This is a genomic window from Streptomyces sp. NPDC040622, from assembly GCF_055593965.1.
Map to the genome: position 1 here is coordinate 1 of NZ_JBVIXD010000021.1, position 57671 is coordinate 57671.

44 protein-coding genes and 1 pseudogene (1 of these 45 running past the window's edge) are annotated in these 57671 nt (G+C 72.5%); 22 read left to right on the top strand and 23 right to left on the bottom strand.

Annotated features, from left to right (window positions below):
- Positions 1–836: pseudogene (locus ACZ592_RS37365) on the top strand (IS5 family transposase); the annotation flags it as partial.
- Here ACZ592_RS37365 and ACZ592_RS37370 read toward each other — a convergent pair.
- From ACZ592_RS37370 to ACZ592_RS37385, 4 genes are all read right to left on the bottom strand, one after another.
- The gene (locus ACZ592_RS37370; protein WP_471586201.1) at positions 833–3316 is read right to left on the bottom strand and encodes a SpoIIE family protein phosphatase; all 2484 of its coding nucleotides are present in this window, start codon (positions 3314–3316) and stop codon (positions 833–835) included. The pseudogene ACZ592_RS37365 and the gene ACZ592_RS37370 sit on opposite strands and share 4 nt — an antisense overlap.
- Before the next feature lie 141 nt (positions 3317–3457).
- Complete coding sequence (locus ACZ592_RS37375) at positions 3458–5914, bottom strand: MFS transporter (protein WP_471586202.1); 2457 nt, start codon at positions 5912–5914, stop codon at positions 3458–3460.
- A 254-nt stretch (positions 5915–6168) separates the two neighbouring features.
- Positions 6169–6612: an SRPBCC family protein gene (locus tag ACZ592_RS37380; protein WP_471586203.1), complete on the bottom strand. Its 444-nt coding sequence runs from the start codon at positions 6610–6612 to the stop codon at positions 6169–6171.
- A gap of 96 nt (positions 6613–6708) precedes the next feature.
- Positions 6709–7956, bottom strand: coding sequence for an arsenic transporter (locus tag ACZ592_RS37385; protein ID WP_471586204.1), 1248 nt, complete (start codon positions 7954–7956; stop codon positions 6709–6711).
- A gap of 159 nt (positions 7957–8115) precedes the next feature.
- Here ACZ592_RS37385 and ACZ592_RS37390 point away from each other — a divergent pair, with 159 nt between their 5' ends.
- The 3 genes from ACZ592_RS37390 (at position 8116) to ACZ592_RS37400 (ending at position 11279) form a co-directional block, all read left to right on the top strand.
- Positions 8116–9153 (top strand): Rv2578c family radical SAM protein, encoded by a 1038-nt coding sequence (locus ACZ592_RS37390; RefSeq protein WP_471586205.1) that lies wholly within the window; start codon positions 8116–8118, stop codon positions 9151–9153.
- Between the two features lie 120 nt (positions 9154–9273).
- Positions 9274–10884 carry an alpha/beta hydrolase gene (locus ACZ592_RS37395; protein ID WP_471586206.1) on the top strand — a complete coding sequence of 537 codons (1611 nt, stop codon included), beginning with the start codon at positions 9274–9276 and terminating at the stop codon, positions 10882–10884.
- On the top strand, positions 10881–11279 hold the full coding sequence (locus ACZ592_RS37400; protein ID WP_471586207.1) for a RidA family protein: 399 nt from the start codon (positions 10881–10883) through the stop codon (positions 11277–11279). Before ACZ592_RS37395 ends, ACZ592_RS37400 begins: the two co-directional genes overlap by 4 nt.
- Positions 11280–11359: 80 nt before the next feature.
- Here the strand turns inward: ACZ592_RS37400 and ACZ592_RS37405 are convergent, their stop codons facing one another.
- Positions 11360–11929 (bottom strand): adenylosuccinate lyase, encoded by a 570-nt coding sequence (locus tag ACZ592_RS37405; RefSeq protein WP_471586208.1) that lies wholly within the window; start codon positions 11927–11929, stop codon positions 11360–11362.
- A 383-nt stretch (positions 11930–12312) separates the two neighbouring features.
- Between ACZ592_RS37405 and ACZ592_RS37410 the strand changes: the two genes are divergently transcribed.
- The 9 genes from ACZ592_RS37410 (at position 12313) to pssA (ending at position 23210) form a co-directional block, all read left to right on the top strand.
- Positions 12313–14094, top strand: coding sequence for a 3-hydroxyacyl-CoA dehydrogenase family protein (locus ACZ592_RS37410; RefSeq protein ID WP_471586209.1), 1782 nt, complete (start codon positions 12313–12315; stop codon positions 14092–14094).
- Positions 14095–14188: 94 nt separating this feature from the next.
- Positions 14189–15013, top strand: coding sequence for a TetR family transcriptional regulator (locus ACZ592_RS37415; protein ID WP_471586255.1), 825 nt, complete (start codon positions 14189–14191; stop codon positions 15011–15013).
- Positions 15014–15428: 415 nt separating this feature from the next.
- Positions 15429–16790: a crotonyl-CoA carboxylase/reductase gene (gene ccrA, locus ACZ592_RS37420; protein WP_471586210.1), complete on the top strand. Its 1362-nt coding sequence runs from the start codon at positions 15429–15431 to the stop codon at positions 16788–16790.
- Positions 16791–16812: 22 nt separating this feature from the next.
- Complete coding sequence (locus ACZ592_RS37425) at positions 16813–18840, top strand: protein meaA (protein ID WP_471586211.1); 2028 nt, start codon at positions 16813–16815, stop codon at positions 18838–18840.
- Positions 18837–19802, top strand: a complete 966-nt coding sequence (locus tag ACZ592_RS37430; protein ID WP_471586212.1) for an HpcH/HpaI aldolase/citrate lyase family protein — start codon at positions 18837–18839, stop codon at positions 19800–19802. Before ACZ592_RS37425 ends, ACZ592_RS37430 begins: the two co-directional genes overlap by 4 nt.
- 6 nt (positions 19803–19808) lie before the next feature.
- Positions 19809–20339, top strand: coding sequence for a MaoC family dehydratase (locus tag ACZ592_RS37435; RefSeq protein WP_471586213.1), 531 nt, complete (start codon positions 19809–19811; stop codon positions 20337–20339).
- The gene (locus tag ACZ592_RS37440; protein ID WP_401997216.1) at positions 20336–21541 is read left to right on the top strand and encodes an acyl-CoA dehydrogenase family protein; all 1206 of its coding nucleotides are present in this window, start codon (positions 20336–20338) and stop codon (positions 21539–21541) included. The genes ACZ592_RS37435 and ACZ592_RS37440 overlap by 4 nt, the downstream gene beginning before the upstream one ends.
- Before the next feature lie 171 nt (positions 21542–21712).
- Complete coding sequence (locus ACZ592_RS37445) at positions 21713–22369, top strand: phosphatidylserine decarboxylase (protein WP_471586214.1); 657 nt, start codon at positions 21713–21715, stop codon at positions 22367–22369.
- Positions 22356–23210, top strand: a complete 855-nt coding sequence (gene pssA / locus ACZ592_RS37450; RefSeq protein WP_150174018.1) for a CDP-diacylglycerol--serine O-phosphatidyltransferase — start codon at positions 22356–22358, stop codon at positions 23208–23210. Before ACZ592_RS37445 ends, pssA begins: the two co-directional genes overlap by 14 nt.
- 131 nt (positions 23211–23341) lie before the next feature.
- On the opposite strand, the gene ACZ592_RS37455 is transcribed toward pssA, so the two are convergent.
- Positions 23342–24373: a zinc-binding dehydrogenase gene (locus ACZ592_RS37455; protein WP_471586215.1), complete on the bottom strand. Its 1032-nt coding sequence runs from the start codon at positions 24371–24373 to the stop codon at positions 23342–23344.
- Positions 24370–25545, bottom strand: a complete 1176-nt coding sequence (locus ACZ592_RS37460) for an LLM class flavin-dependent oxidoreductase (RefSeq protein WP_471586216.1) — start codon at positions 25543–25545, stop codon at positions 24370–24372. Before ACZ592_RS37460 ends, ACZ592_RS37455 begins: the two co-directional genes overlap by 4 nt.
- A 105-nt stretch (positions 25546–25650) precedes the next feature.
- Between ACZ592_RS37460 and ACZ592_RS37465 the strand changes: the two genes are divergently transcribed.
- On the top strand, positions 25651–26475 hold the full coding sequence (locus ACZ592_RS37465) for a PaaX family transcriptional regulator (RefSeq protein WP_471586217.1): 825 nt from the start codon (positions 25651–25653) through the stop codon (positions 26473–26475).
- 1 nt (position 26476) lies between these two features.
- On the opposite strand, the gene ACZ592_RS37470 is transcribed toward ACZ592_RS37465, so the two are convergent.
- Genes ACZ592_RS37470 through ACZ592_RS37490 form a run of 5 tightly spaced genes read right to left on the bottom strand, consistent with a single transcriptional unit; the run spans position 26477 to position 31430 of the window.
- Positions 26477–27736: an ABC transporter substrate-binding protein gene (locus ACZ592_RS37470; RefSeq protein ID WP_471586218.1), complete on the bottom strand. Its 1260-nt coding sequence runs from the start codon at positions 27734–27736 to the stop codon at positions 26477–26479.
- Positions 27733–28848 (bottom strand): branched-chain amino acid ABC transporter permease, encoded by a 1116-nt coding sequence (locus ACZ592_RS37475; protein WP_471586219.1) that lies wholly within the window; start codon positions 28846–28848, stop codon positions 27733–27735. Before ACZ592_RS37475 ends, ACZ592_RS37470 begins: the two co-directional genes overlap by 4 nt.
- Positions 28841–29731 carry a branched-chain amino acid ABC transporter permease gene (locus ACZ592_RS37480; protein ID WP_471586220.1) on the bottom strand — a complete coding sequence of 297 codons (891 nt, stop codon included), beginning with the start codon at positions 29729–29731 and terminating at the stop codon, positions 28841–28843. The genes ACZ592_RS37475 and ACZ592_RS37480 overlap by 8 nt, the downstream gene beginning before the upstream one ends.
- Entirely contained in the window at positions 29728–30618 is an 891-nt protein-coding gene (locus ACZ592_RS37485) for an ABC transporter ATP-binding protein (RefSeq protein WP_471586221.1), read from the bottom strand. The genes ACZ592_RS37480 and ACZ592_RS37485 overlap by 4 nt, the downstream gene beginning before the upstream one ends.
- Positions 30615–31430 carry an ABC transporter ATP-binding protein gene (locus ACZ592_RS37490; RefSeq protein WP_471586256.1) on the bottom strand — a complete coding sequence of 272 codons (816 nt, stop codon included), beginning with the start codon at positions 31428–31430 and terminating at the stop codon, positions 30615–30617. The genes ACZ592_RS37485 and ACZ592_RS37490 overlap by 4 nt, the downstream gene beginning before the upstream one ends.
- 316 nt (positions 31431–31746) lie before the next feature.
- Between ACZ592_RS37490 and ACZ592_RS37495 the strand changes: the two genes are divergently transcribed.
- Complete coding sequence (locus tag ACZ592_RS37495) at positions 31747–32985, top strand: PucR family transcriptional regulator (protein WP_471586222.1); 1239 nt, start codon at positions 31747–31749, stop codon at positions 32983–32985.
- 33 nt (positions 32986–33018) lie between these two features.
- Here ACZ592_RS37495 and ACZ592_RS37500 read toward each other — a convergent pair whose 3' ends face one another.
- From ACZ592_RS37500 to ACZ592_RS37510, 3 genes are all read right to left on the bottom strand, one after another.
- Complete coding sequence (locus ACZ592_RS37500) at positions 33019–33777, bottom strand: bestrophin-like domain (protein ID WP_471586223.1); 759 nt, start codon at positions 33775–33777, stop codon at positions 33019–33021.
- 37 nt (positions 33778–33814) lie between these two features.
- The gene (locus ACZ592_RS37505; RefSeq protein WP_471586224.1) at positions 33815–34435 is read right to left on the bottom strand and encodes a hypothetical protein; all 621 of its coding nucleotides are present in this window, start codon (positions 34433–34435) and stop codon (positions 33815–33817) included.
- Positions 34436–34639: 204 nt separating this feature from the next.
- Positions 34640–35830: a glycerate kinase gene (locus ACZ592_RS37510; protein ID WP_471586225.1), complete on the bottom strand. Its 1191-nt coding sequence runs from the start codon at positions 35828–35830 to the stop codon at positions 34640–34642.
- 157 nt (positions 35831–35987) lie between these two features.
- Between ACZ592_RS37510 and ACZ592_RS37515 the strand changes: the two genes are divergently transcribed.
- The 6 genes from ACZ592_RS37515 to ACZ592_RS37540 all read left to right on the top strand — a co-directional run bounded on the left by ACZ592_RS37515 (position 35988) and on the right by ACZ592_RS37540 (position 45692).
- Positions 35988–37712, top strand: a complete 1725-nt coding sequence (locus ACZ592_RS37515; protein WP_471586226.1) for a BCCT family transporter — start codon at positions 35988–35990, stop codon at positions 37710–37712.
- A 78-nt stretch (positions 37713–37790) separates the two neighbouring features.
- Positions 37791–38192: a CU044_2847 family protein gene (locus tag ACZ592_RS37520; protein ID WP_471586227.1), complete on the top strand. Its 402-nt coding sequence runs from the start codon at positions 37791–37793 to the stop codon at positions 38190–38192.
- Between the two features lie 2 nt (positions 38193–38194).
- On the top strand, positions 38195–40387 hold the full coding sequence (locus tag ACZ592_RS37525; protein WP_471586228.1) for a VMAP-C domain-containing protein: 2193 nt from the start codon (positions 38195–38197) through the stop codon (positions 40385–40387).
- Positions 40384–41394, top strand: a complete 1011-nt coding sequence (locus ACZ592_RS37530) for an AAA family ATPase (protein ID WP_471586229.1) — start codon at positions 40384–40386, stop codon at positions 41392–41394. The genes ACZ592_RS37525 and ACZ592_RS37530 overlap by 4 nt, the downstream gene beginning before the upstream one ends.
- Positions 41395–41396: 2 nt before the next feature.
- On the top strand, positions 41397–45161 hold the full coding sequence (locus ACZ592_RS37535) for an SAV_2336 N-terminal domain-related protein (protein WP_471586230.1): 3765 nt from the start codon (positions 41397–41399) through the stop codon (positions 45159–45161).
- 27 nt (positions 45162–45188) lie between these two features.
- Positions 45189–45692, top strand: coding sequence for an NUDIX domain-containing protein (locus tag ACZ592_RS37540; RefSeq protein WP_471586231.1), 504 nt, complete (start codon positions 45189–45191; stop codon positions 45690–45692).
- Between the two features lie 6 nt (positions 45693–45698).
- Here ACZ592_RS37540 and ACZ592_RS37545 read toward each other — a convergent pair whose 3' ends face one another.
- The 5 genes from ACZ592_RS37545 to ACZ592_RS37565 all read right to left on the bottom strand — a co-directional run bounded on the left by ACZ592_RS37545 (position 45699) and on the right by ACZ592_RS37565 (position 50659).
- The gene (locus ACZ592_RS37545; protein ID WP_471586232.1) at positions 45699–46202 is read right to left on the bottom strand and encodes a methylated-DNA--[protein]-cysteine S-methyltransferase; all 504 of its coding nucleotides are present in this window, start codon (positions 46200–46202) and stop codon (positions 45699–45701) included.
- Between the two features lie 22 nt (positions 46203–46224).
- Positions 46225–47721, bottom strand: coding sequence for an AlkA N-terminal domain-containing protein (locus ACZ592_RS37550; protein WP_471586233.1), 1497 nt, complete (start codon positions 47719–47721; stop codon positions 46225–46227).
- Positions 47722–47807: 86 nt separating this feature from the next.
- Positions 47808–48335: an O-acetyl-ADP-ribose deacetylase gene (locus tag ACZ592_RS37555; RefSeq protein ID WP_471586234.1), complete on the bottom strand. Its 528-nt coding sequence runs from the start codon at positions 48333–48335 to the stop codon at positions 47808–47810.
- Complete coding sequence (locus ACZ592_RS37560) at positions 48332–49744, bottom strand: phytoene desaturase family protein (protein WP_471586235.1); 1413 nt, start codon at positions 49742–49744, stop codon at positions 48332–48334. Before ACZ592_RS37560 ends, ACZ592_RS37555 begins: the two co-directional genes overlap by 4 nt.
- An 87-nt stretch (positions 49745–49831) precedes the next feature.
- Positions 49832–50659 (bottom strand): inositol monophosphatase family protein, encoded by an 828-nt coding sequence (locus ACZ592_RS37565; RefSeq protein WP_471586236.1) that lies wholly within the window; start codon positions 50657–50659, stop codon positions 49832–49834.
- Between the two features lie 678 nt (positions 50660–51337).
- Here ACZ592_RS37565 and ACZ592_RS37570 point away from each other — a divergent pair.
- The gene (locus ACZ592_RS37570; protein WP_471586237.1) at positions 51338–53023 is read left to right on the top strand and encodes an acetolactate synthase large subunit; all 1686 of its coding nucleotides are present in this window, start codon (positions 51338–51340) and stop codon (positions 53021–53023) included.
- A gap of 182 nt (positions 53024–53205) precedes the next feature.
- Here the strand turns inward: ACZ592_RS37570 and ACZ592_RS37575 are convergent, their stop codons facing one another.
- The 3 genes from ACZ592_RS37575 to ACZ592_RS37585 form a co-directional block, all read right to left on the bottom strand.
- Complete coding sequence (locus ACZ592_RS37575; protein ID WP_471586238.1) at positions 53206–54720, bottom strand: glutamate synthase-related protein; 1515 nt, start codon at positions 54718–54720, stop codon at positions 53206–53208.
- 128 nt (positions 54721–54848) lie between these two features.
- Positions 54849–56690, bottom strand: a complete 1842-nt coding sequence (locus tag ACZ592_RS37580; protein ID WP_471586239.1) for a gamma-glutamyltransferase family protein — start codon at positions 56688–56690, stop codon at positions 54849–54851.
- Between the two features lie 113 nt (positions 56691–56803).
- A protein-coding gene (locus ACZ592_RS37585) for a MerR family transcriptional regulator (RefSeq protein ID WP_471586240.1) crosses the window boundary here: on the bottom strand, positions 56804–57671 show its 3' portion. It continues 131 nt past the right edge of the window; the window shows 868 of its 999 coding nt (coding positions 132–999); its start codon lies off the right edge, out of view; its stop codon occupies positions 56804–56806.

Below are 57671 nucleotides of genomic sequence, written 5' to 3' on the forward strand. Positions count from 1 at the left end.
GTCGTCCGTGGCGTGATCACCGGCAGGTGGTCAACGGGGTGCTGTGGCGGCTGCGGACCGGGGCTCCGTGGCGCGATCTGCCCGAGCGGTACGGAGCCTGGCAGACCGTCTACGAGCGGTTCGCCCGCTGGGAAGCGGACGGGACCTGGGCGAAGCTGCTGGAACACGTCCAGGTCCGCGACGACGAGGTGGGTCGGGTGGAGTGGACCGTCTCCGTCGACTCCACGATCAACCGAGCGCACCAGCACTCGGCCGGCGCCCGCAAAAAGGGGCCGCAGACGGGGACGAACTGGAAGATCCGGGCCGCTCGCAGGAGCGTCAGGCCCTCGGCCGGTCCCGGGGCGGGCTGACCACCAAGGTCCACCTCGCCGTCGACGGCCGTGGCCTCCCTCTGTCCATCGTGCTCACACCCGGCAACGTCAACGACGCCACCGCCTTCGGCCAGGTCCTCGACAGCATCCGCATTCCGCGCGCTGTCACGGGCCGACCTCGCACGACACCGGCGCGGGTGCTGGGCGACAAAGCGTATTCCAGCCGGGCGATACGCCACCTGCTGCGGCGCCGGGGCATCGTTGCCACGATCCCCGAACGCCGCGACCAGATGGCCAACCGCCGGCGACGCGGAACCCACGGCGGTCGCCCACCCGCCTTCGACAAAGACATCTACCGCAACCGCAACCTGGTCGAACGATGCTTCGCCCGTCTCAAGCAGTTCCGTGCGATCGCGATGAGGTTCGACAAGCTCGCCGATCGCTATCGGGCTGGAATCGTTGTGGCAGCTCTGGTCCTGCGGCTCCGCGAGCCCGCCGGGTGATCATTTGTCAGACAGGCCCTAGCGGCGCGGCAGGGCCAGCTCGCACCAGACGGTCTTGCCCGCGCGGGTGCGGCTCGTGCCCCACTCCTTGGCCAGCGCGCTCACGACGCGCAGGCCGCGCCCGAACTCGTCGCCGGAGCCGGCGCTGAGCAGCGTCGGCAGCGACTGGTCGTCGTCCTCGACCTCGCACACCAGTACCCCGGAGCGGACCAGGCGCAGATCGATCCTGCTGCTGTGCGAGTGGCGCACGACGTTGGTGACGAGCTCGCTGACGAGCAGCTCGGCGGTGTCGGCCAGGGACTCGATGGACCAGGCCGACAGCTGGCCGCGGACCAGCTCGCGGGCCCGGCTCACCTCGCTGGGGTCGACGGCGAGCCGCCAGTGCGCGACGGCCTCGGGGGCGATGCCGTTGAGCCTGGCCATCAGGAGCGCCACGTCGTCCTTGCGGCCGCCGCGCGTGTTGAGGGCCCGGATGATCGTGTCGCAGGCGTCGTCCATGGAGGCGGCGGGATGCGCGGCGGACTCGGTGAGCGTGGCGAGGCCGACGCCGATGTCCTCGCCGCGGACCTCGACGAGGCCGTCCGTGCACATCAACAGCCGGTCGCCGGGCGCGACCCGCACGAGGATCGACTCGAAGGGCACGCCGCCGACGCCGATGGGCGCCCCGGTGGGCAGGTCGAGGAGTTCGCTGCGGCCGTCCTCGGCGCGGACCAGGACGGGCGGGATGTGTCCCGCGTTGCCGATGTGCAGCTCGCCGGCGATCGGGTCGTAGACCGCGTACAGGCAGGTCGCCAGGTAGTGCTCGCCGAGGCGTTGCGCGAGGTCGTCGAGGTTGCGCAGGAGCTGTTCGGGCGGCAGATCGAGAGCGGCCATGGTCTGCACGGCCGTGCGCAACTGCCCCATCATGGCCGCCGAGTTGAGGCCGTGGCCCATCACGTCGCCCACGACGAGCGCGGTCCTTGAGCCGGGCAGTTTCACGGAGTCGAACCAGTCGCCGCCGACCCGGCCGAGGAGCGTGCCGGGCAGATAGCGGGTGGCGATGTCGCAGCCGGACATCCGGGGCTCGATGTGCGGGAGCATGCTGTCCTGGAGGGTGTCGGCGACGCTCTCCTGGTACGTGTACATGCGGGCGTTGTCGAGCACGAGGCCGGCGCGGGCGGCCAGTTCGGCGCCGGTGACGCGGTCCATGTCGTTGAAGACGGGCCGCTCCCGGTGGCGGAGCAGGATCATGAAGCCGAGCACCACGTTGCGTGCCTTGAGGGGCACGACGAGCATCGAGCGGTGGTTGATCAGCGGGCGGATGTCGCGCTTCTCGAACTGGGAGGCGATGGCGTTGCCCATCTCCTCGGAGATGCGAGGCACAAGGACCGGGTCGCCCGAGGTCATGCACTGGAAGAACGGCGTGTGGGCCGGGAACGGCATGGACTCGCCGACCGGCACGACGTCGTCCCAGCGGCCCGGCTCGTCGGTGTGCTCCACGGCGACCCGGTGCCACAGCGTGGTCTCGTCCGGCGGGCCCTCGGGAAAGCCCTCGCCCGCGACGACCTGTTCGCGCAGGTAGGTGCCCGCGACGTCGGTGAAGCGCGGCACGACCGCCCGGCTCACCTCCAGGATGGTGCGCGAGAGGTCGAGCGAGGAGCCGATGCGCCCGCTGACCTCGTTGAGGAACTCCAGGCGCTCGCGCACCGCCGTGTACTCGATGTCCTCCCCGTCGTCGTCCGCCTCGCCCGGCACGGCCGGGGCCGTCGGCAGCCCGTGGGCGGCGGCCCGCGCGGCACGCTCCCTGCGCTCCTGTCGTTCGACCCGGCGGGCCACGCCCCAGTCCGGGGTGACGGGCACCCGGTCGTGGTGGCTGAACTCCATGACGGGATAGCCCAGTTCGAGCACCTGGGAGACGATGCGGGCGCTCTCGCCGACGCTCATGCTCGGCAGGATCTCGGGGAGCCGGGCGGCGAGTTCGTCCGCGCCGGGGAAGTCGGTGTGCAGCGCGAAGCCGGGCGCGATCCGCTCGATCTGCGCCTCCCGCTGTGCCTTCCGCTCGCCCCGCGCGGCGTGCGGCTCCTCGGGCACGCTCAGCCGGGCGGCGTCGGCGGCGAGCACGAGGAGCCGCTCGGGTCCCGGGCCGACCAGCGGGTACGCCCACCAGAGCACGTCGAGCCTGCCGGCGCCGCCCGGTCCGCCGCCCGCGTCGGTGAGGCGCGCACGGCCCGCTGCCGGGTAGGAGATGCGGCCGTCGAGGGAGGTCTCCAGGTCGGGGCCGAGGCCGTCAAACGCCCCGTACTCCCCGTAGGGTTCGCGGTCCTCGGGGATCGCTCCGTGCACCGGGAGCAGGTCGCCGACGGGACGTCCCACGGCCTCCTCCTTGGTGCACCCGAAGAGGCGGCGCGCGCCGATGCTCCAGTGCGAGACGAGGCCGGCGCCGTCGACGACGACCACGGCCAGGGGGATACGGCCGGACGCGGCACTCTGCGTCACCGGCTCGCCCGGAGTGCCTCGTTCCATGGCTCATGCTCCTTCCCGTGGCGGCGCAAGATCTGAGCCGCCACCAACCACCGTACGGCCGTGACGGGTTGCCGTGCGGGGCATTGCGGGAATTGACCGGAGCGCCGGGCCACCGGCGCACGCCCGCTCATCCGGAGGCGGTCAGTCCTCGTGTCCCAGCTGAAGATCCCGCTCCGTGCGGCCGCCGCCCGCCACCTGGAGAACAGTGGCGACCGGCGGGTAACCCGCCGCGATCACGGTGTACTCGCCGGACGACAGGTCGACGAAGCGGAACGTGCCGTCCGCGCCCGTGGTCAAGGTGTCCACGACGTTCCCTGCCGCGTCCAGGAGCGTGACGCGCGCGTCCTCGACGGGCCGTCCGCCGCTGGCTCGCACGGTGCCCCGCAGCACGGCGCCGCCCGCGAGCTCCACGTCCTGCCGGGTCTCGCGCGCGGCCTGCACCGAGACGGGCAGCGCGGCCGGGCGGAACGCGGGGGCGCTGGCGGCGAGCGTGTACTCGCCCGCCACCAACTCCGTGATGACGTAGCTGCCTTCGCGCCCGCTGCGGGTGGTGGCGACGACCTCGCCCCGGACGTCGGTAAGGGTGACGGCGGCGTCCCTGACGGGCGTGCCGTCGGCGGTCACGACGGTCCCCGCGAGGCGTCCCGCGCCGCCCAGGACCACATCGAGCTCCACGGGCCGCTCGCCGACGGTGACGGTGACGGCCTGCGGCTGGTGCCCGCCCGCGGCGGCGATCAGCACGAACGATCCCGTGCCCGGGGTGGACAGGGCGTACCGGCCGTCCTCGCCGCTGGCGCCGCGCCCGATCTGCTGTCCGGACACGTCGATGAGGGTGAGAGCCGCCCGGGGCACCACCGTGCCGTCGGGGTGCTGCACGGTGCCGCAGACCGGGACCCCGGCGGCGTACGCCGTCGTACGGGCCTGGGGGACGGTCACCGGCTCGGCGGCGGGTGCGTTGTGGGAAGCGGCGCTGGACAACAGGGGAGTCTCCTTGAGGAAAAAGGCGAGCAGCATGCCGAGGACGAGCACCGGCACCAGGTAGAGGAAGATCCGCGGCATCGCGTCGGCGTAGGCCTGGATGTAGCCCTCGCGCAGCGGTGCGGGCAGCGCGTGGACGAGCTGCGGAGTGATCGACTCGGCGTCCGGCATGTCCTTGCCCGCACCGGCGGGGATGCGGTCCACGAGCGCGTCGGCGAGCCGGTCGGCGAAGAGCGTGCCGAAGATCGCTGCGCCGACGCTGCCGCCGATCTGCCGGAAGTAGTTGTTGGCGCTGGTGGCGGTGCCCAGGTCGGCGGGGCGGACCGCGTTCTGCACGGCGAGGACCAGGACCGGCATGACGAGGCCGATGCCCGCGCCGAGCACGGCCATCCAGATGCTGTACTGCAGCCGGGAGGTGTCCACTTCGAGCCGCGAGAGCAGCCACATGCCGACGACGGAGAGGATCCCGCCGACGATCGGGTAGATCTTGTAGCGCCCGGTGTGGCTGATGAGCTGGCCGGAGACGATGGACGCGCCCACGATGCCGCCCATCATCGGCAGCATCAGGAGGCCGGACTCCGTGGCGCTCGCGCCGTCGACCATCTGCAGGAAGGTCGGCAGGTAACTGGCCGCTCCGAACAGGGCGATGCCGACGACCATGCCCACCAGGCTGGTGATGTTGAAGACCGGATCGCGGAACAGACGCAGCGGAATGATCGGTTCTGCCGCGAACTTCTCGGCGACGAGGAACAGCACGCTCGCCACGACCGCGCCGGCGCCGAGCCCCAGGATGACGCGGTCGCCCCACGCGTACTCGGTCCCGCCCCAGCTGGTGAGCAGCACCAGGCAGGTGGAGGCGGCGGCGAGCAGAAGCGCGCCGGGCACGTCGATCCTGGCCTTGGCGGTGGGCTTGGGGAGCTTCAGGACGAGCGAGACGACGAGGAGGGTGACCAGGCCGAAGGGCACGTTGAAGTAGAAGCACCAGCGCCAGGAGGCGTGGTCGGTGAAGAAGCCGCCGAGCAGGGGGCCCGCGACCGAGGCGAGGCCGAACGCGGCGCCGATCAGGCCCATGTAGCGGCCGCGCTGCCGGGGCGGCACGATGTCCGCGATGATCGCCTGTACGCCGATCATGAGGCCGCCCGCGCCGACTCCCTGGAGGGCGCGGAAGGCGATGAGCTGGTCCATCGTCCGCGACCAGCCGGCGAGCGCCGAGCCGATGACGAAGATGACGATCGCGAACTGGAAGACGCCCTTGCGCCCGAAGAGGTCGCCGAGCTTGCCGTAGATCGGCAGGCCGATGGTGGACGTCAGCAAGTAGGCGGTGATCGCCCAGGACATCTTGTCGAGGCCGTGCAGCTCACCGACGATCTTCGGGAGCGCCGTGGCGACGATCATCTGCTCCAGGGCGGCGAGCAGCAGGGCGAGCATCAGCCCGACGAAGACCATCCGGATCCGGCTGGGGCTGAGCCCGTGCCCGGCCGGATCGGGGGGCGGGGGTGGCGCCTGGCCCGCCCCCTGGTCGGCCTGCGCCGGGGGCGCGTCGGCCACCTCGCGCACCTCGCGGTGCCGTCCGTCCCGCTCGTCCTGCTCGGCGACCTTCACCAGCGTCGTCCCGCCCACGTACTGCTCCCCTCGTCGCGCCTGCGCCGCCCATTTCTCGCATTACGCGACAACTGCGAGCAAGCGCGACGAGTTGGGCTCGCGCGGGGCCTCGCGGGCTTAAGCGCCGGTCGGAGCCCTACGGCGTACAACGGGGCCGAACGGAAAACCACTCGAAACGGTGAGCGTGAGAACAACCCTGATGGGCTACGCGGGAGTTGGGCGGGCGGACGGCCGTGGCCGCCCGCCCGTCACGGGGACTGCTTCGCGGGAGGCTACTTCTCGACCTGGGCGGCGAGGTTGCCGAGCACGCTGTCGTAGATGCGGCCGAGACCCTTGGGGGCGAAGGTCTTCTCAAAGAAGCCGCCGATGCCGCCGGCTCCGTTCCACACGGTGGTGACGACCACGCGGGACTTGCCCTCGCCGGACGGGGTCACCCGCCAGGTCGTGACCATGGAGGAGTTGCGGTCCTTCTCGACCAGTTCACCGTCGGTGGGCTCGCTGACCTCCAGGAGGCAGTCGCGGATCCGCTTGCTGGTGGCCTGGAGCTTCCAGTGGACCAGGGTGCCCTCGCCGTCGCCGCCCTCGCGCACCTCGTACTCGCTGAAGTGTTCCGAAAGAAGCTTCTCTCGCGTGCCGTTGTAGTCGGCCAGCGCGTCGAAGACGTCGTCGGGCTGTGCCGTGATGATCCGCTCCGCGGTCGCCTCGACCTGCGCCATTGCACTTCCTCCAGCACTTGTTTCTCGGGGGCTTCACGGAAAGCCAACCACCCGCCCCACCGGCCCCCCAAATCGGGTCCCCGGCCGGGGCCGTCCTCAGCCGGGCAGCAGCCGGAGCGAGACCCACAGCGCGAGGGTCGAAAGGACCAGTGCGGCGGGGGTGGTGAGGAGGCCGAGGCGGGTGAACCGCCCCAGATCCACGTCGTGTTCGTGCTGGTGGGCGATGCGGCGCCAGAGGAGCGTGGCGAGGGATCCCGCGTAGGTGAGGTTGGGCCCGATGTTCACGCCGACGAGGACGGCGAGTACGGCGCCGGGGCCGGCCGGCGCGGCCAGCGGGACCAGGGCGAGGACGGCGGGCAGGTTGTTGATGAGGTTGGCGAGCAGCGCGGCGACGGCGGCGGTGCCGAGCAGCGCGGGCAGGCTCGTGCCGTCCGGCACGATCGCGCCGAGGGCGTCGCCGAGGCCGTTGTCGACGACGGCCCTGACGACGACGCCCAGGGCGAGGACGAAGGCCAGGAACGGCAGCTGGGCCGAGCGCAGGATCGCCACCGGTGTCGTACGGCGGCGCAGCAGGTCCCGTACCGCGAGCACGGCGGCCCCGGCCGCGGCCGCCCAGGCGGGGTCGACGCCGGCCGTGGACGCCACGGCGAAGCCTGCGAGCGTGGCCGCGACGGTCACCAGGGCGAACCGCGGCATCCGCGGCACCTCCGCGGCCTCGCCGCCCTCGGCGGGGGCATCGAGATCCGCGGCGAAGAACCGTCGGAAGACGGCGTACTCGACCGCGATGGCGACCAGCCAGGGCAGCGTCATGAGCAGCGCGAAGCGCGTGAAGCTCAGCCCGGTCGCGGCGAACGCGAGGAGGTTCGTCAGGTTCGAGACGGGCAGCAGGAGGGACGCCGTGTTGGACAGGTGGGCGCTGGCGTAGACGTGCGGCGCGGGGCGGGCGCCCATGCGTGCGGCCGTGGCGAAGACGACCGGGGTCAGCAGGACCACGGTGGCGTCCAGACTCAGGGCCGCGGTGATCACCGAGGCGAGCCCGAAGACGGCGCCGAGCAGCCGCCGGGGGCGGCCGGCGGCCCGGTGCGCCATCCAGGTGCCGCAGGCGCGGAAGAGCCCTTCGTCGGCACAGAGCTTGGCGAGCACGAGGACGCCGGCGAGGAAGCCGATCACCGGACCGAGCCGGGCGGCCTCGTCCCGCACGTCGTCGAGCGGGATCGCCCCGGACAGGATCACGACCCCCGCGGCGGGCACGGCGAAGGCGGCCTCGGGCCAGCGGAAGGGGCGGACGACGGCACAGACCAGCACCACGCCGAGGGCGGCGATGGACAGGGACTCGGCGAGCATGCTCCCGATCATCCATCCCCGGGCGCTCACGGCCGAACGCGGTGTCGGTCCCGGGGGCCCGGCCCGCCACTCCCCCTCCCCCCCCGGGCCGCAGACCCGGTTCGCACGATCAAGGGAACGTATGTTCTATTCTGTGGTCAGTGCTACCGAGGAGGCGTCATGCGCTGGGAGAACCTCTCCGACGAGCCGCACCGGGGCGCCGCGGATGCCGCGCTGTTCGGCGCGCACGCGGTGACCACGCGGACCTTCGACACCCCTGAGTTCCGGGGAATCACCTTTCACGAGGTACGGGCCAGGTCGATCGTGAACCGCGTGCCGGGCGCGTCCCGGATGCCGTTCGAATGGACGGTCAACCCCTACCGGGGCTGCACGCACGCGTGCGTCTACTGTTTCGCCCGCAAGACCCACAGCTATCTGGACCTGGACACCGGCCTCGGGTTCGACAGCCAGATCGTCGTCAAGATCAACGCCGCCGAGCTGCTGCGTCGCCGGCTCGCCTCGCCGCGCTGGCACGGCGACCACATCGCCATGGGCACGAACGTGGACTGCTACCAGCGCGCGGAGGGCCGCTACCGTCTGATGCCCGGGATCATCGCGGCCCTGCGCGACCGGGGGAACCCCTTCTCGATCCTGACGAAGGGCACGCTGATCCTGCGCGACCTCGACCTGCTGCGGCAGGCGGCCGCGGTGACGGACGTCGGGATCTCCGTGTCCGTGGGCTTCACCGACGAGGAGCTGTGGCGCACCGTCGAGCCGGGCACGCCCGCCCCCGAGCGACGCCTGGACGTCGTGCGCACCCTGACCGGCCACGGCATCGGCTGCGGGGTCCTGATGGCGCCCGTCATCCCCTTCCTGGGCGACCACCCCGACCAGCTGCGCGCCACGGTGCGGGCCATCGCCGCATCGGGCGCGACCTCCGTGACGCCCCTGGTCCTGCACCTGCGGCCCGGCGCGCGCGAGTGGTTCATGGAGTGGCTCGCGCGGCACCATCCGCATCTGGTGCGGCGCTACGAACGGCTGTACGCGGAAGGGTCCTACGCCCCGAAGTGGTACCAGCGCCGCATCACCCGGCACGTGCACGAGCTGGCCGAGGAGTTCGGCATCGGCCCCACGCGCGCGGCTGCCGCGCGGCGGATCCGCGCCCCCGAGCCCGACCCCGCACCCGCGAGCGGACCCACCCAGCTCACACTGCTGTGAGTGGCGTGCCTCTTTCGGGTCATTTCGCGTCACAACGGCTCTCCCCGGGCGGTGATTCCGGGAACATCCGCCCAGGGTCGCGGCCTTTGGGGCCCCGAACCCGCCGCTCTGGGAGGCCGGATGAAGAAGCGCGCCGTCGTACTCTGCTCCGTCGCAGCCGCGGCTGCCGGGATGCTCACGGTGGTGCCGCCCGCCTCCGGCACCCCCGGGGGCGCGCACGCCGCTCCCACCCGCCACGCCCCTCTCCCCTGGAAGAAGTGCGCCGACGAGGACCACCCGACGCTCCAGTGCGCGTCACTGAAGGTCCCGCTCGACCACCACGAACCGGACGGCCGGCAGATCACCCTCGCCCTGTCCCGTGTCCCGCACACCGCGAAGAGCTCCCAGGGGCCGCTCCTGGTGAACCCCGGCGGTCCCGGCGGCAGTGGCCTGGCCATGGCGGCCTCCGTCGCCGGGGCGCTGCCGAAGAAGGTGGCCGCCCAGTACGACGTCATCGGCTTCGACCCACGCGGCGTCGGCAAGAGCAGACCCGCCCTCAACTGCCGACCCGGACACTTCTCCCCCGTGCGCCCCGCCGCCGTCCCCACGACGCCCGCCCTGGAGAAGAAGAACCTGAAAAGGGCCGAGGCGTTCGCGCGCGCCTGCTCCTCGAAGTACGGCGACATCCTGCCGTTCATCGACACGGTGAGCACGGTCCGGGACATGGACACCATCCGCGCGGCCCTCGGCTCGGAACGCATCAGCTACTTCGGCTACTCGTACGGCACCTACCTGGGCGCCCTCTACGGAAAGCTCTATCCGCACCGGGTGCGCCGCATGGCGCTCGACTCCCTCGTCGATCCGACGGGCGTCTGGTACGACGACAACCTCCGCCAGGACTACGCGTTCGACGCCCGCCACAAGGCGTTCATGGCCTGGATCGCCCGCCATGACGCCACGTACCGGCTGGGCGAGGACCCCGCGAAGGTCGAGGCCGAGTGGGACGCGATGCGGGACGCGCTCACCAAGAAACCCGCGGGCAAGAAGGTGGGCGCCGCCGAGCTGGAGGACACCTTCGTCCCGGGCGGCTACTACAACGGCTACTGGCCCCACCTGGCCGACGCGTTCGCCGCGTACGTGAACGACAAGGACACCGACGCGCTCGTGCGGGCGTACGAGAACTTCGGCGCGGTCGACGCCGCGGGTGAGAACGGCTACAGCGTCTACACGGCCGTCCAGTGCCGGGACGCGCACTGGCCCCGCGACTGGCGGACCTGGCGCGAGGACAACGACGAGGTGCACGCGAAGGCACCGTTCTCCACCTGGAACAACGCCTGGTACAACGCCCCGTGCGCCTTCTGGCCGACGCACTCCCTCACCCCGCCGGACGTCGCCGGCTCCGCGCTGCCGCCCGTCCTGCTGTTCCAGGCGACCGACGACGCCGCCACGCCCTACGACGGAGCCGTCGCGCTGCACCGCCAACTGCGCGGCTCACGTCTGGTGGTCGAGCGGGGCGGCGGCAATCACGGCGTCACCCTGAGCGGAAACGCCTGCCTGGACCGGCACTTGACGGCGTACTTGTCGACCGGCAAGGTGCCGGACGACGGCGGCGAGGTCGACGCGGTATGCGAGGCGCTGCCCGGCCCGAAGCCGCTGGGCACCGCGAAACACGCGTCGGACACCCGGCCCCGGGCGCTGCCGGTCACCGGGCGCGGGGCGTTGTCACACCCGTGGTCCACCATGGGGTCATGAACCGACTGACCCACATCAGCGCCCCCGAGGGCGTCGCCCCCGCCACCGCGTACACGCACGTCGTCATGGGGACGGGCCGTTTCGTGGCGATATCCGGGCAGTTGGCCCTGGACGAGGACGGCAGGACGGTCGGCGTGGGCGACGCATCGGCGCAGGCCCGGCAGGTCTTCGAGAACCTGCGGCGCTGCCTCGCGGCGGCGGGCGCGACGTTCGACGACGTGGTGAAGCTGACGTACTTCGTGACGGACATGGCACACATGCCCGCGGTGCGCTCCGCGCGGGACGCCTTCCTGGACCCGGGGCACCTGCCCGCGGCCTCGGCGGTACAGGTGGTGTCGCTGGTCGGCCCCGAGTTCCTGCTGGAGATCGAGGCGTTCGCGATGGTGCCGGAGTAGGGGGCCGGCCACTCCGGTCACTCCGACCCCTTCGGCCCCTTCGGCCGCTCCGGCCGCTCCGGCCGCTCCGGTCACCCCGCTCACTCCGGCAGCCGTGCCAGCGCCGCCGAGGCGGCCGCCGCGAGCCGGGGGTGGCCGCGTGCCGCCATCAGGACGGGCCTGGCCCGGCCGTCCCCCAGCGCCCCCAGCCCCTCCACGCACGCCAGCGCGATCTTGCCGTACGGGTCGTGCGGCGCCAGCCTGCGCTGCAGGGTGGTGATCAGCGCGGGCGCGGACTCCGGGGCGCGCAGCTCCGTCAGCAGGCGCACCGGGTAGAGCGCGTACGCGATGCGGAGCTCGTTGGTCGCGAGGGCGGCCGCGGCGCGCGCCGTGCGCGGGTCGCCGAGTTGCGCCAGGGCGTTGGCCGCGGCGGCGCACCGCGGCGGATCCCGGTGGTTGAGGAGGAGGACGAGCGACTCGAACGCCCTGCGGTCACCGGCCGCGCCCAGTCTGATCGCGGCCAACTCGCGGGCCCACAAGGGCTGCCCCGGCGAGACGAGCACCTCGGCCAGCTCGTCGACGTCGTCGGTGGCGACCAGCCTCTCGTACTCCTTGGAGCCACCAGCCTCAGCGCGTAAGCGTTCCGTCACCGTCCGCAACTCCTCATCCATGGCCGCGAGCCTAAGCCTTACCCAGCGGTCGCGATGTAGATCACAGACATCGGGAAACTTCGCGGGCTGGCGCGCTCGTTACTCGCCGGTTAGTCTCATGTGAGCGGGGCACACTCCCCGTGGCAGTTCTTTCTCGCGGTGGCCTGGTGACGCAGCCACCGTGGGTGTACCCCCTACGCCTCCAGGGCAGCGGGGGAGCTCGGTCGGTTCGGTACATCAAGTACCTCAGTACGACGTGGCTCCGGGACAGAGCCGGTCGGCTCCTTTCACCGGGCGTGCCCTGCGCGCCGCCCGGACACGACAGACACCACTTCCCGCCCGCCGTGCGGCCGTTGCCGCACCCGCGCGCCCCTCAGTCGTCACTCTCTTCCTGGAGTCCACGCATGGACACTCCCTTGAACACCGTCGCCGTCATCGGCCTGGGCACGATGGGCACCGGCATCACCGAGGTCCTGGCCCGCGCGGGCCGCGAGGTCATCGGCATCGACGTCAGCCGGACGGCCGCCACCCAGGCCGTCGAGTCCCTGGAGGCCTCGACCGCCCGTGCCGTGCGCCGCGAACGCCTCACCGAGGAGGAGCGCCAGGGGATCCTGGCCCGCGTCCGCACCTTCACCGAGCTGCGGGCCGCGGCCGACGCGGACCTGGTCATCGAGGTCGTGCCCGAGTCGTACGAGATCAAGCAGCAGGTCGTCCGCGAGCTCGACACCGTCGTGCGCCCCGGAACGATCATCGCCACCGGCACCAACGCGCTGTCGGTGACCCGGCTCGCCGCCGAATCGGCGCGCCCCGAGCGGGTGTTGGGCCTGCACTTCTTCAACCCGGCCCCGGCGATGAAGCTCGTCGAGGTCGTCTCGTCCGTGCTGACCGCGCCTGCCGCCGTCGCCGCCGTCACCGAGCTGGCGTACGCGCTGGGCAAGGAGCCCGTGGCGGTCGGCGACCGGCCCGGCTTCGTCGCCGACGGGCTGCTGTTCGGCTACCTCAACCAGGCCGCGGCGATGTACGAGGCGAAGTACGCCTCCCGCGAGGACATCGACGCGGCGATGAAGCTCGGCTGCGGCCTGCCGATGGGCCCGCTAGCGCTGCTCGACCTGATCGGCGTGGACACCGCCCGCACGGTCCTGGACGCCATGTACGCCGAGTCGCACGACCGCCTGCACGCGCCCGCGCCGATCCTCAAGCAGCTCAGTGAGGCGGGGCTGAGCGGCCGCAAGTCCGGCCGCGGCTTCTACACGTACACCGAACCGGGCGGCTCCGAGGTGGTGCGCGACGCGCTGACCCCGCTGGAGGGCGAGGTGCGCGGGCCGAGCCGCGAGGTCCGTTCGGTGGGTGTCGCGGGCTCCGGGACGATGGCGTCGGGCATCGCGGAGGTCTTCGCCAAGGCGGGCTTCGACGTGGTGCTCGCCGCGCGCAGCGAGGAGAAGGCCGCGACGGCGAAGTCCCGTATCGGGAAGTCCCTCGCGCGCTCGGTCGACAAGGGCAGGATGACGGCCGAGGCCGCCGCGCAGACGCTGGAGCGGATCACTCCCGCCGGGTCGTACGAGGCGTTCGCCGACGTCGATCTGGCCCTGGAGGCCGTCGCCGAGGACCTGGAGATCAAGCGGCAGCTCTTCGCGACGCTCGACAAGGTCTGCAAGCCGGGCGCGATCCTCGCCACCACGACGTCCTCGCTGCCCGTGGTGGCCTGCGCCCGTGCGACCAGCCGGCCGCGCGACGTGATCGGCATGCACTTCTTCAACCCGGCCCCGGCGATGAAGCTCGTCGAGGTGGTCCGCACGGTCGTGACCGACGACGACGTGCACGCCACCGTCCGCGAGGTCTGCACGAAGATCCGCAAGCACCCGGTGGACTGCGGCGACCGGGCGGGGTTCATCGTGAACGCGCTGCTGTTCCCGTACCTCAACAACGCGATCAAGATGGTCCAGGAGCACTACGCGACCCTGGACGACATCGACGCCGCGATGAAGCTCGGCGGCGGCTACCCCATGGGCCCCTTCGAGCTCCTGGACGTGGTCGGCCTGGACGTCTCGCTGGCGATCGAGAAGGTCCTGCACCGCGAGTTCCGCGACCCGGGCCTGGCCCCGGCGCCGCTGCTCGAGCACCTGGTGGCCGCGGGCTGCCTCGGCCGCAAGACGGGTCGTGGCTTCCGCGAATATGCCCGGCGCTGAGCCGGCCGAGGGGCACCTGGGCGAACGGACGGACTGGGGCGGGCTGCTCGAACCCTCGGGCAGCCCGGTCCCTCAGGAGCACCTCGCCGCGCGCATGCAGTACGTTCGTGGCATGTCCAAGGCCGCCAAGTCCTCACGCAACGCTACCGCCGACGCTCCGGAGAGCGCCGCGGGCAGCCGTGCCGCCGCCCAACGCCTCAAGATGCGCCGGGAGCTGGCGGCCGCGGCGATGGAGCTCTTCGCGTCCAAGGGGTACGAGGCGACGACGGTCGACGAGATCGCCGCGCAGGCCGGGGTCGCCCGCCGGACCTTCTTCCGGCACTTCCGCTCCAAGGAAGAGGCGATCTTCCCCGACCACGACGACACCTTGATCCGCGCGGAGGCGGTGCTCAACGCGGCACCGCAGCACGAGCACCCGCTGGACACGGTGTGCCGGGGCATCAAGGAAGTCATGAAGATGTACGCGGCATCGCCCGCGGTCTCCGTGGAGCGGTACCGCCTCACCCGCGAGGTGCCCACGCTGCGGGAGCGCGAGATCGCCTCGGTGGCCCGCTACGAACGGCTCTTCACACGCTATCTCCTGGGCCACTTCGACGAGCAGGCGCACCACGACGGCAACGACGACCCGCTGCTGGCCGAGGTGGCCGCCTCCGCCGTGGTCACCGCCCACAACCACGTCCTGCGGCGCTGGCTGCGGGCCGGCGGCCAGGGTGACGTGGAGACCCAGCTCGACCACGCCTTCGCGATCGTCCGCCGGACCTTCGGCACCGGCATCGGCGCGGGCCGCGACACCCTGCCCGCCTCCGCCCCGGCGACGGCCTCCGCGCAGGGCGAGGTCCTGGTCACGGTGGCCCGCACGGACGCACCGCTGGACGAGGTCATGCGCACCATCGAGAAGGCGTTGCGCGAGCATTCCTAGGCGCCGCGCAGCCGCCGCATAGTCCCCGTTTGACCCATTTCGTCCTTGCATTTCGAGGGGGCGCTACCGACCGGTAGCGCCCCCTTCGCCGTGCCTCCACCCCCTCTGACCTGCACTGATCGATCATCGGTCAAAAATTAGTGGCACCCAGTGTCTTGCCCGTTGGCACGCGGTGCCATACGTTGATGTTGTCCGGGCGGCCGGCGTGCAGGGATCTCGCGCACGCCGGCTGTCCCCACAAGCCACGGCTCGTGCGCCCGGACGCCTGCGTCACAGGCACCTCCCACGCCCCACCAAGGCGTCGCCGAGCACCACCCTTCGCCGAACCGACGGCACACCCTCCACCGCAACTTCAGCACCCGACGCAACCCTCAAGAGCGTCCACCACAGACGCTTCTTCGCCGGAGGCAACACCGTGAAGGAAATCCTGGACGCGATTCAGGCCCAGACCGTGACCGCGAGCGGCTCCGCCGCCCTCACGTCCGCCGACTTCGCCGCTCTCCCCCTGCCCGACTCGTACCGCGCGGTCACCGTGCACAAGGACGAGACGGAGATGTTCGCGGGCCTGGAGACCCGCGACAAGGACCCGCGCAAGTCCCTCCACCTGGACGACGTGCCGATCCCCGAACTCGGCCCGGGCGAGGCCCTGGTGGCCGTCATGGCCTCCTCCGTGAACTACAACTCCGTGTGGACCTCGATCTTCGAGCCGCTGTCGACCTTCGCCTTCCTGGAGCGGTACGGCAGGCTCAGCGAGCTCACCAAGCGCCACGACCTGCCGTACCACATCATCGGATCCGACCTGGCGGGCGTCGTGCTGCGCACCGGTCCCGGCGTGAACGCCTGGAACCCGGGCGACGAGGTCGTCGCGCACTGCCTGTCCGTCGAGCTGGAGTCCTCCGACGGCCACAACGACACGATGCTCGACCCCGAGCAGCGCATCTGGGGCTTCGAGACCAACTTCGGCGGCCTCGCGGAGATCGCACTGGTCAAGTCCAACCAGCTCATGCCCAAGCCGGACCACCTGAGCTGGGAGGAGGCCGCATCGCCCGGCCTGGTGAACTCCACCGCCTACCGCCAGCTTGTCTCGCGCAACGGCGCCGGCATGAAGCAGGGCGACAACGTCCTGATCTGGGGCGCGAGCGGCGGACTCGGTTCGTACGCGACGCAGTTCGCCCTCGCCGGCGGCGCCAACCCCATCTGTGTCGTCTCCTCGCCGCAGAAGGCGGAGATCTGCCGCGCCATGGGCGCCGAGGCGATCATCGACCGCAACGCCGAGGGCTACAAGTTCTGGAAGGACGAGCACAACCAGGACCCGCGCGAGTGGAAGCGGTTCGGCAAGCGCATCCGTGAGCTCACCGGCGGCGAGGACGTGGACATCGTCTTCGAGCACCCGGGCCGCGAGACCTTCGGCGCCTCCGTGTACGTCACGCGCAAGGGCGGCACGATCGTCACCTGCGCCTCGACGTCCGGCTACAACCACGAGTACGACAACCGCTACCTGTGGATGTCCCTGAAGAGCATCATCGGCTCCCACTTCGCGAACTACCGCGAGGCGTGGGAGGCCAACCGCCTGATCGCCAAGGGCAAGATCCACCCCACCCTCTCCAGGGTCTACAGCCTGGAGGAGACCGGCCAGGCGGCCTACGACGTCCACCGCAACCTCCACCAGGGCAAGGTCGGCGTCCTCGCCCTCGCGCCCGAGGAGGGTCTGGGCGTGCGCAACCCCGAGAAGCGCGCCAAGCACATCGACGCGATCAACCGCTTCCGCAACGTCTGAACGTACTGAGGAGCAGCGGAACATGACAGAGCGCCAGAAGGACCGGCCGTGGCTCATGCGGACGTACGCCGGTCATTCCACGGCAGAGGCGTCCAACGAGTTGTACCGGCGCAACCTCGCCAAGGGGCAGACGGGCCTTTCGGTCGCGTTCGACCTGCCCACGCAGACCGGCTACGACCCCGACCACATCCTCGCCCGCGGCGAGGTCGGCCGAGTCGGCGTACCGGTCTCGCACCTCGGTGACATGCGGCGGCTGTTCCAGGACATCCCCCTGGAGCAGATGAACACCTCGATGACGATCAACGCCACCGCCATGTGGCTTCTGGCGCTCTATCAGGTGGTCGCGGAGGAGCAGGGCGCGGACATCGCCCAGCTCCAGGGGACGACGCAGAACGACATCGTCAAGGAGTACCTCTCGCGCGGGACGCACGTCTTCCCGCCGGTTCCTTCGCTGCGCCTGACCACCGACATGATCACGTACACGGTGGCGCACCTGCCCAAGTGGAACCCGATCAACATCTGCAGCTACCACCTCCAGGAGGCGGGGGCCACACCGGTCCAGGAGATCGCGTACGCGATGTCCACCGCCATCGCGGTTCTCGATGCCGTACGCGACTCCGGGCAGGTCCCCGAGGAGAAGTTCGGGGACGTCGTGGCCCGCATCTCCTTCTTTGTGAACGCGGGTGTCCGCTTCATCGAGGAGATGTGCAAGATGCGGGCGTTCGGGCGGATCTGGGAACAGATCACGCTTGAGCGGTACGGCATCGAGAACCCGAAACACCGCCGGTTCCGCTACGGCGTGCAGGTCAACTCCCTGGGCCTGACCGAGGCCCAGCCGGAGAACAACGTCCAGCGCATCGTCCTGGAGATGCTGGCCGTCACCCTCTCCAAGGACGCACGCGCGCGCGCCGTGCAGCTGCCCGCCTGGAACGAGGCGCTGGGCCTGCCCCGGCCCTGGGACCAGCAGTGGTCGCTGCGCATCCAGCAGGTCCTCGCGCACGAGAGCGACCTCCTGGAGTACGAGGACATCTTCGCCGGCTCGCACGTCATCGAGGCCAAGGTCGACTCGCTCGTCGAGGAGGCCCTCACCGAGATGGAGCGCATCGAGAAGATGGGCGGCGCGATGGCCGCCGTCGAGTCCGGCTACCTCAAGTCGCAGCTCGTCTCCTCGCACGCGGAGCGCCGGGCGCGCATCGAGTCGGGCCAGGAGAAGATCGTCGGGGTGAACTCCTACGAGTCGACCGAGCCGAGCCCGCTCACCGCGGACCTGGACGCGGCGATCATGACGGTCGACCCGACGGTCGAGGCGCGCCTGGTGCACGCCCTCGGGACCTGGCGCGAGACCCGCTACCAGCCGCCGTTCAACCACCCGCGCCCCTGCAAGGCCCTCAAGCGGCTCAAGGAGGTGGCCGCCGGTACGGGCAACCTCATGGAGGCCACTCTGGAGTGCGCACGCGCCGGTGTGACGACCGGGGAGTGGGCCGGGGCCCTGCGGGAGGTCTTCGGTGAGTTCCGGGCCCCTACGGGCGTCTCGAGCGCTCCCGTGGCGGTCGCGGCGGAGGAGGGCTCGCCGCTCGCCCTCGTCCGCGAGAAGGTCGCGAGGACGGCCGAGGACCTCGGCGGCGGCAAGCTCCGCTTTTTGGTCGGCAAGCCCGGCCTGGACGGACACTCCAACGGCGCCGAGCAGATCGCGGTGCGCGCGCGGGACGCCGGCTTCGAAGTGGTCTACCAGGGCATCCGCCTCACGCCCGAGCAGATCGTCGACGCGGCGCTCGCCGAGGACGTGCACGCGGTGGGCCTCTCGATCCTCTCCGGCTCGCACGCCGAGCTCGTGCCGGACGTCCTCGTGCGGCTGCGCGAGGCCGGCGCGCCCGACATCCCCGTCATCGCCGGGGGCATCATCCCCAACAGCGACGCCGAGGCGCTGAAGGCGGCGGGCGTGGCCGCCGTCTTCACCCCCAAGGACTTCGGCATCACGGAGATCATCGGCCGTATCGTCGACGAGATCCGGAAAGCGAACCACCTCGACCCCCTGGAGGTCCCCGCATGACCGCGCCCATCAACCGTCTCCGTCCGCGCCGCTCGTGTCTGGCGGTACCGGGGTCCAACCCCCGCTTCCTTGAGAAGGCCCAGGGTCTCCCCGCCGACCAGGTCTTCCTCGACCTGGAGGACGCCTGCGCGCCGCTCGCCAAGCCGGAGGCCCGGCACACCATCGTCACGTTCCTCAACGAGGGCGACTGGACGGGCAAGACGCGGGTGGTGCGCGTCAACGACTGGACGACCGAGTGGACGTACCGCGACGTCGTGACGGTCGTCGAGGGCGCGGGCCAGAATCTCGACTGCATCATGCTGCCGAAGGTCCAGACGGCCGACCAGATCGTCGCCCTCGACCTCCTGCTGACCCAGATCGAGAAGACCATGGGCTTCGAGACCGGCAAGATCGGCATCGAGGCGCAGATCGAGAACGCGCAGGGCCTCAACAACGTCAACGCGATCGCCGAGGCCTCCCCGCGCGTCGAGACGATCATCTTCGGCCCGGCCGACTTCATGGCATCCATCAACATGAAGTCCCTGGTCGTGGGCGAGCAGCCGCCCGGCTACCCGGCGGACGCGTACCACTTCATCCTGATGAAGATCCTGATGGCCGCCCGCGCCAACAACCTCCAGGCGATCGACGGCCCCTACCTCCAGATCAAGAACGTCGACGGCTACCGCGAGGTCGCGAACCGCGCCGCCGCGCTCGGCTTCGACGGCAAGTGGGTGCTGCACCCCGGCCAGGTGGAGGCCGCCAACGAGGTCTTCTCGCCCTCCCAGGAGGACTTCGACCACGCCGAACTGATCCTGGACGCGTACGAGTACTGCACGTCCGAGGCAGGCGGCAAGAAGGGCTCGGCGATGCTCGGCGACGAGATGATCGACGAGGCCAGCCGGAAGATGGCGCTGGTCATCTCCGGGAAGGGCCGTGCGGCGGGCATGCAGCGCACGTCCAAGTTCGAGGCCCCGGAGGCGTAAGACATCATGCAGTTCGGCCGCACCTACGAAGAGTTCGAAGTCGGCGCCGTGTACAAGCACTGGCCCGGAAAGACGGTCACCGAGTACGACGACCACCTCTTCTGCCTGCTCACCATGAACCACCACCCTCTCCACATGGACAGCAACTATGCGGAGAAGACGACGGATTTCGGGAAGAACGTCGTCGTGGGCAACTACATCTACTCGCTGCTCCTCGGCATGTCCGTCCCGGACGTCTCCGGAAAGGCGATCGCCAACCTGGAGGTCGAGTCGCTCAAGCACGTGGCGCCGACCTTCCACGGCGACACGATCTACGGCGAGACGACCGTCCTGGACAAGACGCCGTCCAGGTCGAAGAGCGACCGCGGAATCGTCCACGTGGAGACCAGGGGCTACAAGCAGGACGGCGCGCTGGTCTGCGTGTTCCGCCGCAAGGTGATGGTGCCCACCGAGACGTACATCAAGGAGCGCGGCGGCGAACAGCCCGGCCGCCCGGAGCTGAACGCCCCTTCCAAGAGCACGGAGAAGCAGCCATGAGCCGACTCGCGCAGACCGCCGGTCTCACCGACATCCAGCGGGAGATCCTGTCCACCGTCCGGGACTTCGTCGACAAAGAGATCATTCCTGTCGCGACCGAGCTGGAACACCGTGACGAGTACCCGCAGCAGATCGTCGACGGCCTCAAGGAGTTGGGCCTCTTCGGGCTCATGATCCCGGAGGAGTACGGCGGCCTGGGCGAGTCGCTGCTGACCTACGCGCTCTGCGTCGAGGAGATAGCGCGTGGCTGGATGTCGGTCTCCGGCATCATCAACACCCACTTCATCGTCGCCTACATGCTCAAGCAGCACGGCACGCAGGAGCAGAAGGAGACCTTCCTGCCGCGCATGGCGGCCGGCGAGGTGCGCGGTGCGTTCTCGATGTCGGAGCCGGGGCTCGGCTCCGACGTGTCGGCGATCACCTCGAAGGGCGTCAAGGACGGCGACGAGTACGTCCTGAACGGTCAGAAGATGTGGCTGACCAACGGCGGAACGTCAACTCTGGTGGCCGTCCTGTGCCGGAGTGACGAAGGACACCCCGAAGGAACCGCCCCGCACAAGTCGATGACGACCTTCCTCGTGGAGAAGGAGCCCGGCTTCGGCGAGGTCCGCCCCGGCCTCACCATCCCCGGAAAGATCGACAAGATGGGGTACAAGGGCGTCGACACGACCGAACTCATCATGGACGGACTGCGAATTCCGGCCAATCGCGTGCTCGGCGGCGCCACCGGCCGAGGTTTTTACCAAATGATGGACGGTGTCGAAGTCGGCCGCGTCAATGTCGCGGCGCGTGGCTGCGGCGTCGCTCAGCGTGCATTTGAGCTGGGAGTCTCTTATGCCCAGCAACGTCACACTTTCGGCAAGGCGATCGCTCAGCACCAGGCGATTCAGTTCAAGCTGGCCGAGATGGCTACCAAGGTCGAGGCCGCGCATGCGATGATGGTTAACGCAGCGCGCAAAAAGGACTCCGGGGAGCGAAACGACCTCGAAGCAGGGATGGCGAAGTACCTCGCCTCCGAGTACTGCAAGGAAGTCGTGGAGGATGCGTTCCGGATCCATGGTGGCTACGGGTTCTCGAAGGAGTACGAGATCGAGCGTCTCTACCGGGAGGCCCCGATGCTGCTGATCGGTGAAGGTACCGCCGAGATCCAGAAAATGATCATTGGCCGACGACTACTCGAAGAGTATCGATTCCAGGGCTGAATGCCCGGTTTGGGCCGTTTTCGCCGAGAAGAAGATCACACCCTGTCAACACTCTTCGGCCGCCGACTCGGCTTCCTGGCTTGCCCAGTTGTGGCTCGCAACCGATAGCATCCGGAAAAAGCCGCCGTCCCCCAGTTCACTGCGCGGCATCATCCGCTACGAAGGTCATCCATGCCCCACAGCCAAACCTCTGCACCACGCGACGGCATTCTTCAGGGACGCCTTGCTCGCGGAGCATCGCCGTGGCTCCTGCCGACCGTCGCAACCGCGGCACTCAGTCTCGCCCGCGCGCGCCGCTCCAAGGGCGCCGCGGCCGTGGCCGTACCCGCCACCGCTCTGGCGGCGGGCATGCTGTGGTTCTTCCGCGACCCCGAGCGCGAGATCGCTCAGGGCCGGGTCATCTCCCCCGCCGACGGTGTGGTGCAGAGCATCATGCCGTGGAAGGACGGGCGTACCCGCGTCGCCATCTTCATGAGCCCGCTGAACGTCCACGTCAACCGCGCGCCCCTCGCGGGCACGGTGACGTCCGTGGAGCACATCCCCGGCGGGTTCGTCCCGGCGTTCAACAAGGAGAGCGAGAACAACGAGCGCGTTGTCTGGCACTTCGACACCGAGCTCGGCGACATCGAGATGATCCAGATCGCGGGCGCGGTCGCGCGGCGCATCGTGCCGTACCTGCCGCAGGGCACGAAGGTGGAGCAGGGCGAGCGGATCGGCCTGATCCGTTTTGGCTCGCGCGTCGACATCTACCTCCCCGAGGGTGTCGAGGTGGACGTCGAGGTCGGTCAGAAGACCGTGGCTGGGGTGACTCGCATTGACCGTGGTTGATCCTGAGACACAGGCGGGCTGGGTGCCCGAGGCGGTGGAGGACGAGGCCGACGAGGAGATGCCTCTCTCACTGCGCCTCTCGATAGCGGACACCCTCACGCTCGGTAACGCCACGTGCGGGTTCATGGCGGTGTACTTCACCACCACGGGCATCCTCATCCCGCACCTGCAGGGCAGCAACGAGAGCGGCATGGCGCGGCACTCCGCCGCGACCGCCGTGATCCTGATGCTCTGCGCTGCCGTCTTCGACCTCTTCGACGGACTCGTGGCCCGCAAGCTGCGGTCCTCGCCGATGGGCGCGGAGCTGGACAACCTGTCGGACCTGATCAGCTTCGGTCTGGCGCCCGCGTACTTCGTCCTCGTCTACGGCATGGTCGCCGACGACGCGCACCAGCGGGTGGCGGCGGTCGGCGCGATCGTCGTGCTGTTGGCGGTGGTGCTGCGGCTTGCGCGGTTCAGTTGCGTGACCGTGAAGGACGGCACCTTCCAGGGCATGCCGTCGCCCTTCGGGGCGCTCACGGTCGTCTCGATCGTGCTCCTGGAGCTGCCCTTCGTGGCGACGCTCCTCGCGATCATCGGCACGGCCTGGCTCATGGTCAGCCGCGTCGAGTACCCGAAGCCGAGGGGTCCCCTCGCGGTGGCCATGCTCTCGTGGATCGTCGCGGCCATGGGGCTGCTCGCGGCCTGGGCGTTCGAAGCGCCCGGCGGCCAGCTGCTCCTGCAGACCGGCTGCGCGCTGCAGCTCGTCCTCGGCGCGGTGATCCCCCTCTTCGCCACGGCTCGGAGGGTGAACAACTTCCGGGGCAATCGGCGTGAGGCCCGGGCGGCGCAGTTGCCGTAGGGGCACGTGAGCGGATTCTTCGGGGGCCCGGACCTTCTGGTTCGGGCCCTTTCGCGTACCCCCGGTCGCCCTGCGGGCCCGTCCTCAAACGCCGCACGGGGGCTGCCGGTCCCCCGGCCTCGCCGTGCGCCTCAGACTGTCCCGGCGTCCGGGCGTACCAGTACCTTCACGTGGTCGTCGGGGCGCGCCAGCATCGCCATCGCCGCGTCCACCCCGTCGAACCCCACCTCCCCCGTGACCAGCGCCGCCGCGTCCACCCGGCCTTCCGCGATGCGGGTCAGGGTGCGGGCGAACTCCTCCGGGGGATAGGTCATGCACATGGTCACCGTGATGTCCTTGTAGATGCCGACCACAGGCCGGATGACGTCCTCCGTCATGCAGGCGCCGATCAGCAGGACGCGGGTGGAGCGCGGGGCGCGGTGCAGGATCGTGTTCAGCATGCCGGGGCGGCCCGAGCACTCGTACACGCTCAGTGCCTGGCCTGCAGCGCTCGCCTCGCGCCAGGCGTCGAAGGGGTCGCGCGTGGCCGGATCCACCACCACGTGTGCTCCGAAGCGCTCCGCGAGCCGCCTGCGGCGCGTGGCGGGCTCCGAGACGACGACGGGGGCCACGCCCCGCTCCACGAGGGCCGCCGTGGCTCCCAGGCCGATGGGGCCGGCGCCGAGGACCACGGCGCCGGTGCCGGGGGCGGGGGCCGCGCGCGCGACGTTGCCGAAGCCGACGGCGAGCGGCTCGGTGAGGGCCGCGACGTGCGGCGGGACGTGCTCGGGGACCGGGATCAGGGCGGCCTCCTGGAGCGTCATGCGCTCGCCGAAGCCGCCGGGGAAGGCCGTCGAGTAGCCGATCGTGCGCAGCGTGCCGGTGGCGTCCAGGGCCCAGGGCAGGCCCACGACGACCTTGCCGTGCCACTCCCCGGGGCTCAGCACCCGCGCGCACAGCTCGTGGCCCATGACCAGGTCCGCGTCCGGGTCGAAGAGGAACGCCGCCGTGCCCGAGTCGCGGGAGGCCGCGAGGAAGTCGTCCGTGTGGCGGGCCGCCGAGAGGTCCGAGCCGCAGATGCCGGTGGCCAGCGTCCGGGCGAGGACCTGGCCCGGACCCGGTGCCGGCGGCTCGGGGACCTCGTCCTCGGTGAAGCGTCCCGCGCGCAGGACCGCCGCCCTCATCGCGCGTCCCGGCCGGCCGCGTCCCGGACGGCCGCGTCGATCGCCTGGTGCGTCACGCGCATGAAGCGCTCGCTGTGCTCGCGGGCCCACCCCATGGAGTCCTGCCGGGCCCGGTTCGCGCCGGTGAAGTGCGGCACGACGTACTCGGCGAAGAGCTCGTAGCTGCGCCGCTTCGCCTCCGGCGTGCTCATCGGCAGATCGAGCAGGAGCAGCGTGCCGAAGCCGCCCGAGGCCGTGGCCAGGGCCTCGACGCGGGCGATCGCGTCCGCCGGGGTGCCGACGGTCGCGACGCCGAAGATGGGGAAGCCCTCGTGGGTCCAGCGGTCGACCGCGTCCGCCGCCCTGTGGCCCCAGGGCAGCGTCGTGCCCGACAGTCCCTCCAGGTAGCGGACCATGTGCAGCACCCCGTGCTCCGCCTGCTCGCGCGCCCGCGCCGCGCTGTCCGCCAGGTGCATCGGCACGACGAGCCGCCAGGCCGCGCGGTCGGGGGTGTGGCCGTGTTCGGCGCAGGACTTCTCGTACGCGGCCCAGTTGCCGTTCAGCGCGGCGAACCCGGCGGGGTCGGCGGCCGCCAGGGAGAGCAGCCCGATGCCGTGCCGGCCCGCCTGCACCGAACCGGAGGGAGAGACGGTCGAGGCGACCGCCATCTCGATGCCGTCAGGGGCGAAGGACCGCAGTTGGAGCCTGGCCTCGGCCAGCTCGAACCAGTCCGTGCGCCGGGTGACGGTCTCGCCGCGCAGCAGCCGTACGACCGCGTCCAGCGCCTCGGCCATCATGGCGCGCTGCCGCATCGGGTCGATGCCCATCATGAACGCGTCGGAGGCGAGCTGGCCCGGGCCCGCGCCCAGCATCACGCGGCCCATCGTCTGGTGGTCGAGCTGCATCATGCGGTCCGCGAGGATCAGCGGGTGGTGGTACGGCAGGGAGTTCACGCCCGTGCCGAGCCGGATGCGGCGGGTGTGCTCGGCCGCCGCGGCGATGAAGACCTCCGGCGAGGCGACCGTCTCGTACCCGGCGGAGTGGTGCTCGCCGATCCACGCCTCGTCGAAACCGAGCTCGTCCAGGCGGCGGACGAGATCGAGGTCGCGGCGGAGGTGGAGCGCGGGGTTGCCGTCGAGGCCGTGGTACGGGGCGATGAAGGTGCCGAAGCGGGTGGGGCCCTGGTGATCCATGCGTACGCCTTCCGTGGGCGATGACACTGGACGTAACATCGAGCGCTCGAATTCTTACGTCCTACAACGGGGCGTCGAAGAGGTCAACAGGTGTGAGGGGGCTCGATGTTGGAGACACCGCGCACCCGTCGGCGCGCGGACGGCTCGCCCAGCGCGCGGACCCTGCTGCTCACCGTCCTCGGCGAGTACGTGCGCTACGCGGGCGACGAGCGGGTGTGGTCCCCTGCCGTCATCGGTGCCCTGCGGGCCTGCGGGACCGGCGAGGCGGCGACGCGGCGGGCCCTGTCCCGGCTCACCGAGGAGGGCTGGCTGCGCACGGAGCGGGCCGGCCGCTGGAGCGTTCTCGTCCTGGAGCCGCCTCTCGTCGCGCTGCTCACCGCGTGGACGCACCGCCTGGAGCGTGCGGTCCGGGAGACGCCGTGGCAGGGCGAGTGGCAGCAGCTGATGCTGCGCGGGCCGGCCGAGGGCCGGGCGCTCGCCGAGGAGCAGTTGGCGTTCGAGGGGTTCGGGCGCCTCGGCCCCGGGGTGTGGATCGCGGCGGACGCGGGCGGGGTGGCCGCGCTCAAGGAGCTGCTGCGGGAGCAGGGGCTCGCCCGGCACGCCACCTGGCTGCTCTCGCGCGCCGAGGACGACGGGGAGCTGGTCGCCCGCGCCTGGGACCTCTCGGCGGTGCGCGCGGCGCACGAGACGTTCCTCCGGCGCTTCTCCGGAGCGCGTGCGGGGTCGGACGCGGAGGCGTTCGTGCTGCGCACGCGGCTGGTGCACGCGTGGCGTGGCACCTTCGAAGGGGACCCGCGCCTCCCGGAGGCGCTGCTGCCGCCCGGCTGGCCCGGGTCCGCGTCGACAAAGCTGTTCATCGACATCTGGCGTGCGGTGCGGGGTCCCGCGGAGCGCCACTGGCGGCGGCTCGCGCGGGACCCGCGCGCGTGACTCACTCCCCGGCCGTGTACTCCTTGGCCGCGCCGGCCGTGCCCGGTTCACGGACGACCTTCATGCCGCCCGTCGCCTTCTTGTCCGGCTGGAGGATGACGCTCGCCTTGGAGGAGGGCGCCTTCGGGTCGGTGAAGTCCTGCGGGACGCCGAAGCCCGCGTCGAAGTCGTCGATGGTCAGGAGCGCCTTGTCGACGCCCTCGCGCGTGAGGTCCTTGTCCGCGCACGCCTTCTTCAGGGCCTCGCCGAAGACCGCCGCCGCCGTCCAGCCCGCCACGACGCCGTTGTCGAGGGAGTCGTCCGGGTGGGCCTTCTTGTAGTCGGCGACGAGCTTCTTGGCCGCCGTCGTGTCCGCGCCGATGGGCAGGGTGGGCGAGGCGACGTAGTAGTTCTTCGCGAGGGCCGGGCCCGACTGGGTGGCGAGGAGCTGCGGGGCGAACGCCGAGTTGTTGCCGATGACGGGCACGTCGAAGCGCCCCGCCGCCGCGACGCCGACCAGCGAGGCCGCCTGGCGGGGGCCCGCGCTGATGACGACGGCCTTGACGCCCGCCTTCTTCAGGGCGGAGACCTGGGCGGTCATGTCGTTGTCCGTCGGCTTGATCTTCTGCTCGACGACCGTGAGGCCCTCCTCCTCCGCCATGTGCCGCGAGCCCTTGAGGGCGCTCTCTCCGTAGTCGCCCTCGAAGTAGACGTGGCCGAGCTTGTCGCCCTTCTTGAGGCCCTTCTCCTTCATCAGGAAGTCGATCGCGTTGATCGTCTCCAGGTCGTACGTCGAGCCGACCACGCGCACGTAGGGGCTGCCGAGGAGGTTCGACGACCAGGCCTGCGGAAGGACCAGGCCCTTGTTGCCGTCGACGCGCTGCTTGACGGCGGCGACGAACGGGGAGCCGATGAACTGGGCGAAGCCGAGGACCTTCGGCTCCAGCTCGGTGTAGGCGGCGACGGCCTTCTGCGGGTCGTAGCCGTGGTCGCGGACGGTGAGCTTCAGCTTGCGGCCGCAGATGCCGCCGTCCGCGTTGGCCTGCTCGACGTAGAGCTGCTGGGCCTGGGTGACGCTCTTGCCGAGTGTCGCGTAGACGCCGGTCATGTCGGTGAGCACGCCGAGGTTGATGGTCTGGCTCGTGACGCCGTCGCCGGTCTTCACCCCGCCCGCGCCCTTGTCCCCGCCGTCGTCGTCCTTCGCCTTGGAGCTGCACGCGGTGAGCGCGAGAAGCGCGGCGAGGGCGGTGGCGGCCGCCGTGGCCCTGGTCGTTGTGTTCATGCTTCCTCCCCTGGAGTGCCTGGAGTTGCTTTGCTGCGCCGGTCGGCGATCCGCACCAGGCCGCCGGGCAGGAAGAGCACCACCGCCACGACGGCGGCGCCGTACAGATACCGGGACGCCTCGCCCGGTGAGATCCCGCCGGTGCCGGGGGCCGAGACGAGGGGCAGTGCGTCGCTGTACCGGCTGAGCAGCTGGGGCAGCAGGGAGACGAGGGCCGCGCCTGCCACCGCTCCCGCCACCGAGCCGAGGCCGCCGATGACGATCATCGCGAGGTACTCCAGGGAGAGCGTCATGCCGAAGTAGTCGGGCACGGTGCGCTGGAAGACCAGGGCGAGCAGTACCCCGGCAAGGCCCGCGTACATCGACGACAGGACGAAGACGCCGGCGCGGTAGCGGGCCACCGGAACGCCGATCACGCCCGCGGCGACGCGGTGGTCACGGATCGCGTTCATGGCGCGCCCGGGTCGGCCGCGCAGCACGCCGCGGGCGAAGAGCCCGCAGGCCAGGAGCGCGATCAGACCCGCGTACCAGAGCTTCTCCGCGGAGCCGAACGGAACGGCCGCGACGACGGTCTCGCTCTCGTCGAAGGTGATGCCGAAGAGGTTCAGGGGCGGTACGTCGCGTCCGTTCGAGCCGCCCGTCAGGTCGTGCGCGTTGAAGAGCACGTGCTGCCCGATGAAGATCAGCGCGAGCGTCGCGATGCCGAGGTAGGCGCCGCTCAGGCGGCCCGCGATGGGGCTGAAGAGGCCGCCCGCGAGTCCGGCGAGGGCGACCGCGAGGGTCGCGGCGAGCCAGCTGGGCAGGCCGAGCCCGGTCAGGCCGTCGCCGCCGTCCCCGGCGAGGGCGCAGTAGGCGTACGCCCCGACGGCGAGGAAGAAGGCGTGGCCCATGGAGAGTTGGCCGGTGGCGCCGGTGAGGAGGTTGATGCCGATCGCGCCGATGGCGGCGGCCATGGCGAAGAGGCCCGCCTGCAGCCAGAAGCGGTCCAGGTAGAACGGCACGGCGAGCAGGACGACCGCCGCGGCGGCCCACAGAAAGACGCGGGGGCGTTTGAGGGGTGTGCGCGGCACGGGGCGGGCGGCGGGTGCGACGGCCTCGGTGACGTCAGACACGGGCGAGCTCCTTCGTGCCGAACAGCCCGGCGGGGCGCATCAGCAGGATGACGGTCATGACGAGGTAGGGCGCGAGGTCGCCGAGTCCCCTGCCCAGGAAGGTGAGGTCGCTCTGGTAGCCGGTGGCGAGGGATTCCGTGACGCCCACCACGAGGCCGCCGACCAGGGCTCCCGTGGTGGAGTCCAGGCCGCCGAGGATCGCGGCGGGGAACGCCTTCAGGGCCGCGAGTGACGTGGCGCGTTCCAGCCCCGGGGTCGGGAAGACGGTGAGGAACAGCGCGGCCACGGCGGCGAGCGCGCCCGCCACCGCCCACGCGCCGAGCGAGACCCTGCCGAGCCGCACGCCCATCAGGGCCGCGGTCTCGGGGCTCTCGGCGGCGGCCCGCATCGCCACGCCCCAGGAGGTGTGGCGGAAGGCGAGGAGGAAGACGGTGATGAGCAGGGCGGCCGCGACGAACGCCGCGATACGGGTGTGCGCGAGGGAGATCGGGCCGACGGTCAGCACGTCGTCGCCCCAGGGGTCGCCGAGCGGCAGCACGTCGGTGCCGAGGCGCCGGGTGAGCTCGGTGGTGAGCAGGATGTCGACGCCGATGGTGACGATGGCGAGCACGCTGTGGTCGGAGCCGCGGTAGCGGCGCATGACGAGGAACTCGACGGCCGCCCCGACCACCGCCGCCCCCGCGATGCCCACGAGCAGCGCGGGCCAGAAGCCGAGGTCGTCGTGGAGCGAGGCAGTGATGTAGCCGCCCGCGAGGAGCAGCGAGGCGTGCGCGAAGTTCACCACCTCGGTGGCGCGGAAGATGACGACGAAGCCGAGGGCGATGAGGGCGTAGACCGAACCCAACGAGAGTCCGTTGAGGAGGAGTTCGACGAAGGTGGTCATGACCGGGCCTCCCCTTCCCCGCCGCGGCCGTCCGCGGCGCCCGGCAGGTCACCGGCGCCGTCGGACCGGTCGGCCTCCCCCAGGTAGGCGCGTACCACCGCCGGGTCGCGCTGGACGTCGGCGGGCGTGCCGGAGGCGATCCGGCGCCCGAAGTCGAGTACGGTCACCGCGTCCGCGAGCCGCATCACCACCCCCATGTCGTGTTCCACCAGGACGATCGAGATGCCGAGGCTGTCGCGGACGCCCGCGATGACGGCCGCGGTGCGGCGCCGTTCGTCGGCGGTCATGCCGGCGACGGGCTCGTCGAGGAGCAGCAGGCGCGGCTCCATGCACAGGGCGCGGGCGAGCTCGGCGAGTTTCTGCTGGCCGTAGGGCAAGGAGCCCGCGGGCTGGTCGAGTTGGCGTTCCAGGCCGACGAAGGCGGCGATCTCCCGGACGCGTGCGCGGTGCAGGCGCTCCTCGCGGGCGGCCGAGGGGAACCGGAGTCCGGCGGCCACGAAGCCGGTGCGGGTCAGCCGGTGGCGTCCAAGCAGCAGGCTGTCGGCGACGGTGGCGCGCGGCGGCAGGGCGAGGTTCTGGAAGATCCGGGCGACGCCGAGCTCCGCGATGCGGTGCGGGCGCATGCCGGTGAGTTCACGCTCGCCGAAGCGGACGCTGCCCTCGGTAGCGCGGTAGACGCCGGACAGGACGTTGAAGCAGGTGGACTTGCCCGCGCCGTTGGGTCCGATGACGGCGTGCACGGTGCCGGGGCGGACGGTGAAGTCGACGGCGTCCAGGGCCGTGAGTCCCGCGAAGCGCACGGTCAGCCCGCGGACTTCCAGGGGCGGTACGGGCGGGGGCGGTACGGAGTCGTCCGGCGACGCCCCGGCGGCTGCGTGATCGCTCATGGCGCGGCCTCCCAGCGCCTCAGGGCCGGCAGTGCGCCGAGGCCCCGCGACGCGTCGTCCGCCGCGTCCTCGTCGACCACGCCCAGGTAGCGGCGGCGCACCTCGTCGGAGGCGGCGAGCTCGTCCGCGGGTCCCGCCAGGGCGACCTCGCCGACGTCCAGGACGTACGCCGTGGAGGCGAGCCGCAGCGCGAGGGCGGCGTTCTGTTCGACGAGGAGCACCGAGGTGCCCTGTGCGTTGATCTCGCGGATGGTGTCGGCGATGCGCGCCGCCATCAACGGCGCGAGCCCCAGGGAGGGTTCGTCCAGGAGGAGCAGGCGCGGGGAGGCCATCAGCGCCCGCCCCACCGCGAGCATCTGCTGCTCGCCGCCGGACAGCAGCCCCGCGCGCTGGGCGCCTCGGTCGGCGAGGACGGGGAAGAGGTCGTGGACGCGTCGCAGGGCGTCCGCCTTGGCGGTGCGCGACCCGGTGGACCCGAGCGCCCCGGCCCGCAGGTTGTCGGTGACGGTCATCCGGGCGAACACCCGCCTGCCCTCGGGCACTTGGGAGATCCCGGCGGCCACCACCCGGTCCGGGGCGAGGCCGTCGACGCGCCGCCCGTCGAAGTGGATGGTGCCCGAGGTGAGCGTCCCGCCCTGGAAGGAGAGGGTGCGTGAAACGGCGCGCAGCAGCGTCGACTTGCCCGCGCCGTTGCCGCCGAGGACGGCGACGACGGCGCCGTCGGGCAGGTCGAGCGAGACCCGGCGCAGGGCTCTGACGGGGCCGTAGCCGACCGACACGTCCCGCACGGCGAGTCCCGCCCCGCGCTCCACGGCACCGGCCCTGCCCGGCTCCCCCACATCGGTACGGCCCACGTAGCGTCCCCTCGTCCCGCACGGCCCGTCCGCCGTCGCGTGGCGCTCACCCCAGCACCGCGGGACCGGCCCGTCCACGGGCAGCGGGGGAAACGCTGCGAGGGACCAGCGGGGGCGCCCCGCCGTTGTGCACGCGCACAACACCGCGTGTCAGGGGCCTGCCGGCGGGGGCCGACCGGTGGCATCCTCCGCACCAGCGCCGCACCCGGCGGCGGATCCGACGACATCCTCGCGACGTCCCGACGACGTCGTGGAGCGCGGCGACGGGGGAACGATGACCGGACCCACCCACGGACGCAGGCCCCGGACCGGGCACGACTGGAAGCTCCTGAAGGAGGCGTGCACCGCGCTGCTGCCCCGCCTGCCCGAGCTGGTCGACGAACATCTGCGCCGGCTCGGCGAGCACTCGTCGGTGTACGGCCGCGTCCTGCCGTACGACCTGCAGTGGCGGGAGGCGGAGGAGGCCATGCGGATCGGCATCGAGACGATCTCGGCGCCGCGGGCCTCGCCGCGCCGCGATCTGGAATACGCGGAGGACGCGGGGCGGCGCCGCGCCCAACAGGGCCTGCCTCTCGAACTGTTGGTGCACGCGTACCGCAGCGCGGGCTATCTGGTGTGGGACTCGCTCCTGGAGGGGGCGGCGGGCAAGGAGCCCGAGCGGCTCGCGGTCCTGATGCGTTCGGCGACGATGGTGTGGTCGGCGGTGGACGCCCAGGCAGCGGCGGCGTCGGACGCGTACCGCGCCACGGAGCTGGAGCTGCGCCGGCGCACCGACGAGCAGCTGCAGGCCTTGCTCGACGCACTCCTGGAGGGCCGCTCGGCGCCCGGCCTCGCGGCGCGCGCGGCGGCCGGGCTGGATCTGCCCGAGCACGGCCCGTACGCGGTGGTGGTGCTCCGCGTGGACCGGCGTGACGGGCGCGAGGCGTTCCACCGGCAGATCCAGCGCACGGGCTTCCGTTTCATCTGGCGGATGCGGACGGACTGCGAGGTCGGCGTGGTCGCGCTGGGTTCGGCGGAGCACGGCGGGACGGGCGGCCTCGACGGTCTCGCCCGGCTGCTGGAGGGGCGCTGCCCGGGGCCTGGCGGCATCAGCCCGGTGGTCGGCGGCCTCGCGGAGCTCGGCCGTGCCCGGCGCCTGGCAGAACTGGCGCTGCGCACCTGCCCGCCGGACGGGACCGGCATCGTACGGCTGGACCGGCGGATGCCGACGGCGCTGGTGGTGAGCCAGCCGGAGCTGGCGGGACGGCTGGTGACGGACGTGCTCGGCGAGGTCCTGACGCTCGAACCGGCGGACCGGGCGGTCCTGTTGGAGACGCTGGACGCCTGGCTCGCGTGCGAGGGTTCGGCGGGCCGGGCCGCGGGGCGGCTCTACTGCCACCGCAACACGGTCTTCAACCGCCTGCGCCGCCTGGAGCAGTTGACCGCCCGCTCCCTGGCGCGGCCCCAGGACCTGGTGGAGGTGGCGCTCGCGGTGGAGGCGCACCGGCTGACGCAAGGGGCCCGCTCGGCGTGAACTGGGCGGGCCCGCAGGTCGCGTGATGGTCCGTCACACCGACGTGATCAGGCCCTGGAACGCCGTGGTCGTCTCCGCCGACGACCTGCCGAAGGGCGCGTCGAAGCTCCAGACGAGGAAGAGCAGGAAGGCGATCAGGGCGCTGAAGGTACCGGCCAGCAGCAGCTCTCTCGACGAGCGCCTGATCTGCAGCGTGAAGATCAGGCCGACCGTGACGAGCGCCCCGGCGACCAGGCCGAACCAGACGACGCCGGGGAGTGTCGCCTCGGCGTTGTCGGCCCTGGCCCTGCGGGCCTCGTCGGCGGCGGCCACCTGGTCGAGCAGCGGCTGGTAGGTCTGCGCCTCCAGCTCGCTCGCGGGCGGCCGCGCGGCGATGTCCCTGCGCAGGGTGTCGAGGAGTTCGCCGCCCCGGTCGGTGAGTTCGTGGTCCTCGATCATGCGCGGCCACTCGACGGTGGTCACGTGCTCGCCGTAGCGCCGCACGTCCTGTTCGATGCGCTCGCGGGCGTCCGCGGGATAGACCTGCGCGCGGCTGCTGATCTCGTGCAGCGCCTGGGCCTCCTGGCGGGTGCCGTCCTCGGCGGCGCCGCGGGCCTCCCAGACGCCGGCGATGGCGAGGCCGAGGACGATCGCGTAGACGACGCCGACCATCATCACCATGTACTCGAGCACGTCGGGTGTCTGGCTCGGGTCGTCGTCCTCGGGCACGCGGCGGTGTCTGATCACGGTGACGGCCAGGACGACCGCGCAGGCCAGTGCCATGGCCAGACCGAGTACGAACCATTCCGTCACGATACGAACCAATCGGTCACGGAGGGCCTCCGGGGGGCTAGTTGGGGCGGGAGCGGGCGCCGGACGCCGCGGAGCGCGAACGGGGGCGCAGCAGTGCGGCGGCGAGGACCGCGGGGGTGGTGACGACCATCGTGGTCGTCACCATGGACCGACCGCCCTCGCGCTCCCGCGCCTCGGCGGCGCGGTAGCCCGGCGCCCCGAAGGACGGCCGGGGCGGCGGGGCGGGCGCGGGCCGCGAAGGGGGCGGCCGGGACTCCAGGCGTACGGGGACGACGAGTTCGCGTACGCGGGGTGCGGACCGGGGCGGGCGCTTCGCGGGGCGCGCGGCGGGTGCGGCGCGCGGCGCGGGGGCGGGTGCCGCGCGGTCGGGAGGCGGCGGCTCGACGGGGGGCGGCTCGTCGGGGAGCGGCTCGTCGGCGGGCGGCTCGGGGCGCGCCGAAGGGCCCGCGCGGCCGTCGGCGGCGGGGCGGGGTACCGGCGTCGCGCCGTCCCCCGCGTCCCCCGCGCCCTCGGCGTCCGGCAGGTCCTGGCGGCAGATCTCCAGCCGCTCCGACAGGGCCACGCCCAGCGCCTCGACGTGCGCGTCGACGGTCAGGCCGCCCACCGGGCACAGCGTCGCGACGATGCCCAGACCGCCGAGCTGCACCCACCCGGTCAAGATCGACTCCTCTTCACGTACTGAAGAAACGATCACGTTGCCGGTTCGACACGGGCAGGTGGGGGTGGGGCGCCCGGCGGGTCCTGCGGAGGTGGCCCGATGAGTGGATCGGACCAGGTGGACCAGGTCCGGCGGACCAGGTCTGGTGGACCAGGTCTGGTGGACCAGACCGGGTGGGTCACGTCGCGGATCGGGCGGTCCTGATCACGCGAGGAAGTCCCGCGCGATGCCCTCCGCGACCGTCTCCAGGATCGGGCCCGCCTCGGCGATGCAGCGCGCCACGTCCGGCTCGACGTCGGTCAGGGCGTACGCGCGGCGGATGCCCGCCTTGCCGAGGACCTCCGGGGCGAGCGCGAGGCGGCCGCAGACCGCGACGACCTCGACACCGGCGGCCCGCGCGGCGGCGGCCACCCCTGCGGGCGCCTTGCCGTGCAGGGTCTGCTCGTCGAGCGAGCCCTCGCCGGTGATGACGAGAGTGGCCCGCTCCAGGGCGGGCGCGAAGCCGAGCACGTCGAGCATGACGTCGATGCCGGGCCGGAAGCCCGCGCCGAGTCCGACCAGCGCGCCGTACCCGATGCCGCCCGCGGCGCCGGCGCCCGGCGACTGCGCGTACTCGGCGGCCTTGGGGCCGATCGCCTTCTCCAGGACCGTGGCGAAATGGGCGAGGGCGGCGTCGAGCGCGGCGACGTCCTGCGGGTCCGCGCCCTTCTGCGGCCCGTACACCGCGGGCGCGCCCTTCGGGCCGGTCAGCGGGTTGTCGACGTCGCTCGCGAGCACGATCTCGACGTCCTTCAGACGCGGGTCGAGGCCCGACAGATCGGCGGTGGCCAGGTCCTTCAGCGGGCCGCCGCCCGGCGCGACGGGGTCGCCGTCCGCGTCCAGGAAGCGCGCGCCGAGCGCGGCGAGCATGCCGGCGCCGCCGTCGGTCGTGGCGCTGCCTCCGACGCCGAAGACGATCGAGCGGGCACCCGCGTCGAGCGCCGCCCGGAGCAGCTCTCCGGAGCCGTACGTCGTGGACGTGAGCGGCGCGAAGACGCCCTCGGGGAGCAGCTGGAGGCCCGAGGCCTCGGCCATCTCCACCACGGCCGTGCCGTCCTTGAGCGCGTATGCCGCCGTCACCTCGGTGCCCAGGGGGCCCGTGACGCGCACCTCACGGCGCTCGAAGCCGCCCGCGACGGCCGCGGCGACCGTGCCGTCGCCGCCGTCGGCGACCGGCAGCGCCTCGACGGCCAGGTCGGGGGCGACGCGGCGGAGCCCGGCCGTCACCCGCTCGGCGACCTGCACGGCCGTGAGCGAACCCTTGAACTTGTCCGCGGCGATGAGTACGCGCGGCGCCCGCTCACCCTGAGCCTGCGCCTGCTGCTCGTGTCCCGCCGTCCCTGCAGCGTCCGCCACCTTGCATTCCCCTTGCTTTCCGGGCCTTGCTCGCGTCAAGGCAGTCGCGCCGCTGCGACCATAACCGCAGACAGGGCCCCCTGCCCATGGCCGACCGGGGCGCGAGACGGCGCGTCCCGGCGAAAAACCCCCTGATATCGCACCATAGTGGTGCGTCATGAGCACGGAAATGATCGATCAGCCTCGCCCCGGCGACGACCCGCCGGACCCTCCGTCGCCCGATGACGGCGCCACGAGCGGGTCGCCCCCGGACGGCTCCCCCGACTTCGTGGTCGTCGGCATCGGCGTGGCCGCCGTGCTCGCGGTGGTCGCGTGGGCAGCGATCGGCAAGAAGTCCTTCGACCGCGCGTCGAACACCGCGCTCGGCTGGGTCCTGGACAACTTCGCCTGGCTCTTCGTGATCGCCGCGGACGTCTTCCTCGTCCTGTGCGTGGTCCTGGCGCTCAGCCGTTTCGGCAGGATCCGGCTCGGCAAGGACGACGCGAGGCCGGAGTTCACCAACCTCGCGTGGATCGCGATGATGTTCAGCGCGGGCATGGGCATCGGCCTGATGTTCTACGGCGTGGGCGAGCCGCTGACCCACTATCTGAACCCGCCCCCGTCCTCGGCCGCCGAGCCCCGCACCGGCGGCGCGGCCCGCACCGCCCTCGAGTACTCGTTCTTCCACTGGACGCTGACCCCCTGGGCGATCTACGGCATCGCGGGCCTCGCCCTCGCCTACGCGGGCTTCCGCAAGGGCCGCGGCAACCGGCTCAGCGCCGTCTTCGTGCCCCTCATCGGCGCCCGGCGCGCGGCGGGCTGGCCCGGCAGGGTCATCGACCTGCTCGCGGTCTTCGCCACCGTCTTCGGCACGGCGACCAGCCTCGGCGTCGGCGCGCTCCAGGTCGCCACGGGGCTCAACCTCACCACGGGCGCGGAGAACTCGACCACCCTGCAGCTGATCATCATCGGGTCGCTCGGCTCCGCCTTCGTGATCTCCGCGTTCTCCGGGGTGCACAAGGGCGTGAAGTGGCTGAGCACCCTCAACATCATGCTGGCCGCCTGCCTGATGCTGTTCGTCTTCGTCCTCGGGCCGACGGTCTACATCCTCGACGCGATCCCGGCGAGCGTCGGCGGCTACCTCCACCAGCTGCTCCCGATGGCCTCGCGCACGGGCGCCTTCACCGACAGCACCTGGCTCGGCGCCTGGACGATCTTCTACTGGGCGTGGTGGCTGTCCTGGGCACCGTTCGTCGGCACGTTCATCGCCCGCATCTCGCACGGCCGCACGATCCGCGAGTTCCTGATCGGCGTCCTGCTGGTGCCGAGCGGCGCGACCATCGTCTGGTTCTGCGTGATGGGCGGCACGGGCATGCGCCTGGACTCCACCGGCAAGGCCGACATGGCGGAGAAGGTCCAGGAGGGCGCGGAGGCCTCGCTCTTCGCGATGCTCGACGCGCTGCCGCTCGGCACGCTCACGTCCTGGGTCGCGATGATCCTCGTCATGACGTACTTCGTCACGAGCGCCGACTCCGCGTCCCTGGTGATGGGCTCGCTCAGCAGCCGCGGCTCGCTGCACCCGCCGACCTGGCTGGTCGTCACCTGGGGCGTGCTGATGGCGGCGGTGGCCGCGGTGCTCCTGGTCGCCGGCGGCCTCGACTCCCTGCAGAGCGCGACGATCCTGGTGGCGCTGCCGTTCGCCGTGGTGATGCTGGCGCTGTGCTGGGCACTCCTGAAGGAGCTGCGCGAGGACCCCGGTGCGGGCCCCGCCCGCGGCCAGGCGCTGCACGGGCTGCGGGACGCGGTGCGCACGATGGTCGGTGACGCGATCACCGAGCAGACACCGGACCCGCACCGCAGGCTCCGGCGGATCGCCAGGTCCCGCAGCCAGGACGGGGACTGACCCCACCGGCGGCGGACGGACGGGCACGGATCAGCGAACTCGCCGCGCGTACGGCCGAATTGGCCGCACAATGATCCCATGCCTGAGTACCTGGAACTCGACCTCGCCGGGGCCGCGCTGCGCGTCGAGCTCGCCGACGTGGGGCAGGCGCCCGCATCCGGCGAACTGCCGCCGGAGTTCGGCGTGCCGGGCCCCGTCTCCACCGGTGGGCGGGCCGCGGCCCTCGCCGCCGACGCGCTGCGCACGACGCTGAAGCCGCTCGGCCCGCTCCTCGACGAGGTGCACGCCTCGGTGTCCCGCGCCCAGCACCCGCCCGAGGAGTTCACCGTCGAGTTCGGCATCGAGGTGGGCAAGGACCTGAAGCTCGGCATCGTCGGGTTGAAGGGGTCGGCCACCCTGTCGGTGTCGGCGACGTGGCGGCGTACGGAGGATCCCGCCGCCGGAGCCGGCGGGACGCCCGGCGGCGCCACCGGGGCATAGGCGTGGGCTGGTTCAAGGGGACCGAAGCGCCGCCGGTGGTCTCGGTCCTCGGGCGGCACGGCGACACGGCGGTGGGCGCGGCCGCGCTGCTCTCCCCCGGCCGGGTACTGACCTGCGCCCATGTGGTCAACGAGGCGCTGGGGCGGCCCCGGTTGAGCGGCACGAGGCCCGCGGACGAGGTGCTCCAGGTGGGATTCGCCCGGCGCACGGTGCGGATCAAGGCACAGATCGAGGTGTGGGTGCCGCCCCGGCGCTCCACCGCGGCCTGGCAGGGCGACCTGTGCGTGCTGCTGCTCAGCGAGCCCGCCCCCGCGGGGGCCCGCCCGGTCGTCTGGACCGAGATGACGGAGGGCCAGTCGCTGCGGGCCTGGCACGGCTGCGGGGAACCGATCACCTTCGCGGACACGGTGCTCAAACTGCTCGACGGCCATCTGGGATACCTCGACGGGGCGCTGTCGGGCGCCGCGATCGGTCCCGGATTCAGCGGGGGTCCTCTGTGGACGGACCCGGGAGACAGCGCGGCCGGGCTCGTCGTCGGACAGCTCGGGCAGCCGGACACCCCCGCGCACCCCGGCCAGACCCTGCGGCGCACCTGGGCACTGTCCTGGCAGGCGGTGCGCGAGCAGCTGTACGCGGCCGGGGCGGACGAGGTCGTGGCCGACTGCCGTACCGCGCGGGCCGCCCCGCGGGACGATCCGCTGAGCACCGAACTGGCCGGACTGCTGCGGTCGTTGCTGCCCGATCCGGCGGCGCGCGCCGAGCACGCCCGGCGGCTCGCCGCCGAACTCGGCCTCGCCGCACCGCCGGACGGCTCGGCGCCAGGCATCGAGGAGCTGACCGCCGTCCTGCTGACCCGGCACCGCGCCCTGCCCACGCTCAGCGAGTCCTTGCTCACCGCGGGCCCTTACGGCGCACGCCCCGACCGGCTCACCGCCCTGCTCGGCACCGGCAGGGCGGTGGAGGCGGCAGGACTGCTCTCCCGCGGCGAGCACACCTTCCTGGAGAAGCAGCTGGGGCTCGTCGTGCTCGCCGATCCGACGCTGCCCGCCCGCGCGGCCCAGGAGGCGCTGCGCTACACCCCGCTCCCCGCGGCCCTGTGCACCGCGCGGCTCTCACCCCGGGCCCTGGGACAGGTCATCGCGGACCTGGAGGAGTACCAGGACGGCGGCAGCGTGCCGGCCGGGACACCGCGGGTGCCCGCGCTCGTGCACCTGGTCGAGTTCATCGCGGCGGCCTCGGGCGGCCCCCTCGGCGAGGGGCTGAGCCGCTGGAGCGAGCGGGTCTGCGCCCGGCTCGGCGTCCATCCGTCCGCCCGCGACCAGCGCAGGACCGACGCCGCGCACTGGGCGGGTGCGCGGACGCCCGCGGTCACCCGGCTGCTCGCCCGGCTCACCAGGAGCGAGCCCGCGGGCGAGGGCGCGGAGCGTGCCGAGCGCTACCGGTGCAGGCTCTGGCAGCAGCACGCGGACGGTTCGGTGCGCCGTCTGGAGACCACCGCGGGGGACGCGCCCCTGTCGCCGGAGCAGGTCGGCGCGCTGATCCGCGAGGGAGCCGAGCGGTCCGGTGACGGGCTGCCCGCCGTGGACGTCGAGGTCGACCGCGCGGGGCTCCATCTGCCCGTCGACGAATGGGACGCGGGCAGTCCCAACGAATTCGTGCCGAGCCTCCCGCTCGGCGCCTCCTTCCCGCTCACGCTGCGCTGCCCGGAGATGAGCCGCCGGGTGCCGCGGCGGGAGGTGGAGCACCGCAGGCGCTGGGGCGACGGGCACGGCAGGGTCCTGGTCATCGACCCGAGCTGCGCGGACGGCCGGCAGGTCGCCGCGCTGCTCACCTCCACCCACCGGGACGCCAACCACGTCGTCCTGCACGGCCCGCCCGCCCTCCGCGCCCAGCTGCTCGACCTCTGCCTGGCCCTCGGCGTCCCCGTGGTGCTCTGGGACCGCGGGGCCGAGGACCACGACCACGCCCACCGCCTCGACCCCCTGGCGCCCACCGGACGGCTGCAGGAACTTCCCTTCCGCGTCCACCGGTTCAGGGCGTCGGCGCTGCCGGACCCCGCCGGGTTCCCGGTGCGCCCCTCCCTCGTGTGGGAGGACCTCGCGTGGCAGGACCGCGTGGAGACGGACCACGAGCCGAGGCTGACGGACCCCGACGCGCCGCGCCCGCTTTCCGACGAAGGAGCACACAGTTCATGACGGCACCCCAGTCACCTCAGGCGCCTCAGGCGTCCCAGCCACCCCAGGCATCCCGGCAGGACGACTGGCGGCTGTTCCGCGGGGACGGCGCCGCCCGGCGCGTCGACTTCCCCGAGGCCCCGCCGTGGCGCCGCTTCGCCCCGGCGGACGGCGCGCCGCGCCCCCGGCCGTATCTGATCGGCCCCGACGAGTCGGAGGTGGTCAACGCCGCGCTGCTGCTGCGCCGTCCGCTCCTGGTCACCGGCCACCCCGGCACCGGCAAGTCGTCCCTGGCCCACGCCGTCGCGCACGAGCTGTCGCTGGGCACCGTACTGACCTGGCCGGTCAACAGCCGCTCGACGCTGCGCGACGCCCTGTACGACTACGACGCGATCGGCCGGCTGCGCGAGTCCAACCTGCGCCGCGAGGCCGCCGGTGCCGACGGCGCGGGCGGGGGCCCCGACATCGGTTCGTACGTCCGTCTCGGGCCGCTCGGCACCGCGCTGGTCCCGGGCGGACGTCCGCGTGTCCTGCTCGTCGACGAGCTCGACAAGGGAGACGTCGACCTGCCGAACGACCTCCTGACGGTCTTCGAGGAGGGCGAGTTCGAGATCCCCGAGCTGGCGCGACTGCCCGACGACCAGGCGCGGATCGACGTCCTGACCGCGGACCCGCAGGTGCGGGCGCCGGTGACGCGCGGCAGGGTGCGCTGCTCCGAGTTCCCTGTGGTGGTCATCACCAGCAACGGGGAGCGCGAGTTCCCGCCCGCGTTCCTGCGCCGCTGTGTGCGCCTGGACCTCGCCGAACCGGACGAGCAGCGGCTGCGCGACATCGTCGAGGCCCACCTCGGCGCCGCGGCCCTCGACGGCGTCGACGACCTCCTGCACGCCTTTCTTGGCCGCCGCGCACCCGGTGAACTGGCCACCGACCAGCTCCTGAACGCCGTGTTCCTGCGCAAGGGCGGCCTCGACCTGCCGGCCGGGGCGCTGCTCGACGCGGTGCTGCACCGGCTCGGCGGGGCGGTGTAGGGATGCCGGGCGAGGAGCTGCTCGGGGAACCCGCGGGACGCGCCCGCTCCGAGCGGCTGCGCCGGACGCTCCAGGTGTTCACGGAAGGGGGTGTCGACCTCGCGCAGGAGGAACTCCTCGACGCGCTGTGGCTGGCGGCTCGGCTGCCCGAGAAGGCGTCGGCCGCCCTGGCCCGGGTGGCGGCGGCGGTCGCCCCTGCCCCGGAGGCCGACCGTGCGGAACGGCCGTCACCCGCCGACGCACCGGCCCCGACGCCCGGCGACGGCCTTCTCGACGCGGCCTCACAGGACCAGGGGGGCGGGCCGCGTCCAGCGGCCGGTGCGACGGTGCGGGGTCCCGCCGGCCCTGCCGCCCGCGGCGCGGCTGCCGCAGCCGTGCCGCCCCCGCGCGATGTCCCGGGGAGCGGCCGCGACGAGCCCCCGGGCCACTCCCCCCTGTTCGGCGGTGCGCTGCCCGACCCCGGCCCCCACCACGCAACCCGCCCCGTCCGCCCGGTCCGTGCGCCCGGCACCCGCGCCCTCGGTTCGCGGCAGCTGCAACTGGGCCGGGCGCTGCGTCCGTTGAAGCAGACCGTGGCCGACCGCGGACGGTGGGAGCTCGACGAGACGGCCACCGCCGACGCGACCGCCCACAGCGGTCTGACCGAGGCGGTGCTGCGCCCCGCCCGGGCGCGCTGGCTCGACCTGACGCTGCTCGTGGACGACGGCGCCTCCATGCTCCTGTGGCAGCGGCTCGCCCTGGAGATCCGGCTGCTCCTGGAGCGCAGCGGTGCCTTCCGTGACGTACGGGTGCACGGCCTGGACACCCGCACCCCCGGCGCCCCGCTGCTCGGCCGCCGCCCCTTCACCCCCGGCACCGCCGTGCTGCCGCCCGCCACCGTGACCGACCCCGGCGGCAACACCCTGATCCTGGTGCTCAGCGACGGCATCGGCGCGGCCTGGCGCGACGGACGCATGCGTGAACTCCTCACCCAGTGGGGCCGGTTCGGCCCGACAGCCGTGCTGCACGCGCTGCCCCCGCACCTGTGGGACGGCTCCGGCATCCGCGCCGAGCCCTGGCGGGTCACCGCCAGACGGCGCGGCGCCCCCAACCTCACCTGGGACGTGGCGGATCCGGTGCTGCCGCCCGGGCTCGCCCCGTTCGACGGCGTGCCGGTCCCGGTGCTCGCGCCGGAGCCGGGGGCGGTCGGTCTCTGGGCGGACCTGATCGCGTCCCCCGGAGCGAGCGCCGTGCTGCCGCTCCTGCGGGCACCCTTCGATCCGGCCCCCGAGCCGCTCCCCGCTCCGGACACGGAACGGCGGGTCCTGCGGTTCCGGCACACCGCGTCCCCGGAGGCGTACCGCCTCGCCGCCCATCTCGCCGCCGTCGCGCCGGTGTCCGTGCCGGTGATGCGCCTGGTGCAGGACGCGCTCGGCCCGGACGTGACGACCGGACACCTGGCGGAGGTGTTCCTGAGCGGTCTGATGCGGCGCTGCGACGACGCCGCGGGGCTCGCGCCGCAGCACCGCAGCTATGACGTCACGGCCACGACCCGCGACATCCTGCTGGGGACGGCTCCCGTCCGCGAACTGCTGCGCACCAGCCGTGCGGTGACGGACCGGCTGGGTCAGCTGGCGGGCCGGTCGGCGGACTTCCCCGCCTGGCTCGCCCACCCGGACGGGGCCGCGCGGGCCGGTCGCGAGGGGCGGCCGTTCGGCTGGGTGGACGCACGGCTGCTGCGCAGGCTCGGGGTCGGCACGGCGCCCGTACCGCCCGCGTCGCCGGCCGGGCCCGACCTTCCCCCGTACGTCGACACACCGGCCTCGCCCTGGCGGTCGCTGCTGCCCCACAACCCCCGCGAGGTGGGCCCCTGGCAGGTGTTCGCCCGGCACTTCGACGCACGGACCGCCAGCGGGATGTTCCTCGGGCGGCGCGGGGAAGGAGACGTCGCCGCGCTCCGTCTGACGCGGTCGGGTTCCGTGCGGCGCGCCTCCCTGCACCGGCAGGCCGAGGCGCTGCGTGTGCTGCGCGGCGTACGGGCGCCCCGGCTGATCGGCTTCGACGCCACCCCAGAAGCGTCCTGGATGGCGAGTGAACTGCTCCTGACGGACGGGCTGCCCACGCCGAGCCTCGAGAGCACGGGACCGGACGGCCGACGGTTCGCCGACCCCGTGCGGTTCGCCCTGCTCGGCCACCGCGTCGCCGCCGTGCTCGCGGACGCCCATGTGCGGGGTTTCGCGCACGGCGACCTGTCAGCGAGGCGCGTGCTGCTCACGTCGGACGACGACGTGTGTGTGACCGGCTGGTGCGTGCAGGAGCATGCCGACGGTGTCGCGCACGACATCTCCAAGCTGGGCCTCACCCTGCAGCGCGCGGCGGGCGACACCGTCCCCGCGCCTTTCGGGGACATCGTGCGGCGCTGCTCCTCGCCCCTGCTCCAGGAGCGGCCCAGCGCGGACGAGGTCGCCGCCCATTTCGGCGCGTTCGTCGCCTCGCACGCGTACGGGCCCACGCCACGCGGACCGCGCGAGGTCCCCCTCGCCGTGCCCATCGGCCACGACCAGCAGGGCTCCGAGGTCGTCCTGGACTTCCGCGCCATGGGCCCGCACGGTGTCGTCCAGGGCACGACCACGGACCGGTCCGCGGTCCTCGACGCGATCGTCGGCGGCCTCGCCGCACGGCACTCGCCGGCCGAGCTCCGCTTCCATCTGCTCGACTCGACCGGTCAACTCCTGCGGTCGGAGCAGACCCGCACCCTGCCGCACCTGGTGACGGGGACCGCCGCCTCGCAGGAACCCTTCTTGGACGCCGAGCGCGCCCGGCGCCGGGAACTGATCGCCGAGGCGCGTGCGGCGGGCGCCCCGCGCCCGGCCCTGACGAGCCTGATCGTGGTCCTCGAAGCGTCGGGGCTGCACGGGGACATGGGCTGGCTCGAGGACCTCGACATCCACTTCCTGCTCCTCGAAGGGCCCCGGCGGGGACCGGTCGACCTCGACTACCGCGTCGACCTCGTCGCACCCGGCGGCCCGGTCCTCCACCACTCGGGCGCGCCCCGGGACGGCGTGCCCTTCCGGCTGCCGCTGCCACGGCGCCTCCCTCAAGAGGCCCAGCTCGGCGAGCAGTTCCGCAAGGCCATGTCCTTCGCACGCCCGGGGAAGCAGCACGAGACGCTCGGCATCCTGGAGCGGATCAGGGCCCGCCAGGTCGAACACCTCGGACAGGACCACCCCCAGGCGCTCGCCACCCGCTGCGAGATCGGCCGGGTCGAGCTCGCGCTCGGACGCCTCGACGAAGCCCTGGAGTCCTTCTCGGACTGCGCGACGGGCCGCGACGCCGTGTTCGGCAGGGGACACGCCGACACGCTGATCGCGCACCAGTTGCGCGCCTACGTGCTCCACCACCTGGGACGCCACGAAGAGGCGTGCACGATCTGCCGCACCGTACTGCGCCTGTGGGAGAAGATCCGGGACGACCGGCACCCCGACGTCCTGCTGTGCCGGCACAACCTCGTCGTCGCGCTGATCGCCATGGGGCGGCACGAGGAGGCCGTGCCGGAGGCACGCGCCACCCACGACGGGCGGCGGGCCGTGCTCGGCCCCGAGCACCCGGACACCCTCGCGAGCGGGCACGAACTGGCCGTCGCGCTCAGTGGCGCCGGGCAGAGGGCCGAGGCGCTGGAGGTCGCGTCGAGCGTCCACGAGGCACGCTCACGTGTCCTGGGCGACGAGGATCCCGCGACGCTCGCGACGCTGCGGATCCTGACGGGCTTCCCGCCCCCGGAGTTGTGACCCGCCCGCCCCGGCTACCCTGCCCCCGTGACCATCCAGGACTACGCCACGTACATCGCGGGACTCCCCCGCGTCCTCGTCGGGGCCGCCGCGCTCTTCCGTGACGCGCAGGGCCGGGTGCTGCTCGTCGAGCCCAACTACCGGGAGGGGTGGGCGCTGCCCGGAGGGACCGTCGAGTCGGACGACGGGGAGACGCCCCGGCAGGGGGCCCGCAGGGAGACGGCGGAGGAGATCGGGCTCGACGTGACGCTCGGACCGCTGCTCGCGGTGGACTGGGTGCCGCCCGGCCCGGTGCGGTCCCGGCCGCCGCTGGTGGCGTACCTGTACGACGGCGGGGTGCTCGGCGCGGACGAGCTCGAGGCGGTCGAGCTGCAGGAGGAGGAGCTGCTCTCCTGGCGTCTCGTCGCCCCCGAGGACCTCGCGGAGTACCTGCCCGGCTACCTGGGGCGGCGGGTCGCCGTCGCGCTCGACGTGCTGGCGCACGGCGGCGGGGCCGTCGAGCTGGAGAACGGGCGCCGGGTCGAGGCCTAGGACCCGCTAGAACAGGGCGTCTTCGGTCGGCCGTACCGCCCCTGCCTCGAAAGCGAGCAGCCGCCGCTTGCGGTCGAGACCGCCGCCGTAGCCCGTCAGGCCGCCGCCCGCGCCGATGACGCGGTGGCAGGGGACGATGACGCCGATGGGGTTCTTGCCGTTGGCGAGGCCGACCGCGCGGGAGGCGCTGGGCTTGCCGAGGGCTTCGGCCAGTTCGCCGTACGTACGGGTCTCGCCGTAGGGGATCTGCCGCAGCTCGTGCCAGACCGTGCGCTGGAACGGCGTACCGTCCAGGCGCAGCGGTACGTCGAACTCCGTCAGCTCGCCGGCGAAGTAGGCCGCGAGCTGCCTGATCGTCTCGCCGAACGGTGCCGGGTCGCGGTCGCCGAAGGTCTCCTCGGCAGGGCGGTGGCGCTGGTCGGTCATGTAGAGGCCACTGAGGACTCCGTCGGTGGCGACGAGGGTGAGCGGCCCGTAGGGGCTGTCGATGACGGTGTGCAGGCGTTCCATGGAGAGGTCCCTTGGGCGAGGCTTACGCGGGGATGACGTTGATGGGGTGGTCGTCGACGGCCCACAGGTACTGGACCGCGTAGGCCCGCCAGGGGCGCCAGGCCGCGGCGCGCGCGGTGAGCGCGGCCGGGGTGTGCGGCAGGCCGAGTTCCTGTGCGGCGCGCCGGATGCCGAGGTCGGAGGGGAGGAACGCGTCGGGGTCGCCGAGCGCTCGCATCGCGATGACCTCGATCGTCCAGGGCCCGAAGCCGGGGAGCTCGGCGAGCCGGGCGCGGGCCTCGTCCCAGTCGCTCTCCACGCCCAGGCCGAGGCTGCCGTCGGCGAGGTGGCGCACGAGCGTGGTCAGGGTGGTGCGGCGGCTGCGGGGCAGGGCCAGTGACCCCGGGTCGAGCCCGGCGAGCGCCTGCGGGCCGGGGAAGAGGTGGGTGAGGCCGCCCTCGGGGTCCTCGACGGGCACGCCGTGCGCGGCCACCAGGCGTGCGGCGTGGGTGCGGGCGGCGGCCGTGGAGACCTGCTGGCCGAGGACGGCGCGGACGGCGAACTCGGCCTCGTCGACGGTGCGCGGCACCCGCCGCCCGGGGGCCTTGTCGACGAGCGGCGCGAGCAGCGGGTCGGTCCTCAGCCGGCCGTCGACGGCCGTCGGGTCGGCGTCCAGGTCGAGCATGCGGCGGCAGCGGCTGATGGCGATGGTCAGGTCGCGCAGGTCGGTGAGGGAGAGCCGGCAGCCGATGTGGTCGGGGTGCGGGGTGAGGGCGACGATGCCGTGCCCGTAGGGGAGGCTCAGCGTCCTGCGGTACGCGCCGTCGCGCCACTCCTCGACGCCGGGCACGGCGGTGGCGATGAGGTGCCCGAAGAGGTTGTCGGGGTTCAGGGGCCCGCGGAACGGCAGCCGCAGCGAGAGGACACCGCCGGCGGCTGCGCGGTGCACGTCGTTCGGTACGGGGGCGCCGGTCCGCTGCGGCGCGCGGGTGCGGAGCTCGCCGGGGGCCAGCGCGAAGACCTCCCTGACCGTGTCGTTGAAGGTGCGGATCGAGGAGAATCCGGCGGCGAACGCGATCTCCGCCATGGGCAGCGGGGTCGTCTCGACGAGCAGCCGCGCGGTCTGCGCGCGCTGGGCGCGGGCCAGCGCGAGCGGTCCCGCGCCGAGCTCGGCGAGCAGCTGCCGTTCGACCTGCCGGGTGCTGTATCCGAGGCGGTGCGCGAGCCCGGGGACGCCCTCGCGGTCGACGACGCCGTCGCCGATGAGGCGCATGGCGCGGGCCACGAGGTCGGCGCGCTGGTTCCACTCCGGGGAGCCGGGGCTGCTGTCCGGGCGGCACCGCTTGCAGGCCCGGAAGCCGGCCTGCTGGCAGGCGGCGGCGCTCGGGTAGAACGTCATGTTCTCGGCCTTGGGCGGTACGACCGGGCAGCTGGGACGGCAGTAGATCCGGGTGGTGACGACAGCCGTGAAGAACCAGCCGTCGAAACGGGCGTCCTTCGACTGTACGGCGCGTACACAGCGCTCTGTGTCGGTGTGCATGCTCCCCAGCATCGTGGATCCCGCCCCGCACGGCTGGCGAGAATGCGACATGGACGTCGCGCTGCCCTGCGGTTTCGCCCGCCTACCTACTCCTGTTCGGCCAGCGCCGCGGCGAACGCGTCGTAGGCCTCCTGGCCGAAGAGCACGAACCGCACCTCGTCGAAGTCCACGGGGTCGGCGGCCGCCCTGACCGTGCGGACGGCGATGCGCGCCGCGTCGTCGAGCGGCCAGCGGTAGACACCGGTGGAGATCGCGGGAAAGGCGACCGTGCGCGCACCCAGCCCGGCGGCGACGCGCAGTGACTCGCGGTGGCAGGAGACGAGCAGTTCCGAGCGGTCCTCGGTGGCCGACCAGACCGGTCCGACGGTGTGGATCACGTGCTCGGCGTCGAGCCGCCCGGCGGTGGTGGCGACGGCACGGCCGGTGGCCAGGCCCTTGCCGTACCGCGAGGCGCGCAGGTCGCGGCAGGCGGCGAGGATGTCGGGTCCGCCGCGCCGGTGGATGGCGCCGTCGACGCCTCCGCCGCCGAGCAGCGAGGAATTGGCGGCGTTGACGAGGGCGTCGGCGCGCTGCCGGGTGATGTCGCCCCGGACCAGGGTGATGCGGACGGTCACGACTGGCTCCTGAGCATCTTCCACACGGCTTTGGCGGCATTGTGCCCGGACATGCCGTGCACGCCGGGGCCGGGGGGTGTGGCGGAGGAGCAGAGGAAGACGGCGGGATGCCGGGTGGCGTACGGGAAGAGGGAGGGCTTGGGGCGCAGCAGCAGCTGGAGTCCGTCGGCCGCGCCGCAGGCGATGTCGCCGCCCACGTAGTTGGCGTTGCGCGCGGCGAGCTCGGGCGGGCCCGCCGTGGCGCGGGCCAGGACGCGGTCGCGGAAACCGGGGGCGAAGCGCTCCAGCTGGCGTTCGATCGCGTCGGTGAGGTCGCCCTGCCAGCCGTGCGGGACGTGGCCGTACGCCCAGAAGACGTGCTTGCCCGCCGGGGCGCGGGAGGGGTCCACGACGCTGGGCTGCACCGTGATCAGGAACGGCGCGTCGGGTGCCCGGCCCTCGCGGGAGGCGGCGCGCAGCGCGGCGCCGATCTCCTTGCTGCCCGCGCCGACCTGCACGGTCCCGGCGCTCCGTGGCTCCTCCGCGGTCCAGGGGACGGGTCCGTCCAGCGCATAGTCGATCTTGAATGCGCCGGCCCCGTACCGGTATCCCTCGTAGGCGCGGCCGAGCCCCGCGATCCTGGCGAGCGCGGTCGGCGAGGTGTCGAAGACGTAGGCGCGGGCGGGCGGCAGGTCGTCGAGCCGCTTGACCTCGTAGTCCGTGTGGACGGTGCCGCCGAGCTCCTTCAGGTAGCCGGTGAGCGCGTCGGAGATCGACTGCGAGCCGCCGCGCGCGACGGGCCAGCCGCGGGCGTGCGCGGCCAGGGCGAAGACCAGACCGACGCCGCCGGTGACGATGCCGTCGAGCGGCGCGATGACGTGCGCGACGAGCCCGGCGAACAGCGCGCGGGCCCGGTCGTCGCGGAAGCGCCGCATCAGCCACGTCGAGGGCGGGAGTCCCGCAAGGCCGAACCGGGCGAGCGTCACGGGATCGCGCGGCAGCGCGGTCATCGGCAGGGACATGAAGTCCCGCAGCAGGGTGTCCCAGTGCGGCAGGAACGGCTCGACCAGGCGCCGGTAGGCGCCCGCGTCGCGCGGTCCGAAGGAGGCGGCGGTCTCGGCGACGGAGCGGGACAGCACGGCGGCGCTGCCGTCCGGGAACGGGTGCGCCATGGGCAGCGGGGCGTGCAGCCACTCCAGTCCGTGGCGCTCCAGGGGCATGGCGCGGAACGCCGGGGAGTTGATGCCCAGCGGGTGCGCGGCGGAGCAGGGGTCGTGCCGGAACCCGGGCAGCGTCAGCTCCTCGGTGCGCGAGCCGCCCCCCACGGTGCCTCTGGCCTCGAAGACGGCCACGGAGAAGCCGCGGCGGGCCAGCTCGACGGCAGCGGTGAGCCCGTTCGGTCCCGCCCCCACGATGACGGCATCAAGCATCGACGGCACCTTCGGACTCCTTTGTCAGCCGATGGCCAGTGGCGCCCAGGATAGGACGGGGCACCGGCAGGGCCCCTCGAGCCCCTCTCAGGCGCCGGCGGCGAGAAGGTCCGCGACCCGCCGGGCCGTGGCGGCGTCGCGCGCCGCGGTGAACGGCAGCGCGTTGCCCCCGCCGATGCGGAAGGGCTCGCCGGTCAGCGTCAGGTCGGCGCCGCCCGCCTCGGCGACGAGCAGCAGCCCCGCCGCGTGGTCCCAGGCCAGCTCCCAGGAGAAGGCGATGGCGTCCAGCTCTCCCCTGGCTATCGCGAGGTACTCGAGACCGGCCGAGCCGCACGGCCGGGGCCGCACGCCCTCCGTACGCAGCGCCACGAGGGCCTGCTTCTGGTCCTCGGTGGTGAAGTCCGGGTGGGAGGTGGCCACTTCGATGTCCGCGTCGGGCGCGGGCGATCCGGCCCGCAGCCGCTCGCCGTTCAGCCAGGCTCCCTTGCCCCGGACGGCCACGGCGAACTCGTCGAGCGCCGGCGCGTACGTCCAGGAGGCCTGGACCTCCCCGCGCACCGCGAGGGCGACGAGCATGCAGAAGCGCGGGTCTCCGTTCACGAACTGGCGCGTCCCGTCGACCGGGTCGACGATCCAGACCGGCGCGTCCTCCCGTATCGCCTCGTACGTCGACGGGTCCGCGTGCACCGCCTCCTCGCCGACGACGACCGAGCCCGGCAGGAGGGCGGCGAGGTCGGCGGTCAGCTGCTCCTCGGCGCGGCGGTCGGCGACGGTCACCATGTCGTGCGGGCCGCTCTTCTCCACGACGTCACCCTCGGCGAGCTGCCGGAAACGGGGGGTCACCTCCGCCGCGGCGGCCTTGCGGATGGCCTCTTCCACGTCGCGTACACCGTGCGCCAGAAAGTCTTCGATCATGCGTCCATGAGAGCACGCTCCACTGACATCCCGTGCGGCCGGAGCGAACGGGAGCCGAACCCCGGGTGAATCCCCGGTGCGCCCACGCCGCAACGAGCCGCCCCGGCCGTCTCGGGGGCCGCTCCAGGTTCTGTCTCCACGAGCTCGGTGATCGCCCACTGAAAGCGCCACCGCTCCGCCGTGTGCCGGGCAATCGCCTCCCGGCCGACCGCCTTCTTGACGTGAGGTGGGATGGCTCCGGGCTCACGGACCTCCCGTGTCATGGCGGGAGTCGCCGTCGCCAGATGTCCGCCAGGGCGGGGGAATCGCGTCAGCCGCGAACAAGGCGACGCCCTTCTGCCCCGCCTCGATGTCGATGCCGCCGATCCGGCAGGCCCGCACGGCGATGCGCGTGGTGCCCTGCGCAGGCCGTCGAATTGACGTCCTACAGCACCCTGAAGTCGTATCGGTGGGCGGCCGGCCGGTGGCCTGAGCAGCACCGATGCTCTGGGAAGGCGTCCAGAACCCACCAGACCCTGGCTGCGGTCCCTGACGACGAGGAACGCCGGGCGGCGATCAAGAATCCGAGGGTCTGGCTCGTAAGAACCGGTCCGCAGGCGTCCGAGCGGTGGGCCGGGGTAGACGACTGACCGGTCCGCGCATCGGCGCGGCCGAAACCCGGGAGAGGACACGATCAGCGTGAGCGACGCCGAGCACCGGAAGCAGACCCCCGACGGAGCGGCCGAACTCCTGGTGCGCTGCCTGGAGAACGAGGGCGTCGAGGTGGTGTTCGGCGTGCCCGGCGAGGAGAACATCCGTTTCACCAACGCCCTCGCCCGCTCGGAGAAGATCCGCTACGTCCTCACCCGGCACGAGCAGGCCGCGTCCTTCATGGCGGAGATGCACGGCCGGCTCACCGGCTCGGCGGGTGTGATGTCCGCGACGCTGGGGCCCGGCGCGATCAACCTGATGCTGGGCGTCGCAGACGCCATGACGAACAGCACGCCCGTCGTCGCGATCACCGCGCAGGTCGGCAAGGAGCGCAACTACAAGGAGTCCCACCAGTTCGTGGACCTGGTGAACATGTTCGCCCCGGTCACGAAGTGGTCGGCGGACGTCCCGGCCACCCGGGCCATCCCAGAGATGGTGCGGCGCGCGTTCAAGACCGCGGAGTCCGAGCGGCCCGGCGCCGTCTACCTCGCCGTGCCCGAGGATGTCGACGAGGCGACGGACGGCTCGGACCTGCGCCCGCTGCGCAGGAACGTCGTGCAGCCCGAGGCGCCGTCCCCGAAGCAGATCGAGCGGGCGGCGGAGCTGCTGCGGGAGGCCCGCCGGCCGGTGATCCTCGCCGGACACGGCGCGGCGCGCGGCGGCGCCGAGAAGTCGCTGACGGCGTTCGCCACCGCACTCGACGTGTCGACGGCGACCACCTTCCACGGCAAGGGCGTCCTGCCCGACGACCACCCGTGCGCGACCGGCACGTTCGGCTTCATGCGGCGCGACTACACCAACTTCGGGTTCGAGGAGGCCGACGTCATCATCGCCGTCGGCTACGAGCTGCAGGAGTTCGACCCGTCCCGGATCAACCCGGACGGCGACAAGAAGATCGTCCACATCCACCGCTTCCCGGCGGAGGTGGACGACAGCTACTCGGTCGACGTCGGCATCATCGGCGACATCTCCGCCTCCCTCGACGCCCTCGCCACCGCACTCGACGGCCTGCGGTGGACCATCGACGACAAGGACACCACGGCCACCCGCGCGCTGCTGGCCAAGGAACTCGAGCGGGGCGCCGCGGACGAGCGCTACCCGCTCGCCCCGCAGCGCGTCATCGCCGACACCCGCGCCGCGCTCGGTCGCGACGACATCGTGCTGGTCGACACCGGCGCGCTGAAGATGTGGATGGCCCGGCTCTACCCGACGTACGCGCCGAACACCTGCCTCATCTCCAACGGCTTGTCCACCATGGGCTTCTCGCTGCCCGGCGCGCTCGCGGTCCAGCTCGCCAGGCCGCAGACGAAGGTGCTGGCGGCGGTCGGCGACGGCTCGTTCCTCATGCACTCCCAGGAGATCGAGACGGCTGTCCGCGAGAACATCCCGCTGACCGTGCTGATCTGGCAGGACAACGGCTACGGGCTCATCAAGTGGAAGATGGACCTGGAGGTCGGGGAGAACTCCAACACCGACTTCGGCAACCCGGACATCGTCCAGTACGCCCGCAGCTTCGGCGCGAAGGGCTACCACATCGAGTCCGCCGGGGACCTGCTGCCGACGCTCCGTGAGGCACTGGCGGACCCGGGCGTGTCGATCATCAACTGCCCGGTGGACTACGCCGAGAACATGAACCTCATCGAGCACCTCGGGCACCTCGACTCGGCGCTCTGACCCGCCCGCGCGGCGCGGCCCGACTTCCGTACGGGCCGCGCTGCCAGGGCCACTGTCACACCTCGCGCGCAGCGTCCCGCCCCGAGGGTCGCCCCGGACAGGACTGCGCAAACGCGTGACGTCGCGTGCTGATCGGGCCGCAGTCGCATCTCCGCATACCCGACGAGGGGGCACGGACGTGCTCAGGCAGTGAGCAGCTCGGTGATCTCATCGGCGAGCTCGGTGCCGAGCGAGCCCCAGCCGTCCTTGTAGCCGTAGACGCCCGCCAGGGTGCGGGCGTCGTAGTCGCCGTTGAGGATGTCGATGTCGGTGGGGGTGATGAGCGAGGGATGGGCGACGCCGACGGCGCCCGAGACCCTCAGCAACTCCCTGCGCAGGGTGCGCAGGTAGCCCGCGGCCCGGATGGCCTTCGAGGGTGCGTCGATGCCGCGCGTCAGCCACGGGTTCTGGGTGGCGATGCCGGTGGGGCATGCGTCGGTGTGGCACTTCTGCGCCTGGATGCAGCCGATGGACAGCATCGCCTCACGGCCCACGTTGACCATGTCGACGCCGAGGGCGAACGCGACGACGGCGTTCTCGGGCAGGCCGAGCTTGCCGGAGCCGATGAAGGTGATGTCGTCGGTCAGCCCGCGCTCGGCGAACACGCTGTAGACGCGGGAGAAGCCCATGCGGAACGGCAGGGACACCGAGTCGGCGAAGATCAGGGGAGCAGCCCCGGTGCCGCCCTCGCCTCCGTCGACGGTCACGAAGTCGACCCCTCGATCACCTCGCTCCATCAGGGTGGCGAGTTCCTCCCAGAAGCCCATTTCCCCGATGGCGCTCTTGATCCCGACGGGCAATCCGGTCTCCGTGGCGAGCAGTTCCACGAAGTCGAGCATCGAGTCCACGTCGTGGAACGCGGTGTGCCGCGACGGCGACGCGCAGTCCTTGCCCGCGGGGATGTCGCGGATCCCGGCGATCTCGTCGGTCACCTTCGCGCCCGGCAGCATGCCGCCGAGCCCCGGCTTCGCGCCCTGCGAGAGTTTGATCTCGATCGCCTTCACGGGCCCGCTCGCGACCACGGACTTGAGCTTGTCCAGGTTGAACGTGCCGTCCTCGTTGCGGCACCCGAAGTACGCCGTACCGACCTGGAGGACGAGTTCCCCGCCGTTGAGGTGGTAAGGCGACAGGCCGCCCTCGCCGGTGTTGTGCATCGTCCCGGCCAGCGCCGCACCCTTGTTGAGTGCCGTGACGGCCGCGCCGGACAGCGAGCCGAAGCTCATCGCCGAGATGTTGACGACACTCGCCGGACGGAACGCCTTCGCGCGGCCTCGTGGTCCGCCGAGCACCTTTGCCGAGGGCAACGGCGCCTGCGCGTCGCGCAGATCGGGCAGCCGACCGGCGAACGTGCGCTGCTTCACGTACGCGTGACCCTGCTCATGCTCGACGTCGTTGTCGGTGCCGAACCCGAAGTAGTTGTTCTCCTCCTTCGCCGACGCGTAGATCCAGCTGCGCTGGTCACGACTGAAGGGCCGTTCCTCGTCATTGGACGTCACGACGTACTGCCGCAGCTCGGGGCCGATCTTCTCCAGCAAGTACCTGGCGTGCCCCAGCACGGGGAAGGTCCTCAGCAGTGCGTGCTTCTTCTGCACGAGGTCGCGGGCTGCCACCAGCGCCAACCCCGTGGCGGCTGACGCGCCTATGTTCCGAGCACGCATGAAAGACGTTCCTCTCCTCGACTGGCCGAACCTCACCACGACCGGCTACCCCCCGTAGGCGAAATGCCACGGGATGGCGGCGAAGGCTCTCCTCTTGCGCAACGAACTACCTGATCGAAGAGACATCCCTAGCGCCCGACCGCGTACCCCTGCATCCCCCGCGCGTTCGCCGCCGCCGACAGCACCCCGCTGAGTGGATCCCGGGCGACCGCGCACAGCCGTCCCTCCGACCACGCGCCGCCCACGGTCACCTCGTGTCCCCTGCGCCGCAGCTCCTCCACGGTCTCCGGGTCCGTCCGGGACTCCACGGTGAGGCTGCCCGCCCGCATCTCCCTGGGGTGGAAGGAGCCGGGGAAGGCGTCCGTGTGCCAGTTGGGCGCGTCGATCGCGCCCTGGAGGTCGAGGCCGCCCCGTACCGGGGCCCGCAGCGCCACCCCCAGGAAGAAGTGCACCTGCCACTGGTCCTGCTGGTCGCCCCCGGGCGTCCCGAAGGCCAGGACGGGCACGCCGTCCCGCAGCGCCAGCGACGGCGTCAGCGTCGTGCGCGGGCGCCGGCCCGGCGTCAGGGAGTTCGGCAGTCCGTCCTCCAGCCACGCCATCTGGAGCCGCGTCCCCAGCGGGAACCCCAGTTCGGGCACGACGGGATTGGACTGCAGCCAGCCGCCGCTGGGGGTGGCCGACAGCATGTTGCCCCAGCGGTCGACGATGTCGAGGTGGCAGGTGTCGCCGCGCGTACCCCCGTCCCCGGCGACGGTCGGCTCCCCCGCTCCGAGCGTCGCGCCGCCCTGTCCCGCGGACCCCGTGCTCTCCCCCGACGCGAGCGCCCGCGCGTGCGCGGAGAGCCGCGGCTCCCGGCCGCCGGGCGCCCCGGGCCGCAGCAAGCCGGAGGCCTGGTCGCCGATGAGCCGCCGCCGGAGCGCGTTGTACTCGACGGAGAGCAGCTCGTCCACCGGCACTCCCCGCGCGCCCTCCTCCCCCGCGTCCCCGTACCAGGCCTCCCGGTCCGCCATGGCCAGCTTGCAGCCCTCGACCAGGAGGTGGACGTACGCGGCGGACCCGTACTCCGGGAGCTCCGCGACGTCGCGGGGCAGCAGCGCGAACTGCTGCAGGAAGGCGGGGCCTTGGCTCCAGGCGCCGGCCTTGCACAAGGTCCAGCCGTTCCAGTCGTACGTGACGGGGTCCTCGTAGGAGGCGGACCAGTCGCGCAGGTCCGCGGCGCGGAGCGTCCCCACGTGCCGTTCGCCGCTCGTGTCCAGCGTCGGCCGTGCGGCCTGCCGCACCAGGGCCTCCGCGATGAACCCGCCGCGCCACACCTCGCGCGCCGCCTCGATCTGCGCCGTCCGCGACCCGCCGTCCGAGGCGGCTCCCGCCTCCGCCTCGGCTATCAGCCGTCGCCAGGTCGCGGCGAGCGCGGGGTTGCGGAACAGCTCGCCGGGGCGCGGGGACCGGCCGCCGGGGAGGTAGACCTCGGCGGACGAGGGCCACTCGCGCTCGAAGAGTTCCCGTACCGTCTCCACGGTCTCACCGACCCGCTCGACGGGGGCGTGTCCGTCCTCCGCGTACCCGATGGCGTACTTCAGGACGTCGGCGAGCGACTTCGTGCCGTGGTCGCGCAGCAGCAGCATCCACGCGTCGAAGGCGCCGGGCACGGCCGCGGCGAGCGGGCCGGTGCCGGGCACCAGGTCCAGGCCCAGGGAGCGGTAGTGGGCGACGGTGGCCCCGGCGGGCGCACCGCCCTGCCCGCAGAGCACGCGCACCTCGCCGCCCTGGGGCGCGAGGATGATCGGGACCTCGCCCGCGGGGCCGTTCAGATGCGGCTCGACCACGTGCAGGACGAAGCCCGCGGCGACGGCGGCGTCGAAGGCGTTGCCGCCGTCCTCCAGCACGGCCATCGCGGACTGGGAGGCGAGCCAGTGGGTGGACGACACCATGCCGAAGGTGCCCTGCAGGGTGGGGCGCGTCGTGAACATGATCAGCAGGCTAGCTCCCGGCGCGGCCCAGGTCACGAGGTCACCTGGTCACCTGGTCACCTGGTCATCGGGCGCACGGGATCAGGCGCGGAACGGATCAGTCGCGGGAGGGGTCAGGCCGCGAAGAGGGACGCGATCCGGTCCGCCCCGGTCCGCAGTCCGGTCAGCCGCTCGACGCCCGGGGCGTACGCCCCGGGCCGCGAGGACCAACCGGGCCCCGCGACCAGCACGGTGGGGTGGGTGCGGGCTCCCCGTACGCCCCAGACCGCCTCGGTGACCAGGTGCACCAGCGCGCGGTCCGCGGTGTTCCGCGAGTGCGCCCAGAGGACGACCGCCGAGGGCCCGATGCGCCGCACCGCCTCGTACAGCGCCTCCGCGGGGAGCGCGGCGCCGAACATCCGCGTGGGCACGCCCCGTTCGCCGAGGACCGCGGTGAGCGCCTCGAGCGGGAGCGTGTGCTGTTCCGCGGGGACGCAGGTGAGCAGCACGGGGGCGGCGGGCAGCGGCGTGGCCGCGGGGGCGGCCGTCCCCGCGGACGGGCGACAACGCGAAGGGGGACAGCGCAGGGCGGAGGAGACGTGCCAGGAGAGCAGGTGCTCGACCTCCACGTACCGCTCGCCGGACGACGCCCACTTGCGGCCGATGGCGTGCAGCGCGGGCGCCATGACCTCCTCCCACCCGGTGGTGACGCCGTGATCGTCGAGCGTGGTCCGCAGCTGTGACTCGACGGCCGGGGCGTCGAGCCGCACGGCCGCGCGGGCAAGGCCTCGGCACTCCTGGCGGACGTTGCCGAGGGGGAGGGTGCCGGGGTCGCCGCCGTTTCGCGTGCGCGGGGCCTCGGCCGGCGTCTCGCGCAGGGCGACGCGCGCGGCCTCGGCGGGCGGCACGCCGAGCGCGGTCAGCCGGCACATCTCCTCCAGGCGCCCCACGTCCACGGGGGTCCAGCGGCGGTGGCGGCCCTGTTCACGGCGGTCGGGCCCG

Bases quoted from the DNA above. Each gene is read 5' to 3' on its own strand.
- ACZ592_RS37440 (WP_401997216.1), top strand. From the start codon at position 20,336: ATGAGCCGACTCGCGCAGACCGCCGGTCTCACCGACATCCAGCGGGAG.
- ACZ592_RS37460 (WP_471586216.1), bottom strand. From the start codon at position 25,545: ATGGATCACCAGGGCCCCACCCGCTTCGGCACCTTCATCGCCCCGTAC.
- ACZ592_RS37535 (WP_471586230.1), top strand. From the start codon at position 41,397: ATGCCGGGCGAGGAGCTGCTCGGGGAACCCGCGGGACGCGCCCGCTCC.
- ACZ592_RS37560 (WP_471586235.1), bottom strand. From the start codon at position 49,744: ATGCTTGATGCCGTCATCGTGGGGGCGGGACCGAACGGGCTCACCGCT.
- ACZ592_RS37520 (WP_471586227.1), top strand. From the start codon at position 37,791: ATGCCTGAGTACCTGGAACTCGACCTCGCCGGGGCCGCGCTGCGCGTC.
- ACZ592_RS37405 (WP_471586208.1), bottom strand. From the start codon at position 11,929: ATGGATGAGGAGTTGCGGACGGTGACGGAACGCTTACGCGCTGAGGCT.
- ACZ592_RS37515 (WP_471586226.1), top strand. From the start codon at position 35,988: ATGAGCACGGAAATGATCGATCAGCCTCGCCCCGGCGACGACCCGCCG.
- ACZ592_RS37430 (WP_471586212.1), top strand. From the start codon at position 18,837: ATGACCGCGCCCATCAACCGTCTCCGTCCGCGCCGCTCGTGTCTGGCG.
- ACZ592_RS37370 (WP_471586201.1), bottom strand. From the start codon at position 3,316: ATGGAACGAGGCACTCCGGGCGAGCCGGTGACGCAGAGTGCCGCGTCC.
- ACZ592_RS37470 (WP_471586218.1), bottom strand. From the start codon at position 27,736: ATGAACACAACGACCAGGGCCACGGCGGCCGCCACCGCCCTCGCCGCG.
- ACZ592_RS37410 (WP_471586209.1), top strand. From the start codon at position 12,313: ATGGACACTCCCTTGAACACCGTCGCCGTCATCGGCCTGGGCACGATG.
- ACZ592_RS37580 (WP_471586239.1), bottom strand. From the start codon at position 56,690: ATGTTCACGACGCGCCCCACCCTGCAGGGCACCTTCGGCATGGTGTCG.
- ACZ592_RS37485 (WP_471586221.1), bottom strand. From the start codon at position 30,618: ATGAGCGATCACGCAGCCGCCGGGGCGTCGCCGGACGACTCCGTACCG.
- ACZ592_RS37445 (WP_471586214.1), top strand. From the start codon at position 21,713: ATGCCCCACAGCCAAACCTCTGCACCACGCGACGGCATTCTTCAGGGA.
- ACZ592_RS37480 (WP_471586220.1), bottom strand. From the start codon at position 29,731: ATGACCACCTTCGTCGAACTCCTCCTCAACGGACTCTCGTTGGGTTCG.
- ACZ592_RS37385 (WP_471586204.1), bottom strand. From the start codon at position 7,956: ATGCTCGCCGAGTCCCTGTCCATCGCCGCCCTCGGCGTGGTGCTGGTC.
- ACZ592_RS37380 (WP_471586203.1), bottom strand. From the start codon at position 6,612: ATGGCGCAGGTCGAGGCGACCGCGGAGCGGATCATCACGGCACAGCCC.
- ACZ592_RS37465 (WP_471586217.1), top strand. From the start codon at position 25,651: ATGTTGGAGACACCGCGCACCCGTCGGCGCGCGGACGGCTCGCCCAGC.
- ACZ592_RS37530 (WP_471586229.1), top strand. From the start codon at position 40,384: ATGACGGCACCCCAGTCACCTCAGGCGCCTCAGGCGTCCCAGCCACCC.
- ACZ592_RS37400 (WP_471586207.1), top strand. From the start codon at position 10,881: ATGAACCGACTGACCCACATCAGCGCCCCCGAGGGCGTCGCCCCCGCC.
- ACZ592_RS37415 (WP_471586255.1), top strand. From the start codon at position 14,189: ATGCAGTACGTTCGTGGCATGTCCAAGGCCGCCAAGTCCTCACGCAAC.
- ACZ592_RS37395 (WP_471586206.1), top strand. From the start codon at position 9,274: ATGAAGAAGCGCGCCGTCGTACTCTGCTCCGTCGCAGCCGCGGCTGCC.
- ACZ592_RS37435 (WP_471586213.1), top strand. From the start codon at position 19,809: ATGCAGTTCGGCCGCACCTACGAAGAGTTCGAAGTCGGCGCCGTGTAC.
- ACZ592_RS37575 (WP_471586238.1), bottom strand. From the start codon at position 54,720: ATGCGTGCTCGGAACATAGGCGCGTCAGCCGCCACGGGGTTGGCGCTG.
- ACZ592_RS37390 (WP_471586205.1), top strand. From the start codon at position 8,116: ATGCGCTGGGAGAACCTCTCCGACGAGCCGCACCGGGGCGCCGCGGAT.
- ACZ592_RS37455 (WP_471586215.1), bottom strand. From the start codon at position 24,373: ATGAGGGCGGCGGTCCTGCGCGCGGGACGCTTCACCGAGGACGAGGTC.
- ACZ592_RS37565 (WP_471586236.1), bottom strand. From the start codon at position 50,659: ATGATCGAAGACTTTCTGGCGCACGGTGTACGCGACGTGGAAGAGGCC.
- ACZ592_RS37550 (WP_471586233.1), bottom strand. From the start codon at position 47,721: ATGCACACCGACACAGAGCGCTGTGTACGCGCCGTACAGTCGAAGGAC.
- ACZ592_RS37495 (WP_471586222.1), top strand. From the start codon at position 31,747: ATGACCGGACCCACCCACGGACGCAGGCCCCGGACCGGGCACGACTGG.
- ACZ592_RS37425 (WP_471586211.1), top strand. From the start codon at position 16,813: ATGACAGAGCGCCAGAAGGACCGGCCGTGGCTCATGCGGACGTACGCC.
- ACZ592_RS37545 (WP_471586232.1), bottom strand. From the start codon at position 46,202: ATGGAACGCCTGCACACCGTCATCGACAGCCCCTACGGGCCGCTCACC.